This is a genomic window from Turicibacter sp. HGF1 (assembly GCF_000191865.1).
In the GTDB taxonomy this organism is placed as follows: Bacteria; Bacillota_I; Bacilli_A; order MOL361; family Turicibacteraceae; genus Turicibacter; species Turicibacter sanguinis.
In genome coordinates this window covers 1-42,341 of sequence record NZ_AEXQ01000087.1, presented here as the reverse complement: position 1 = coordinate 42,341, position 42,341 = coordinate 1, and the positions used below count along the sequence as shown (strand labels likewise).

The window sequence follows — 42,341 nt, the reverse complement described above, 5'->3', positions numbered from 1 at the left end:
TTTTTTTATTCTGATTAGAATTATGCTTCGATAATTGATTCTGTTGGACAAACTGCTTCGCAAGCCCCCACAGTCAATACATACGTCTGCATCAATTGAGTAGATATCTCCTTCAGAAATACATTCTACTGGACATTCAGCAGCACAAGATCCACAAGCGATACAAGTATCAAGAATTTTACGTGGCATACGTGATAACCTCCCTATTAAATAACTCCTTTTTATTATAACATATGCTAGCAAATCCTGTAATCCCTATGCATTAATTCTATAAAAAACAGGATTAAAATCAGCAAAAATAAGTCGAGATTTTTCATTCTAATCTCTTTTATTATAAAAAATCGTATTCCCTGATTAGAGGATAGAAGGTTACGTCGAGAATAAGGAGAAGAACGCTAGAATGAAAGAAAAGATAGTTGTTAGATTGTGAAATAAAAATTTTTTCTAAAATATTGTAAAAATTTCGACAAAAGGGTATTATATAGGTGGTATAGAGGAGGTAATAACGTGGAAAATAACATCTCATTACAATCAATTAATGCAATTCGAACATTAGGTATTGACGCTATCAATAAGGCGAAATCAGGACATCCTGGTGTTGTGTTAGGGGCAGCACCGATGGCTTACACATTATTTACACAGCATTTAAATGCAAATCCAAGTAATAGTAATTGGTTTAATCGTGACCGTTTTGTGTTAGCGGCAGGACATGGTTCAATGTTACTTTATTCATTACTACATTTATCAGGATATAGTGTGAGCATGGATGACATTAAACAATTCCGTCAGTGGGATTCAAAAACACCAGGACATCCTGAGTATGGTCATACAGATGGAATTGATGCTACAAGTGGACCGCTTGGACAAGGAATTCCAATGGCAATCGGAATGGCATTAGCAGAAAAGTATTTAGCAAGCCGTTATAATAAAGAAGGTTACTCGTTAATCGATCATTACAACTTTGTAATTTGTGGTGATGGAGATTTAATGGAAGGGGTAACAAGTGAAGCATCATCACTTGCTGGACATTTAGGGCTTGGAAAAGTGGTTGTGTTATATGATTCAAATGACATTTGTTTAGATGGAGATTTAACACAAAGCTTTACAGAAGATGTTTTAAAGCGTTATGAATCTTATGGTTGGCATATTCAACGTGTTGAAGATGGAAATGATGTTGAAGCCATCAATAAAGCAATCGAATGTGCGAAACAAACAACAGATAAACCGTCAATTATTGAAGTGAAAACAGTCATTGGATATGGTTCAAAACTTCAAGGAACAAATGCAGTTCATGGTGCACCTCTTGGTGATGAGGACGGGGCGTATGCTAAATCACAATATGGATGGAATCATGAGCCATTTACGGTACCAGCTGAAGTTTATCATCATTTTAATGAAACAATTAAAGAACGTGGACAAGTTGCTAATAAGATGTGGGATGAATTATTTGCAGGTTACTCAAAAGCTTATCCAGAATTAGCAGAAGAGTTAACAAAGGCAATGAATAATGAATTAGTAGTTGATTTAAAAGACGTGATGCCAACTTATGAAACAGGGCATTCTGCAGCTACACGTGATACAAACAATGAAGCAATTAATGCTATTGCTTCGGCGATTCCTTATTTCTTAGGGGGATCTGCTGACCTTTCTCATTCAAATAAAACAAATATTAAAAATGGTGGAGATTTCTCTAAAGTAACACCAGATGGACGCAATATTTATTTCGGAGTTCGTGAGTTTGCGATGGCTTCGATTTTAAATGGGATGGCATTACACGGTGGAGTTCGCGTATTCGGTGGAACATTCTTCGTATTCTGCGACTATTTAAAACCAGCAATGCGTATGGCTGCCTTAATGGGATTACCAGTTACTTACGTTTTAACGCATGACTCAATTGCAGTAGGTGAAGATGGTCCAACACATGAACCAATCGAGCAATTAGCTATGTTACGTACGATTCCTAACTTCTCAGTCATTCGTCCAGCAGATGCAACTGAAACAGCAGCAGCCTGGCGTTTAGCTGTTGAATCTAAAAATACACCAACGGCGTTAATTTTAACTCGTCAAAATTTAACAACAATGGCTCATACATCATATGAAGGTGTAAGTAAAGGGGCTTACGTCGTAAGTGAAGCAGCTAAAGAAATGGATGGAATCTTAATTGCAACAGGTTCTGAGGTTAATTTAGCGGTTGAAGCACAAGAAAAATTAGCAAGTGAAGGAATTTATGTACGTGTTGTAAGTATGCCATCAATGGATTTATTTGAAAAACAATCAAAAGAATACCGTGAAAGCATTCTTCCAAAACAGGTAACAAAACGTATGTCAATTGAAATGGGAGCAACTTATGGATGGCATAAATATGTAGGCTTTGATGGAGTTGTCATGGGAATTGATCGTTTTGGAGCTTCTGCACCAGCTAATAAAGTTATTGAAGCTTATGGATTTACAGCAGAAAATGTTGTGTCATTATTCAAAGAAATGGCGTAATTTTTAAATTTAAATAAAAAGGGAAAGTTTTGGTCAAAGCCAAGCTTTCTTTTTTTTGTTCAGAGTGAAATTTAGGTTAAAAACACATATAAAAGAATATGAAAATTTGTTATAATTAGGTAAAACTTTTGGGGAGGATGAGGGATGAGTCTTACACTAGAGGTGCAAATTTCCATTGTTTTGATGATGAGTCTTTTTTTTATACTGATTACACTCATGAATCAAATTAAAGAACGTGAATCACTTAAGCAGTTAATAATTGTTCAATCTAAAATAATACTAGGAATCGGCTTGTTTTTAATGAGTTTAGTCTTTTTAAATAGTTATTATTATTTGATTTCTTCAGTGATTTGCTATGTTTTGAAAATATCACCCGTTTATATGAGTTCCGCTTCATTTGAAACAGTTTTAATCGAGAAATGGTTTGTGATTATATGTACGGTTTTAATGGCCTTTGTCATCAATGTAGCATTAGCTTATTATACAAGGTTTAAACATTTATTTATTGCACCATTTGAAATGATTATATTCACGACTGTGATGATGACTCTTTTACAACAAAGTTCACTCTCAATTTCGAGCCAAATTATGATGATGGCAGTAGTATTAGGAATGGTCATGAGTATAGCACCTTCAATCACCTCAAAGCTTTGTAAAGGGGAATTAGAAGGTCGTACAACACTTGGGTTATTTCATTACCTAGATAACTGGCTCTGTATTGGGGCAGGAAATTTATTTGGTAAGTGTCATTTATCAACTGAGGACTTTGTTGAAAACTCAAATTTTAAACGAATACTTAAAAAAGGATTTAGTGGCGTGACGTTCTTTTTAATCATAACAACAGTTTTATTAACTTTTATCGCCTATTTTCAAGGCTATCATGAACAGACAAGATTAGTGATTTTGAATCAATTGATTGTTGAAGGTATTGGGTTGCAAGTGATTAATGTTTTAATTCTTTTAATGGGAATCGGGTGTTTTTATGGGTTTTATCGATTAATCATCAGTGTATATCCCGTTTATTTATCCTTTTTTGAAAAAATAATTCCGACTGCCTATTTTGCAACGGATTGGTTTTATCAACTTCAACATTGTCGGTATGTTGGGTTAATTGGGTTTATTAGTAGTTATGTGGCTGCGCTTGTCACCTTAATGTATCTGAGTTTTTATCAAGTAACTGAGATTGTGATGCCAGAGTTAGTGTCTATTGGATTGATTGGAGTTTTAGTTAGTAAAATGGCAAATCAGGTAAATGGAGTTAAAGGGACACTGATTGCTTCATTTATGAATGGAATTTTATTAACCGTTATCCCAACGCTTTCATTACATTTTTTAAAAGCGCTACAATTAGAAGGAAGTTTTAGGTCACTAGACACGTTCTTTATTTCACAATTACTTGACAGATTGTTCATATTCTAGTATAAATTGAATATAGTATTGGACTATTCAATTGTAAAAATGTTTGGAGGAAGTAATATGTTATATACTAACTGGGTATTTTGGGTTTGGATTATTGTAGCTATTTTAATTGGTGCAATTATTGGATTCTTTGTTGCTCAAAAACAATTAAAAAAATATTTACAAAAAAACCCACCTATTAATGAAGAGGTTGTTCGTACAATGATGATGCAAATGGGACGTACACCATCTCAAAAACAAATTAACCAAGTGATGAAATCAATTAATCAAAATATGAAATAAAACAAAAAGCGTATGAAAACATACGCTTTTTATGATGATAAATGTAAGAAAAGACGCCTTTCAGGGCGTCTTTTTAAAATTAAAATTGTTGTTTAGAACACATGTATTCATTTACAACTAAATCTAATTCTTGACTTTTTGCTACTGTCAATTCATGTACCATTCCAAATGTTTTTACGAGTTCGTGTAATTCAGCCTTAATGGTTGTAATACGATTATAAATGTCTTTAGAATTATTGAAATTCATCGGTTCTGAACATGAAATAGTTTTCAAGATGATTCCCCCTAGGTATTTTTGAATATAATGTAATAGTGTTTAAAATGAGACTTTATTTTCAGTTCCATTTAAAATACGTTTATAGTTCGGGATGTGCTTAATAATAATCATTGCAGCAAATAAGGTAAACATAATTTTGGCTGTTAAGTCATAATGTCCAAACCAAACAATTAATACTGCGGCAATTGAGATAATAGTTGAAGATAAAGAGACCATTTTCCATATCTTTAATGAAATGACAAAGATAATAAAGAGTGTGATAAATAAAAGAGGTGAATAGAATAAAATGATTCCTGCACTTGTTGCAACAGCTTTTCCACCTTTGAAGTTAGCAAAAATAGGGTAAATATGTCCGATTAAAGCAAACATCGAAATAATTAAGGGATGGATCGTAGCTCCTAAGTACATGGCTGCTAAAACAGCTAACCCACCTTTTAACACATCAAGAATAAAGACAATGGTCCCCCCTTTTTTTCCAAGAACTCGGAAGGCATTCGTTGACCCTAGGTTACCAGAACCATATTGACGAATATCTTTTTGATAAAATGTTTTTCCAATTACAAGCGCTGAAGGAAATGATCCTAGCAAGTAAGCGGCAATAATTAGTATGAAGTTAATCATTTAAATCCTCCTTTTTTGCAGAATTATTATAGCATAGACTCCGATAATATTAGTGAAATTTACAAAAAAAATATAAAAAACTTCTTTTTCGACATATTTCACGCTATAATTCATACTTTAATTAATGTATAATACAGTTATTTTGAATAGATTTGGAATTAAAATTTATAAATTAGTCTTATAATGTCTAATAACATCTTTTAATCTTCGAGAAAATCTTTTAAAATGAGATAATGGAAAGGGAAAGGAGTGTTATGATGTCGACGCACTTAAATTATAATGAAGACTCAATACAAGTACTCGAAGGACTAGAAGCAGTCCGTAAAAGACCAGGGATGTATATTGGTTCAACTGACAGTCGCGGGTTACATCATCTTGTCTATGAAATTGTAGATAATGCCATTGACGAAGTTTTAGCCGGATATGGTGATCATATAAAAGTAACAATTCATGAAAATAATAGCATCAGTGTACAAGATTCTGGGCGAGGAGTTCCAACTGGAATGCATAAATCAGGAAAGCCGACACCAGAAGTTATTTTTACTGTCTTACATGCAGGTGGAAAGTTTGGAACAGGTGGATATAAAACATCTGGAGGATTACACGGGGTAGGGGCAAGTGTTGTAAATGCCCTATCTGAGTGGGTTGAAGTGACAATCAAACGTGATGGGAATGTATATCGTCAACGTTTTGAGAATGGTGGGCATCCTGTTACAGGTCTTGATATCATTGGTAAAAGTAAAGAAACAGGAACATTAGTAAGCTTCAAACCAGATCCTGAAATTTTCTCAACAACAGTTTATTCATTTGATATTTTAAGTGAACGATTACGTGAATCAGCATTTCTTTTAAAAGGATTAAAAATTGAGTTAATCGATTTAAGAAACGATAAAGAAGAAACATTTTACTATGAAGATGGAATTAAATCATTTGTTAGTTATTTAAACGAAGGAAAAGATACCCTTCATGATGTAGTTTATTTCGAGGGAGAAAGCCAAGAGATTGAAGTTGATTTTGCTTTCCAATATTCTGGAAGTTATTCAGAAAATATTTTATCTTTCGTTAATAATGTTCGGACTAAAGATGGTGGAACTCATGAAACAGGAGCTAAAGCTGTCTTAACTCGTATTTTTAATGACTATGCGAGACGTAATGGATTACTTAAAGAAAAAGAGAAAAATTTAGAAGGTGCAGACATTCGTGAAGGGTTAGCGGCCATCGTTTCAGTTCGAATTCCTGAAAATTTATTACAATTTGAAGGACAAACAAAGGCGAAACTTGGAACGCCAGAGGCTCGTTCAGCGGTAGATAATGTGATTGCAGAAAAATTAACATTTTTCTTTGAAGAAAATGGAGCTGTTGCGACACAATTAATTAAAAAAGCGATTAAAGCAGCTCAAGTCCGTGAAGCAGCGCGTAAAGCGCGAGAAGATGCTCGTAGTGGAAAAACGAAAAAGAAAAAAGAAACGAATCTTTCAGGAAAGTTAACGCCAGCTCAAACGAAAAATCCTCAGAAAAATGAGTTATTCTTAGTCGAAGGGGATTCAGCGGGTGGATCAGCGAAACTAGGTCGTAACCGTGCCTTCCAAGCAATTTTACCTCTACGTGGTAAGGTCATCAATACTGAAAAAGCAAAGATGGAAGATATCTTTAAAAATGAGGAAATTAATACGATGATTTATACCATCGGTGCAGGTGTAGGAGCGAATTTTGAATTAAGTGATGTCAATTATGATAAAGTCATCATTATGACCGATGCTGATACCGATGGGGCGCATATTCAGGTATTATTACTAACATTCTTCTTCCGATACATGCGTGAATTAGTTGAAGCGGGTAAAGTTTACATTGCATTGCCACCGCTTTATAAAGTGTCTAAAGGACAAGGAAAAAAGCAAGTGGTTGAGTATGCATGGACAGACGAAGAGTTAGGAAGCGTTATTGCGAAAGTCGGAAAAGGCTACACGTTACAACGTTACAAAGGTCTTGGAGAAATGAACGCGGATCAATTATGGGATACAACTATGAATCCTGAAACACGTACGTTAATTCAAGTCAGTATTGAAGATGCGGCAGATGCCGATCATCGCGTAACCACGTTAATGGGAGATAAAGTTGAGCCACGTCGTGAATGGATCGAGCAAAATGTCGATTTTACGATGGAAGATGATTATGATATAGAGAGGGTGTAATTTATGGAAAACTCAACCCAACGCGTTCAAGTAATGCGACTTGAAGATATTATGGGGGATCGTTTCGGACGTTACTCTAAATATATCATTCAAGATCGTGCGTTACCTGATGCTCGTGATGGATTAAAACCGGTACAACGACGTATTCTATATGCGATGTATAAAGACGGAAATACATTTGAAAAAGCATTCCGTAAATCGGCTAAAACAGTTGGAAATGTTATTGGTAATTACCATCCTCATGGCGATTCATCTGTATATGAGGCAATGGTTCGTATGTCTCAGGATTGGAAATTAAGAGAACCCCTTGTGCAAATGCATGGGAACAATGGTAGTATTGATGGCGATCCTGCAGCTGCGATGCGTTATACTGAAGCAAGATTATCAGCTATTTCAGGATTATTATTAAAAGATATCGATAAAAATTTAGTTGACTTTATTCCAAACTTTGATGATTCAATGACAGAACCAACGGTATTACCGGCATTTTTCCCTAACTTATTAGTTAATGGAGCGACAGGGATTTCAGCAGGATATGCAACTGATATTCCACCTCACAATTTAGCTGAAATTATTGATGCGGTGATTCATCGTATGAATCATAAACAGTGTCAATTAGATGACTTATTAACCTTTATCAAAGGGCCAGATTTCCCAACGGGAGCGATTATCCAAGGGATTCAAGAAATCAAAAAGGCATATGCTACGGGAAAAGGACGTATTATTGTTCGTTCAAAAGCTGAGATTGAAACGATTCGAGGAGGACGCGATCAAATCGTTGTCACTGAAATTCCTTACGAAGTCAATAAAGCGAATTTAGTGAAAAAAATTGATGATTTACGTATTGATAAAAAAATCGACGGAATCATGGAGGTTCGTGATGAAACTGATCGTAATGGATTACGTATTGTCATTGAACTAAAAAAAGACGTGAAATCTGAAATGGTGTTGAACTATTTATTCAAAAATACGGATTTACAAGTGTCATATAACATCAATATGGTGGCGATTCATAATAAGCGTCCTGTCTTGATGGGATTAATGGACTTAATTGACGCTTATATCCAACATCAAAAAGAAGTTGTAACTAATCGTTCAAATTATGATTTAAAACGTGCACGTGAACGTCAACACATCGTTGAAGGTTTAATTAAAATGGTGTCAGTTTTAGATGAAGTGGTTCATATGATCCGCCAATCGAAAGATAAATCAGATGCGAAGAAAAATTTAATGGTAGCTTTTGAGTTTAGTGAACGTCAAGCTGAAGCTATCGTGATGTTACAGTTATATCGTTTAACGAATACAGATGTGACAGCGCTACAACAAGAAAACGAAGAGTTATCAAAAACAATCTTAGAATTAACTGAGATTTTAAGTAGCGAAACGAAGTTATTAAAAGTCATTCAAACAGAATTAAAACAAGTGCGAAAAGATTTTAAAACGGAGCGACGCAGTCAAATAGAGGAACAAATTCAAGAGATTAAAATTGATGAGACTGATATGATTACCAAAGAAGATGTTATTGTCGCTGTTACAAAAGATGGATATGTCAAACGGACGAGTATTCGTTCATACAATGCAACGAAATCTGAAATGCCAGTGATGAAAGATGGCGATGAACTGGTATCAAAATTACAAGTCGATACGCTACAAACGCTATTGATGTTTACGAATCGAGGAAGTTTTATCTACTTACCAGTCTATAAACTCCCAGAGTTTAAATGGAAAGATATTGGACAGCACGTTTCAAATCTAGTAACGATCGATTCAGAGGAGAAAGTGATAGCAGTCTTCGCGATTAGTGATTTTAAATCGGAAGAGTGTTTATTCTTTACAACAGCAAACGGTATGATTAAAAAGACTCGTTTAGGTGATTTTGAAGTGTCTCGTTATAATCGTGCCATGATGGCGATGGCGGTTAAAGAAGATGATGTTTTAATTTCAGTGGTTAAAGCACCAAGTCCAAATGATGTCATCATGGTCACAAAACAGGGTTACTTGTTGAAGTTTAGTGATGAGGAAATTGCTATTACGGGTCTTAAGGCTATGGGGGTTAAAGGGATTGCCATTGGAAAAGATGATCAGCTAATCAAAGTGGTGTTAGCTAATGCAAACGATGAGTTGTTATTATTAACACAACGTGGGAATATCAAAAAGTTAAAAGTAAAAGATATTGCCCTCTCTTCACGTAATAAAAAAGGATCACTTGGAATCAAGGCGATTAAATCAAACCCACATTATTTTGTTGATTGTATTAAAGTTGAATCGAATCAAGAGGTTTATATTAAAACAGAGACAACGCAAGTGAAGTTGAATCTTTCACTCTTTAAGGCGGTTGATTTAAACTCTGTTGGAACCAATATTGTAGATGATGCGGTCATGAAATTGATGATTGATGAAATAGAATAATTAGAAAAGTCGGCTTCTATTAAGAAGTCGATTTTTTATTTTGAACCGAACTAAATTCATTTGTTCATATTCTTAGGTCTTAGCACATACAATCTTATGAGTGTATCTAGAGTTAAGTCGGAAATGATGGTGAAAAGGAATGCAAATGCTTAGTAAAGTTGAATCAGCAATATTTAAACAAACCTTACATTATCCACTACTACAAGTTGTAGAAAATAAAACCGTCATCATTAACGATCGTTGTACGGTTGAACATTTTACGGATGATTTTTGCATGGTTAAGACGCCTGATTGTACTTATCAGTTAAGTGGAATCAATTTTAGAGTTAAAGAATATGGAGACTTTGTTATTAGAATTGAAAGTGATGGAGTAAAAAAAATAGAAATAGTCGGTGATGAAAATGAAAAATAAGTGGTTAAGTCTGTTTATTCCAAAAGTTCAAATCATAGTGCCTACAATGACTGAAGTTAATCGATTGAGGCAACGTAATGTGATGATTTATGGGGTGAAAAAACATCCGGATGGTTACTTGGTGACGGTTAGGAAGGATATTTTGGATAAATTGGAGGGATATCCGGTTGCTCGGACACTTTCCATTTATCCGCCTTTTCTTAAAGTAGGAGTTCCTATCATTGGATTAGTGTTGATTTTGATGCTTTTAATGCAAAAGTATACCATCGGGTATCGGATTGATGGAAATTTAACACCACAGGAACAAGATGAATTAGAAACTTTGCTTGAACCCCACTTTCAGGAATTAGGTCCATTTCATTTCCTAAAAAGTGATTTGGATGTGATTTATGAGGAGCTTAAAGCTTATTACAATGATTATGTATGGGTAAATATCTACCGAAAAGGAACAGACATCATTTTTGATGTTTATGATATTACGTTAGAAGAACAAGATGATGACAGTGAATATTCACAAACGTTATTTGCTAAGCGTTCTGGTTTGGTGAAGAACTATATTGTAGACAGTTGTCGTGTGTTGGTGGAGCAAAATCAAGTTGTTAAAAAAGGGGATCCACTTGTTGCTTGTTATGTCGAGCAACCATATACGAGTGAGATTATTCCGATAGATGATGTGGCACGGGGAGAAGTTTGGGCTGATACATGGTACACTGTTGATGTAAGGGCGTCTAAAAGCTATGTAGAAGAACGGTTTACAACGAATAAAGAGACTTATTATGTTCTTCATCTTGGCGGAAAAGAATTTACTTTTCCATTCGATGAGATAAATTTTGAAAAGTACGAAGAAGTCGATAAATCATATGATCCCTTCTTTTTCCTCAAAAATTCACCGCTTTATTTAGAAAAAAGACAATATTATGAAAAAAGTGATATAATAATAACAAACACTTATGACGAGATTAAGGCTAATTTATTAGTCCTTGTCCAAAATAAATTCAAAGAAGAAACCGATGGTGAGTTTATCATCAAGAATTTGGAGATAATATCAGAAGAGGAAACAGATGATGAGATTTATTTCAAATGTCATCTAACTGTATACGAAAATATCGCATATTAGAGGAGCTGAATTATGAGTAAAGATCCGATTAAGATACAAGAAGTATTTGAAACAATGGATGAGATTATTTCTGTTGTTGGACATCATGATAAGCATTTAAAAATCTTTGAAGATTACTATAATGTTGAAATTTCTTTACGTGGAGATCAACTCTACGTTTACGGAGATGAAGCAAAAGCTTCAGAAGTTCGTGAAGTGTTAGTAGCTTTAGTGGACTTACATCGTAAAGGAAAAGACGTAACAGAGCGAGATGTTTTATATGCAATTAAGATGAATGAACAAAATCGCCTAGGTGAACTTGAGTCATTGTTTGATGAACGATATAAAATTATTAAAACAACACAAGGGAAAACGATTTTTGCGAAAACTTTTAATCAAAAAGATTATTATCGAAAAATTCTAGATAATGATTTAGTCTTTGGAATTGGTCCTGCAGGGACAGGGAAAACTTATTTAGCAGTTGTTATTGGTGTTTCATTATTAAAGAAAAACATCGTTCGAAAAATTATTTTAACTCGTCCTGTTGTAGAAGCGGGAGAAAATTTAGGATTCTTACCTGGAGATTTAAAAGAGAAGGTGGATCCTTACTTAAGACCGTTATATGATGCTTTATATGATGTATTAGGTCTTGAACAAACTGAAAAAATGATTGAACGTGGGATTATCGAGATTGCCCCATTAGCTTATATGCGCGGTCGTACACTTGAAGATGCTTATATCATTTTAGATGAAGCGCAAAATACAACGAAACAACAGATGAAAATGTTCTTAACGCGTTTAGGATTTAATTCAAAAATGGTTGTCACAGGTGATGAAACGCAGATTGACCTTCCAAAACCGGTGAAGTCAGGATTAAAACATGCAAAAGAAATTTTACATGATGTTAAAGGAATTGAATTTGTTCAATTTGAAACAGTCGATGTTGTACGACATACGCTTGTTCAAAAAATTATTGAAAGCTATGAAAAGACCGGAGAATAAAGGAGCAACAAACGAAAATGGCAGTAGATATTCAATTTTACAATCAAACAGATGAAGCAGTTGAAAGATATGAGCAAATGATTGAACGTGTTGTAGTTGAAACGTTAAAGCAAGAAAACTTAGCGCATGAGTTTATTGAGTGTAGTTTTATCTTTGTGGATAATGAACAAATTCGTGAAATCAATGCAAATTATCGTCAAAAAGATGCCGTAACAGATGTTATAACATTTGCAATTGAGGATGAAACTCCTGGAGAAATAAAGATTCAAGGAGTTCCTATGCCAAGAATGTTAGGTGATGTCTTTATTTCATTACCACGCACACGAGAACAAGCAGAGCGATTTGGTCATTCATTTGATCGTGAACTTTCGTTTTTAGCCGTTCATGGATGTTTACATCTTCTAGGTTATGATCATCTTGTGAAAGAAGAAGAGGAAATCATGTTCGCTAAACAGGAGGATGTCCTAAATGCGCTCGGAATCAGACGTTAAAGAGACTCATTCTATTCAAGCAATTTTAAAATCGTTTAAATATGCAAGTCGGGGTATCTTGACATCATTCTTAATAGGGCGTAATATTAAAGTCCACTATACCGCAGCACTAATCGTGCTAGGGTGTGGGCTTTATTTTCGTATTAGCAAAGTAGAATTTATTTTGTTATTTCTAACAATTGCTCAAGTGATTACGTTAGAAATGATTAATACTGCGATAGAGAGAACCGTTGATTTAGTAACATCAGACTATCATATTTATGCGAAAATAGCGAAAGATGTCGCAGCAGGAGCCGTTTTGGTCAGCGCGATCATCGCAACTATTATCGGAGGAATTATCTTTCTTCCATATATATCTAGTCAGTAGGTGAAAAAATGAAAGAAATGTACACAGATTTAATTGCAGCAGCGAAGGAAGCTTATCAAAATGCATATGTTCCGTATTCGAAATTCCCAGTAGGTGCGGCTTTAAAATTAAAAGATGGAAGTATTATCAATGGAGCAAATGTTGAAAATGCCTCTTTTGGATTGACTAATTGTGCAGAGCGCTCAGCTTTATTTACAGCTTTTACAAAAGGTTATCGTCGTGACGATATTGAGGCCATTGCAGTTGTAGCAAATACAGATCGTCCAATTTCACCATGTGGAGCATGTCGTCAAGTCATGAGTGAATTAATGCCACAAGACGCACAAGTTATTTTATTAAGTAACAAGGACGAAATTAAAATTTATACAGTGTCAGAATTATTACCATATTCATTTACATCGGAGGATTTATAATGACAGAAAAACATTTTAAGTCTGGGTTCGTCTCAATTATTGGTCGCCCTAATGTTGGAAAATCAACATTTTTAAATCAAGTATTAGGGAAAAAAATTGCGATTATGAGCGATAAACCTCAAACAACACGAAATAAAATTCAAGGTGTTATCACAGATGCGGATTCACAAACAATTTTTATTGATACACCAGGAATTCATAAACCTAAACATGAGCTTGGAAAATTTATGACCGATTTAGCCATTGGAACATTAAATGAAGTGGATGCTGTTATGTTTATGGTCAATGCAACTGAGAAAGTAGGAAAAGGGGATCGCTTCATTATTGAACATTTACAAAATGTAAAACAACCTGTTTTCTTAGTCATTAATAAAATTGATTTAATTACAAAAGAAGAATTATTAACAGTTATTGCTTCATTCCGTGAAGAGTATAATTTTGCTGGAATTATTCCAATTTCTGCGATGACTGGGGAGAATGTAGAGACATTAATCTCAGTTATCAAAGAGGCGCTTCCTGAAGGGCCACAATTTTATCCATCAGATTATATTACTGATCATCCAGAACGTTTCATTATTTCTGAGTTAATTCGTGAAAAAGTTTTACATTTAACTCATGAAGAAGTTCCGCATTCAGTTGCTGTCGTTATTGATAAAATTGAAAAAGTAGAAGGTAAAAATGTGATTGATGTGATGGCGACTATTGTTGTTGAACGTCCTTCACAAAAAGGGATTTTAATTGGTAAGGGTGGAAAAATGTTAAAAGACATTGGAACACTAGCTCGTAAAGATATCGTGAAATTACTTGGAACAAAAATTTACTTAGAGTTATGGGTAAAGGTTCAAAAGGATTGGCGTAATAAAAAATTATACTTAAATGATTTCGGATATAGCGAAAAAGAATACTAATTCGACTTTTTAAGACAAAAGTGTCATAAATTCTTGGAGTTTGGATATCCTAATGACTAGAGGGTTTAAATAATAGCTTAGCTAGTAAGAAGGGATTTAAATGAATAGCTTAGAATGGGAAGTGTTCAAACGTACAGGAAAAATTGAGCACTATTTGTTATTAAAAGAAACTGAGAATAGTAAGATAGATTTAACTTCACCTACTGAGTTTTCAGAAGAATTAATAAGTTCGGAGGCAACGAAAGCCATAAGGGAGGATTAACAACATGGCGCTCGATGTGGATGGGATTATTTTAAAAAACTTTAATTATGGTGAACATCATAAAATTATAAAAGTTCTGACTCGGAATATGGGAGTTATTGGTGTGTTTGTCCAAAATGCCAATAAAGTTAATACAAAAAAGAGTGCACTTGTTCAACCATTAACAAGTGCACGTTTTAATTTAAAACCCTCAACCAATGCAAACAGTGAATTGTATTACTTATATTCTGGAGAAGTTGAAAATCATTATTTAAATATTAAGCTTGATTATGAAACGGTTGCTTATTTTTATTTCATGATTGAATTGATTTTAAAAGGTGTGTCATCAGATGAATATAGTGCTTATATTTATCGACTATTGAAAAATTTCTTAGACGCAGCAGACGCGGGGTATAATCCGTATCTGTTGAGTCTAATTTTTCAATTTAAAATGATGCCGGTTCTTGGGATAGAGCCAGTACTTGATTGTTGTGCAAATTGTCGTTCTACTGAACAGATTGTCACGATTGGTATCCGTCAAGGTGGATTAGTTTGTGCCAAGTGTTATGACAATACACAACCTATTTTAATTGATGCGCCCTTGATTCCAATTGTCCGTGCACTTTATCGAGTTGATATTGATCATCTACCAGAGGTTGAGCTAGAAGATGAATTACTACAACCTATTGAACAATTTTTAGATGCTTATTATGAGACTTATGCAGGACTTCATTTAAGAACGAAAAAGTTTTTAAAAGACTTAACATAAAATCAAAATCGCTTAAAAATCGCCACGATTTAAGTGATTTTTTTTGTTGAATAAATGATTTTCTTTTGTTATTTTTTCATACTTTTGTATATTGTGTTTTATGTATTGATATAATATAATGGTAATAGTATAATGCAATATTTATGTGATGACGAAGAATAGTACTTTTGAAGCATTGAACTTAAGCGAGTCTGGGAGGGTGTGAGCCAGATGTCAAATTCTTAAGGAACGGAACTTTCGAGCATATTTAACAAAGTGGTAAAAAGCTTGCTTTTTACAAATAGGGTGGAACCGCGGGAATAACTCTCGTCCCTATGCTTGTGGGCATAGGTATGAGAGTTTTTATTATTTCTATGTTCACAAGATCTTAATTTTGTTAAGCAAAGGAGCATCAGTATGAGTCAAGTTACTATGGAAAAAATCGTAAATATGTCAAAAACACAAGGTTTCGTTTACCAAGGTAGTGAAATTTATGGTGGATTAGCGAACACTTGGGATTATGGGCCATTAGGTGTCGAATTAAAAAATAATGTTAAAAAAGCTTGGTGGAAAAAATTCATTCAAGAATCTCCATACAATGTAGGATTAGATAGTGCCATCTTAATGAACCCTCAAACATGGGTTGCATCAGGACATGTTGGAGGATTTAGTGATCCTTTAATGGACTGTAAAGTATGTAAAAGCCGTCACCGTGCCGACAAATTAATTGAAGATCATGGAGATGATATCGTAGCTGATGGATGGACAGAAGAACAAATGATGAATTACATCCGTGAACATAACATCGCATGTCCAGATTGTGGGGCACATGATTTCACAGATATTCGTCAATTTGAATTAATGTTCAAAACACACATGGGTGTTGTATCAGATGAAAAATCAGCTGTTTACTTACGTCCTGAAACAGCACAAGGAATCTTCGTTAACTTTAAAAACGTTCAACGTACATCTCGTAAAAAAATTCCATTTGGAATTGGACAAATCGGGAAATCATTCCGTAACGAAATTACACCAGGAAACTTTACATTCCGTACACGTGAATTCGAACAAATGGAATTAGAATTCTTCTGTAAACCAGGTGAAGATGCTAAGTGGTATGAATTCTGGAAAGAATATTGCTGGAATTGGCTAGTAAGCTTAGGAATGAACCCAGAGCACATCCGTCAACGTGAACATTCACCAGAAGAATTAAGTCATTATAGTAACGGAACATCAGATATTGAATATCGTTTCCCATTCGGATGGGGAGAATTATGGGGAGTTGCAAATCGTACAGATTTCGACTTAAAAGCTCATATGAAAGAATCAGGAGCAAACTTTGAATACCAAGATCCAACAACGAATGAAAAATACGTGCCATATTGTATTGAACCATCGGTTGGAGCTGATCGTGTAACCTTAGCCTTTTTAGTTGATGCTTATGCAGAAGAGACATTAGAAAATGGTGAAACACGTGAAGTGTTAAAATTCCATCCAGCTTTAGCTCCTTATAAAGTGGCAGTATTACCATTAGTTAAAAAATTAAATGAGCAAGCTTTAGAAGTATTTGCAGATTTATCAAAACACATGATGGTAGATTATGATGAAGCAGGAACAATTGGTAAACGTTACCGTCGTCAAGATGCAATCGGGACACCATTCTGTGTGATATTCGATTATGATTCATTAGAAGATAAAAAAGTAACTGTTCGTCACCGTGATACAATGGAACAAGAACGTGTTGCAATTGATGAGTTAGTTGAGTACATCACATCAAAAATTCAATTCTAAAACATAGTTTTACTAATTAGACATTATAGGAGAGAGGGTGATTTACGGTGAATAAGGGTCGGATTCCACAAGAATTATTTGATCAAGTCATTGCACAAAGTGACATTGTTGATGTTGTTAGTGATTATGTTCAATTAACTAAAGCCGGTAAAAACTATAAAGGCTTATGTCCTTTTCACGGTGAAAACACCCCTTCTTTTGTGGTGTCACCGGATAAAGGAATTTATAAATGCTTTGGTTGTGGTGAAGGTGGAAATGTTATTTCTTTTATTTCACAACTTGAAGCAATTTCTTACCCACAGGCTATTTTAAAATTGGCACAACGAGCAGGAATTCAAACCGACTTAGTTGCTAGTCTTTCGCAGTCTACACAAAATTCAAAATATAAAAATGAGTATGACCTTTTAGAATTTTCTAAAGGGTTTTACCATTATTATCTGAATCATACAAAAGAGGGAAAAATCGCCCTTGAGTATTTAACAAAACGTGGAATGTCAGCGGAAATGATTGAGCAATTTGGTATTGGTTTATCTCCATCCTACTCGGATGCTCTTGTCAAAACATTAGCAAATAACCAATTTTCTTTACCTCAGGCAACACAACTTGGGTTATTAAACGAGCATAATGGTCAATATTATGACCGATTTAAATCTCGGATTATGTTCCCAATTTTTGATAAGGTAGGAAAAGTGGTTGGATTTAGTGGGCGTGTCTTTTTAGAGGGGGACACACATTTAGGAAAGTATGTAAATTCTCCGGAATCACCATTATTTCAAAAGGGGAAACTGATTTATAACTTGCATGAGGCAAAGTTAGCCATTCGACGTCATAACCGAGTACTGTTATTTGAAGGATTTTTAGATGTTATTTCTGCTGTGGAAGCAGGAATTTCAGAATCTGTTGCCACAATGGGGACAGCCTTTACCGAAGATCATGGTCGAGAATTAAGACGTTTAACCGATCATATCATTATTTGTTATGACGGAGATAAAGCTGGATTAGCTGCTGCTAATAAAGCCATTCCAATTTTAATGTCGCAAAACTTTATAGTAAGTGTTGTCGAGATTCCATCGAAGATGGACCCGGATGAATTCATAAAAACAAATGGTGCCGAAGCCTTTTCGAAATTAGTTGATCAGGCAATTCCCGCCATCGATTATCAATATCGTTATATCAAACGTCAGTTTAATTTAGAATTTGTCAGTCATCGCGATCAATTTAAACGTGCTATTTATCATTTAGCATATTCTTTACAAAGTCCGACTCTTCAGGAGTTAATATTGAAAAAATTAGCGCAAGATATCTCCATCGGAGAACAAAGTATTTTACAAGAGTTTGCAAGTGGAAAAAGTCAAGTGTATAAAAATACCAATATTAACAACAATAAAAATGAAATGAGTCAAATGAGACGCCATCATTTGAGAGACACTAAGTATGACCGGTCAGAAAAAATGTTAATTCATTATATGTTAAAAGACCGACGTGTCGCTTTGCAGGTAGAGAAAGAATTAAATGGTTACTTAAATGATCCGACGAGACGAAACATTGTCCTTTACATTTTAGATTATTACACCGTACATGAGACAATGAATTTACAATATTTTTTAAATTGGATTGATGAAGCGTTAGTGAAACCAATCACGGACATTATTTTTGAATGTGAGACCTTACCACCTTTAACGAACGATAATGTCATCCGTGATTTAATATTAGTTGTGAAAGAGTATGTTTATAAAGCCCAAATGGAGCAGTTAAAAAAGCAAATCAGTGAAGCAACATTAGATCATGAAAAATTGGAACTACTAGGTAAAGTTAATCAACTTAAACAGCAGTTTGGTAAGTAAAAAGGAGTGGTTTTATGTCAAATCCGGTACTTGACGAGAAAAAAATTCTGGAAATTAATAGTCAACTAATCAAGTTAGGAAAGAAGCGCGGTTATTTAACATACGATGAAATCAACAATAGTTTTGAACAAGTTCAATTAGATCCAGAAATGATTAGTTCATTTTTAGATTTATATGATTCAGAAGGAATCAGCATTGTTAAATCTGAGAAAATTGTTGAAACGCCTGAAGTTGGTGAGACAGAAGAGGAAGATACAGTCTTATTATTACCAGATTTTGATGCTGACGAAGATGAAGATAATATTCCAGCCAATTTCTCTACTGAAGATGAAGTTGATTTAGAAGAAAAATTTGATGAGTTTGAATTCACCTCACAATTTAAAATTAATGATCCAGTTCGTATGTATTTAAAAGAAATTGGACGCGTTGAATTATTATCTAGTCAAGAAGAAATTAACTTTGCGAAAAAGATTGAACGTGGAGATATCTCATCAGAAATTTTAGAAATACGCCGTAAAAATGAGCCGCTTCCGGAAGAGTTGTTAGAACGTATTGATTTATTAATCCAAGATGCTGGGGAAGCAAATGACGGAAATGAGTTTTTAATTGGGGTTACTGAATTAAGTGATGAAGAAGCACGACGTGTTATTCAAGAAGGTGAATATGCAAAAAAACGTCTTGTTGAAGCTAACTTACGTTTAGTTGTTAGTATCGCTAAACGTCATGTTGGACGTGGGATGTTATTCTTAGATTTAATTCAAGAAGGAAATATGGGATTAATTAAAGCGGTTGAAAAATTCGATTATCGTAAAGGATTTAAATTCTCGACTTATGCAACATGGTGGATTCGTCAAGCTATTACACGTGCGATTGCGGATCAAGCGCGTACCATTCGTATTCCGGTTCACATGGTTGAAACAATTAATAAATTAGTTCGTATTCAACGTCAATTAGTTCAAGAATTAGGGCGTGAACCTTTACCAGAAGAAATTTCTGAGAAAATGGGAATCGCTCCTGAAAAAGTACGCGAAATTTTAAAAATTTCACAAGAACCTGTTTCATTAGAATCACCAGTAGGTGAAGAAGATGATTCTCATTTAGGAGATTTCATCCCAGATGCGGATGCCTTATCACCATCTGAATTCGCCTCAAATGAAATGCTAAAAAAAGAATTAGACGATGTGTTAGAAACATTAACGGATCGCGAAGAACGTGTTCTCCGTTTACGTTTTGGACTTGAAGATGGACGTACTCGTACGCTTGAAGAAGTAGGAAAAGAATTTGGTGTGACACGTGAACGTATTCGTCAAATTGAAGCGAAGGCCTTACGTAAACTTCGCCACCCATCTCGTAGCCGTCGTTTAAAAGACTTCATGGAAGAATAGGAATATAAAATATGAGTTATGAACTTTCAACACGATTACAAACATGTTTAGATGCGTTAAAACCTTTGCAAAAAATTGCAGATATTGGAACGGATCATGCTTATTTACCTTGTGTTGGAATGCTTGACAATCAGTTGACTTATGCAATTGCTGCAGATATTGGAGTTGGCCCATTAGAGTCAGCTAAAGCAACTATCAAACGATATGGATTAGAAGCTAAAATAGAAACTCGTCTAGGTGGCGGGTTATCCATTTTAGCTCCTAGTGAAGTAGAAGGGGTTGTCGTTGCAGGAATGGGAGGAAAACTGATTGTTTCTATTTTAGACGCAGACATTCCACTCACAACATCATTTAAGCGATTAGTTTTACAACCTAACATCGATGCAAATTTAGTTCGAGCTTGGTTATCTAACCATTCGTTTACAATCATTGATGAAAAAATCGTCTTAGATGAAGGGAAGTTTTATGAAGTCATTGTAGCGGAACCTACTGATGAAGAGACTTCATATAACGAACTAGATCTTGAATTTGGACCTATTTTACGTCAGACACCAAATGATGAGGTGTTTAAAGCAAGATGGATGAAAGAATTTAATAAAAATCAAGAAATTATGGATCAGTTAGCCGTTAATCATCCACGCTTGGCTGATTTAGAAGCTCGCCAGGCATTATTATCGGAGGTTTTAAAATGTCAATCGTAATTTCAGATGTGATTAAACAATTAGAAACTTTATATCCAAAACATTTAGCGGCGTTTGATAAAGACCCAAATGGATTACATATTGGAAATGTTAATCGTCCGTTAACAAAAGTTTTAGTCACACTTGATGTGACGAAATCTGTCGTTGAAGAAGCGATTGAAAAAGGAGCGAACTTAATTGTTGCTCATCATCCATTCATTTTTCGTCCTTTAGCGAACATTAATACCAATACGCCAAAAGGAAAAATTGTTGAACTTTGTATTAAACATGATATTTGTGTTTATGCGATGCATACTAATTTTGATATTGCGAAAAATGGGATGAATGATTGTTTAGCTCAAACCATCGGTTTAGAAAATATTCAACCGTTAATTCCAACCAAACGTGAAGAATATTCTAAATTAGTCATCTATACACCAGCTACTCACAGTGATTCGATTCGTCAAGTGATGTCAGAAGCGGGTGTTGGGCAAATCGGAAATTATTCTCATTGTACCTTTGCGAGTACGGGAATTGGTTCATTTAAACCGCTTGATGGAAGTCAACCGTTTTTAGGAAATGTAAATGAAGTAGAATTGGTTGAAGAAGTAAAATTAGAAGGGGTTATTCCGACCGCTTTAGTTGGAAGCGCCATTGCAAAAATTAAATCGGTCCATCCATATGAGGAAATGGCGTATGATGTCTATGCCTTAAATGTGACGATGCCTGATGCTCAGTACGGACTTGGACGTATGGGACAAGTTCCGACCCCTTTAAAAGCTGTTGATTATATTAAACACGTCAAAAAGTCATTAAAGATTGAAAATGCACGTTTTGTCGGTTCACTAGATAAAACCATTAAAACAGTCGCTATCATTGGTGGTAGTGGGGCAAGTTATATCGGACCTGTCAAAGCGAAAAAAGTAGATTTATTTATTACAGGTGATGTTGGATTCCACGATGCTCAAGATGCACAGGATATGGGCTTAAATGTCTTAGATGTTGGTCACCATGCAGAGTATGTAATGAAAGAGCACGTTGCTGCTATTTTAAATGAGTTGTTTGGAGAGATTGCAACTGCATCCGTGATTAGTACGGAACCCTTCCAATTTGTTTAAAATGAATAAATCACATAAAATATTGTCTTTTTTAGGTTCAATGTATATAATAGAACTAAGAAAAAATAAAAAAACGTTGAATGAGGCATAGTAGTGAGGACTAGCTATTCAGGGAGAGAATATCGTAGACTGAAAGTATTCTTATAGAGATAGCTCATGAATTCACCTTATGAGTGGTGCTAATCACACCCGGGAACTCCCCGTTATCTGTTTTGAGTGGACAAGTCAATGATTTGTCAATGAAGGTGGTACCGCGTGTGAAACGTCCTTTTTTAAGGACGTTTTTTTATTTTTTAAAAATAAGTTTGGAGGAATCGTCATGCTAAATCGATTAAAAGAGTTACAAATCGAAGCAATTAATGAAGTATCAAATACGACAGATTTAAAAGAGTTAAATGATCTTCGTGTTAAATATCTTGGTAAAAAAGGTCCAATCCAAGAAGTAATGAAAAATATGAAAGATATGCAACCTGAAGAACGTAAAAGTGCAGGAGCTGTTTCAAATGAAGTAAAAAATGCAATCTCAGCAGCGATTGAAACAAAAAAAGAAGAGTTAGAGGCTTTAGCGATTCAACAAAAATTAGCAAATGAAACGATCGACGTGACATTACCAGGTCGTACAGTAAACATTGGAGTAACGCACCCATTACAGGCGGTGACAAATGAATTAGAATCATTATTTATTTCAATGGGATATACGGTAGAAGAAGGACCAGAAGTTGAATGGGATCATTATAACTTCGAACTTTTAAACTTACCTAAAGGTCATCCAGCTCGTGATATGCAAGATTCATTCTATATTACAGAAGAATCATTATTACGTACGCATACATCACCTGTTCAAGCACGCGTTTTAGAAGCAGCGAAAGGAAAAGGTCCAATTAAAATTATCTGTCCAGGTAAAGTATACCGTCGTGATGATGATGATGCGACTCACTCACATCAATTTACACAAATTGAAGGATTAGTAGTTGATACTGATGTAACAATGGCTGATTTAAAAGGAACATTACTTGAACTTGCACGTCAAATGTTTGGTCAAGATCGCGAAATCCGTTTACGCCCATCATTCTTCCCATTCACTGAACCATCAGTTGAAGTGGACGTAACATGCTCAAAATGTGGTGGATGTGGATGTAACATTTGTAAAGGTACAGGATGGATTGAAATTTTAGGAGCAGGTATGGTTCATCCAAACGTATTAGAAATGTCTGGATTTGACTCAAAAGTATATCAAGGATTTGCCTTTGGTATTGGAGCAGAACGTATTGCAATGCTTAAATACGGAATTGAAGATATCCGTAACTTCTATACAAATGATTTAAGATTTATCAATCAATTTAAATAAGACATTTTTAATAGGAATTGGAGGCTATAACATGTTAGTTTCAGTAAATTGGTTAAATCAATATGTCAATATTAGCGATATTGATCCAAAAGAATTAGCAGAGCGTATTACACGCACAGGAATCGAAGTAGAATCAGTAAATATCTTATCAGATGCAACAAATATTGTTATTGGTCATGTTTTAGAACGTGTTCAACATCCAAATGCCGATAAATTATCGGTTTGCCAAGTAGATGTTGGAGGAGAAGAAGGGGTTCTTCAAATCGTTTGTGGAGCGAAAAACGTAGCTGCGGGACAAAAAATTATTGTCGCTAAACCAGGAGCTGTTTTACCAGGAAACTTTAAAATTAAACGTTCTAAATTACGCGGTGAAGAATCAAACGGAATGTGCTGTTCATTAAAAGAATTAGGAATTGAGCAAAAATTAGTTCCAACAGCTTATGCTGAAGGAATCTTCGTTTGTGCGGATGATGCACCGGTTGGAATGGATGCATTAGAATATTTAAAATTCAATGATACGGTCATTGAATTAGGATTAACACCTAACCGTATGGATTGTTTATCTATGTATGGAGTGGCTTACGAAGTTGGAGCTATTTTATCACGTGAGGTTAAATTTGAAGAGGTTTCTGTTAACGAAGTAGCAGAAGCAGCTAAAGATTTAATCAAAGTAACATCTAACACAGAAAAATCACCAGCTTATTTAACACGCGTGGTGAAAAATGTTGAAATTAAGGAATCTCCACAATGGTTACAAGCGATGTTAATCGCAGCAGGGATGCGTCCGAAAAATAACGTAGTCGATGTCACAAACTTCGTCATGTTAGAAATGGGACAACCATTACATGCATTTGATTATGAGACGATTACGTCAAAAGAAATCGTTGTACGTGAAGCTGTTAATGGTGAAACAATTAAAACGTTAGACGGTCAAGATCGTGAATTGGTTGAAGGAGATATCATCATTACAGACGGAAAAACGCCAATTGCGATTGCCGGCGTAATGGGGGGAGAAAATACAGAGGTTACCGATGAAACAAAAACTGTTTTATTAGAATCTGCAATGTTTGATCGTCTTCAAGTTCGTAAAACAGCAACTCGCTTAGGATTACGTTCTGAAGCGTCAGCTCGTTTTGAAAAGGGAATTGATCCTCAACGTGTCGAGTTAGCGTTAAATCGTGCAGCTTCATTATTAGCTGAGCTTGCAAATGGTGAAGTTTGCCAAGGAATCGTGGCAGATGATCGATTTGAATTAACAGCGGTTGACATTGAGATTACAGCCGAAAAAATTAACTCAGTTTTAGGAACAAACATGTCAACGGATGAAGTGGCATCAATTTGGTCTCGTTTACAATTTACTTATGATTTAAATGGTGAAGTCTTCACAGTTCATGTGCCATCTCGACGCTTAGATATTACAATTGTTGAAGATTTAATTGAAGAAGCGGGGCGTATTTATGGATACGATAAAATCCCAACAACCCTCCCTTCAACAGATATTAAAGGTGGATATTCACCAATTCAATTAGTACGTAATCGTGCTCATGAAACGTTAAAAGCATGTGGGCTAACACAAGTGATTACGTATTCATTAACAAGTGAGGAAAAAGCGACTCAATTCTTATCATTACCAGCAGATGTAAAAGAAACCGTTAAGTTATCAATGCCAATGAGTGAAGAGCGTGCTTACTTACGTCAATCAACAATTCCAGGATTATTAGAAGTCGTTCGTTACAACAATGCTCGTACAATGGCTAATGTTGCAATTTATGAAATTGGTAAAGTATACGGACAAACTGAAGGGGATTACGTAGAAGAAACGAAAATTTCAGGTGCGGTAACGGGACAATTAATCCAAAATAAATGGCAAGGAAAAGTTGAAAATGTTGACTTCTTTGTAGCTAAAGGATATGTTGAGACATTATTAACTGAAATGGGTCATTTAAATGTTACTTATCGTCCAGTTGATGCAACGGAATATAAAGACTTCCATCCAGGACGTAGTGCGGTTGTGTTAGTAAATGATGTAACAGTTGGAGTAGTCGGTCAAGTTCACCCTGCCTTACAACAAGAATTAGATTTAAATGAAACATATGTTTTTGAATTATCATTAGATGCTTTATACGGATTAGAAACATCAAAACCTGGATATGAAATCATCGCTAAACATCCAGGGATGACTCGTGATATTGCCTTAGTGGTAAATCGTGAAGTGTTAGCTGACGACCTAGTTCAAACGATTAAAAAGGCTGCTAATAAATTATTACAAACAGTTGAAGTGTTCGATATTTATGAAGGTAAGGGAGTAGAAGAAGGTAAGAAATCTGTTGCGATTTCACTTTACTACTTAGATCGTGAAAAAACATTAACAGACGAAGATTTACAACCAACACATCAAAAAGTATTAGATGCTTTAACAGCAGAACATGATGCTGTGTTACGCGGATAATTATCAAAACCTAAAAAGGAACAAGTTTCGACTTGTTTCTTTTTATTTTGATGAGAATATTAGTGAAAAGTTTTCAAAAAACAGAAAAGTTGGTTATAATAGAAATAGTAATGACAGATGAGGTGAAAACATGACAAATCAAAATCTAAAACAGCTTAGAGATCGTATAGATGAAATTAATTTACAAATGCTTGAGTTATTAAACGAACGTACTGCTATTGTAGAATTAGTAGGACGCGAAAAAGATAAACAAGGATTAAAAAAATATGATCCCATTCGTGAACATCAAATTTTAGAAAGTTTAAAAGCTAAAAATAATGGACCGATGACGGATGAAATGATGGTTCATATTTTTAAAGAAATCTTTAAGTTGAGTGTGAAGTTACAAGAAGATAATAGTCAAAAAGGATTATTAGTATCTCGAAAAAATAAAGCTCATGATACGGTGATTGATGTTCAAGGTGACTTGGTCGGAGGTGATGTTCAAACTCTGATTTTTGGTCCATGTAGCGTTGAATCAAAAGAACAAATGGAGCTCGTGGCTAAGAATTTAGCAGACAAAGGTTTAAAATACATCCGTGGAGGTGCATTTAAGCCACGTACATCGCCATATGATTTCCAAGGTTTAGGAGTCGAAGGGTTGAAAATTATGTCGGAAACAGCAAAAAAATATGGGTTACGCGTGGTTAGTGAAATCATGGATGCAAAAGATTTAGAAGAAGCTTTACCCTATTTAGATGTGGTTCAAATTGGAGCACGTAATATGCAAAACTTCTCGTTATTAAAGGCAGTTGGGCAAATCGATAAACCTGTGCTATTAAAACGAGGCTTAAGTGCAACGATTGAAGAGTTCATTAATGCTGCTGAATATATTACAATGCATGGAAATCCAAATGTTATGTTATGTGAACGTGGAATTCGTACTTACGAAAAAGCAACTCGTAATACATTAGATATTTCTGCAGTTCCAATTTTAAAACAAGAAACACATTTACCAGTATTTGTTGATATTACTCATTCAACAGGGCGTAAGGATATTTTATTACCGATTGCCAAAGCGGCACTTGCGGTAGGAGCAGATGGAATCATGGCAGAGGTTCATCCGAATCCATGCGTTGCTTTATCGGATGCTGCGCAACAAATGAGTTTGGAAGAATTTGATGATTTTTATAAAAATCTTTCAAAATAGAATATGAAAACCCATTCCTGCCTATAATAGAATAAGTTTTCAAAAAGCAAACGGTTTATTTATGAAAATTTTCATTATATTATTGCGAAATAGTTTTATTTTCGCTAAAATTGTCTATGTATCGAAATATAAAGGGCATGTTAACGCTTGCAAACGAAAAGTGTGTAAGGTAAAATGATAAATAGGTACAGGAAAAATTTACATTTAGGAGTGATGTTATGTCAAAAGTAACGATTTACGATGTGGCACGTGTTGCGGATGTTTCACTAGCAACAGTATCTCGCGTTTTAAATAACCCAGAAAAAGTAAAGCCAAAAACTCGTGAACGTGTTTTAGCTGCAATCAATGAATTAGGATACCGTCCAAATGCGATTGCACGTGGACTTGCAAGTCGTCGTTCAACAAACGTTGGATTAATTGTTCCAACATGTTCTCGTGCATCAGTATCAGAAATGATTGATGGAGTGGCTGATATCGCAGATAAATATCGTTATTCAGTGTTCTTAAATGTAACACATAATGAATTAGATATTGCAGCAAATGTTTGGCAGAACATGATTGCTTCTCAAGTAGACGGTGTTTTAATGATGGCCGATCGTTTAAGTGATGAGGAAATTACACGTTTAGCAAATGATACAGTGCCAACGGTTTTATTATCAGTTAAAGATTTAGATGAGCGTATCCCAGCCGTTTTAATTAATTATGAATTAGCGGCTTATGAAGCAACTAAAAAATTAATTGAGAATGGAAATAAAGATATTGCCTTTATTACGTCAAGTTCATATTATGCAATGAATGATTTAAAAGAACAAGGATATCGTCGTGCCTTAGCTGAAGCGGGACTTGAACCACGTATCTTAGGTTTATACAATAAATTTGAAAACTCATTAGAGTCATTCAAAGAATTCTTTGCCAATAACCAAGCACCTGATGCAGCCTTAGCTGTTCGTGACTCTGTTGCTGTTATGTTTATGAATGCAGCCATTGAACATGGAATTAGTGTGCCAGATGAGTTAGAAATTATCGGATTCCAAAATACAAAATATGCAATTATGTCACGTCCTCAATTAAGTACAATCAATATCCCAACATACGATATTGGGGCAGTTGCGATGCGTTTATTAACGAAGTTAATGAAAGAGGAAGAAGTAACAGAAACACAAATCACGTTACCTCACTCATTTGTATGGCGTAATACAACAAAATAAGGTTGACAATGCTCGACTGCTTTTGTTATAATCCAGTCAAAAGATAAATAATAATGCAATGAAAAGATCACAGTAGAAATCATTGAAATGCAGTATCAGAGACTTAGTGGACGGTGAGAACTAAGGCAATAATGAAATCGAATTACAATCTTGGAGCATGTTCAAATGAACCGGAAACAATCCGTTATCAAATCAAGTGGTTAAATCAAAACCTTTTTGATCTAACAAGTTGGGTGGTACCGCGACTATAATCGTCCCTTCATTCTACAATACGTAGAGTGGAGGGATTTTTAGTTGGACTAGTAATCTTCGATTACTTAGTCAAACTTATCCTGAGTGTTTGGAATATCTTGCGAAGATTAGATATTCCCACGAAGGGCTGTTAGTTGTCCTCAGCTAGTCGCGTTAGCGACTTAGCTGAACTATACACCGCCTCGGGCGTGTGTTATCCGTATATTCTAGGCGAGGTGTAGCTGAGCCCTACTACTAGGAATGAATCATTTTTAGGATAAGAGCTTAGTACAACTTGTCCTGAGGGTTTTCGATCCATTTATTTGATTGCTTGAAGCATTGTAAGGCTGCTGATTAAGTTATATCTTTCAAAATATTGTTGAAGAGGTGAATGAAATGAAAAATGAATTCTTAAAAGACCTACAATGGCGTGGGTTAATTAATGATTGTACGGATTTTGATGCTTTAGATGAGTTAGTTGAGAAAGGGAATATCACGTTATACTGTGGTTTTGACCCAACAGCAGATAGTTTACATATTGGACATTTATTAATGATTTTAATTTTAAAACGATTCCAATTAGCAGGGCATAAACCATTAGCTCTTGTAGGAGGAGCAACAGGATTAATCGGGGATCCATCAGGTCGTTCGGTTGAACGTCCAGATAGTAATTTAGAAACAGTTGAAAAATGGTCTAACAGTATTAAAGGACAATTATCTCAATTCTTAGATTTCAATGAGACTGAAGCAAATGGTGCTGAAATCGTAAATAATTATGATTGGACTTCAAATGTTAATATGCTTGATTTCTTACGTGATGTTGGGAAATACTTTAATGTTAACTATATTTTAGCGAAAGACCTTGTATGTTCACGTTTAGATAAAGGGATGACATTCACTGAATTCTCTTATACGATTTTACAAGGAATGGATTTCAAACATTTATATGAAACCAAAAAATGTGTGTTACAAATTGGTGGATCGGATCAATGGGGGAATATTACCTCTGGACTTGAGTTAATTCGTAAACAATTAGGACATGAAGAAAAAGCAGTTGGATTAACAATGCCATTAGTAACAAAAGCGGATGGAACAAAGTTTGGAAAAACAGCAGGTGGAGCTGTTTGGTTAGATCGTAAGAAAACATCTCCATATGAGTTATACCAATTCTTAATCAACACAGCTGACGAAGATGTTGTCAAATTCTTAAAATACTTCACATTCTTAACAAAAGAAGAAATTGAAGCAGTAGAAGCAGAATTTAAAGAAGCACCACATTTACGTCATGGACAAAAAGTATTAGCACGTGAAGTGGTAACTTTAGTTCATGGTGTTGAAGCTTACGAACAAGCCTTAAAAATTACAGAAGCCTTATTCAGTGGAAACCTTGCAGGATTAACTGCTGAAGAAATCGAAGTTGGATTCAAAGATGTTCCATCAGTTGAATTAGCTGAAGATCTTAACTTAGTGGATGCCTTAGTGTTTGCTAAAGCGGCTAGCTCAAAACGTGAATCACGTGAATTCATCAATAATAATTCAATCTTAATTAACGGAGAAAAAGTTAATAATTTAGAATTTATTGTATCAAAAGAAAATGCAATTGGTGGTAAGTTTACAGTCATCCGCCGTGGTAAGAAGAAATATTTCTTAATTAAACACGTTTAGTCAAAAAAAAGAAATCGTGAGAAAAGTTTAATTTTTTCACGATTTCTTTTTTTATGAATTAACTTACCTTTGATTGTTGAAAGGCTTTAGGAGAAATTCCGCATTGTTTTTTGAAGAGACGACTAAATTGACCCACATCTTGAATTCCAACAAGTAAGGCAACCTCGCCTACTTTATAGTTCATTCGTAAATAGAGCTTGGCGAGATTAATCTTACGAGTATTAATATATTCTTTTGGCGTTTTGTGGACATATTTATTGAAGAGATAATGTAAATTTCGATGGGACATATAAGAAGCATTAGCTAAATCTTGAATGGTAATGGGTTTATTTAAATTACTTTTGATAAACATGAGCAATTGATTAAATTCACTTGGATAGCGATTCGCATCGAGAGGATGGCTATTTTGACTGGAACATAATAAAGATAAACCCTCGAAGGCCATTGTTTTCATCATATTGTAAATGCCATAATTATTTAGCGTATTAGGCCCGATGTGGTTCATTAAAAAATCGATATAAGAAAACATGTTATCACAATGATGAACAACTATTTCATGCTGCTGAGTAAAAGAATGAAGAATTTTTTCTTCAATAGAGGGAAAATGAGTAGGTGAAATAGCATGAATGTAATCAAGGGTAATCACAAAAAAGATTAAATAAAGCTCAGATGAATAAGTTCCATTAATGGAAGCTTTGAGCCTAATCTCATGTTCAATAAGAGGGTTACAGATAAAAATATCGCCTTTATTTAAATTATAAAGTTTGTCACCATGAAGATATTCTCCTGTTCCTTCAATCACAAAACAAAGTTCGTAGTAATCGTGACGGTGTACCTTATTAGTTGGAGAGATCTGATCAAATTTACATAGACTATCTGGTTTAATGGTTATCACAAAGCGACCGAATTTTTCCTGAATTAAAATATCTGATACTAAATTAAAGATATAAAATTTATCAATTCCCATAATAGCTCCTTGCACAATAGGTCAAATTTTTATTCGTTCTGGATTATTTGATATTTACCATAGTTTATTATAATAAGATTATATTCGAGATAGCGCTTAATGAAAAGAGAGAGTGTTAGAGGGATTTATAATATTAAAAAAATGTATCTATCAAAGAGGCTAAGGAGCGAACTGATATGTCAAAAATAAAATTAACGAAAAAATGGGAAGTTTTATTAATTCATCATACACACACTGATATTGGATATACGCAAAGTCAAGAAGTGATTGAGTTTTATCATGTGAACTTTATTAAACAGGTCATTGAGATTTTAGAGGGATTAAGAGTTCAGGGAAAAGAGAAAGATTTTAAATGGGTATGTGAGGCCTTTTGGGGTGTTGAAACTTTTTTAAGAAGAGTTGATGAATCATGGAGAAAGCGTTTTGAAACATGTGTGAAAAATGGTGGAATTGAACTGACGGGAAGCTATTTAAATATGACAGAATTAATTGATGACCAGGTATTAAAGAATCAAATCAAAAAATCTGTTGATTATGGAAAGAGCATTGAAAAAGAGGTTAGATGTGCCATGACAGCCGATATTAACGGTTATTCTTGGGGATTTGTTGATGCACTAGCTGAGAATGGAATTGAAAATTTATTATCCTGTGTTCATACTCATCATGGAATGTATCCTTTATTTAGGAAGTTAATGCCTTTTTATTGGGAGTCCGAAAAGGGGAATAAAGTGTTAGTCTGGAATGGGGAGCATTATCACTTTGGGAATGAGTTTGGGATTGTAAAAACAGCAACAGGATCATATGTTCATAAGGATGAACTTCGAGATTCTTTTACGCAAGATAAATTAAAAGAATATGGGCATAAACGTATGTATCGATACCTTAAATCATTAGAGGATCAAGCTTATGAATATAACTTTGTTCCGATTACCGTTCATGGACTCCCAACGGATAATAGTTCAGCTAATCTTGAGGTATTGGAATTTGTACAGTGGTGGAATGAGAATTTTTCGCATGAAGTTATAATTAAGATGTCGACGCTTGAGGAATTATTTGATCGTGTCAGGGCGAGTGAGGTTGAAATCCAAACGTATAGAGGGGATTGGCCAGATTGGTGGGCGTTTGGTGTAGGAAGTACACCAAACGCGGTAAAAGTCTATAAAGAAGCACAACGTTTATTACAAATGACAAAGATGATAGATGAAAATCTGTGTGACAACAAGTTAGTTAATGAATGTGAAGAAATGTTAATGTTGTATGCGGAACATACATGGGGACATTCTGCTTCGATTACAAATCCTTGGAATTCACTGGTTAACCTAATGGATTACAAAAAATCATCGTATGCTGCACGTGCGCATGAATTAGCGATTAGAAATTATTTAAATGTTCTGGAGGCAAGAGGGATGACGAGTTTAAAACCAAATCGAGAGCCAAAGTTTAAAGTGATAAATCCTCATTCGCGAACAGTCACCGAGTGTGTAAAATTATTTTTAGATTACTGGGAAACTTCAAATTTGATTAATGTCGTCGTTGATGATTTAGGAAATGAATATGCCACTCAAATTGAACGTCAGCCAAGAGGAGAGGCAATCCATTTTATTGCCACATTAGAAGCGAATGAAGAACGAACCTTTTGGGTGGAAAGACGAGAGCATCCAGTGCATTATATCAAAATTAAGAATGAATCAGCCTGTGTCCAAGGGTATGATGATATATTTTTATACGAGGATAAAAGAGCTGTTATTAAGTATGATCAGACCTATGAGAATGGGCATGTAAGAATTTCGTGGAACAAACAACATGGAATTATAAGTTGGTATGATAAAGTAAATCAGGTGGAATTGCTAGATCCCTCATCTGAAACAGGTGCATTTATGCCTATTTATGAATGTTCAAAAGCTTACTCTCAAACGACATCGGATCAATATAGCGTGCGTTCAAGACTCGGGCGGAATATGCGTGGAGCAAATCATGAGGTATATTATGCACACATTAAACAGATTACGATCAATGAAATAGGAGAGATTTATGGAAAGATTCAACTGGATTTAGAATTAGAGGGAACAACACTCGCAAAGGTCGAGCTTAAAATTTATCATGATATTTGTAAAGTTGAGGTTCAAGTTATTCTAAACAAGATGAGTGTTTGGGATCCTGAAAGTCTCTACGTTGCGCTACCTTTTGCTTATAATCAGCAAAAAATGGACTTATTTGCAGAGAAAACAGGATGTACTGTTCAATTGAAGAAAGATCAATTATTGGGAACAAATTGTGATTATTACTTGGTTCAAGAAGGGGTTGGATTAAAAAAAGGCAGTTATGGAATGAGCATCGCCATGCCGGACACCCCATTAATTTATACGTCCCCCTTAAGATATGAAAATGCAAAAAAATTATATCATCCTAAGTATACGAAGGCGACTGACTATGAACTTTACTCATGGCTGATGAATAATCTTTGGGAAACAAATTTCAAAGTATCATTAGCTGGATTTATTGAATTGAACTATGCGGTGAGCTGGTCAAATCAGATTGAAAGTAAGCAAGATTTAACAAGAAGAAATCATGAAATGAATATGGGATTCCTCAATTATCGAATCGACTAAAATATATAAGTAGCGTTAAGTTTTTCATAGCGTAAAAATCTTTAACGAATCACCCTAACAGTGGAGGATTTCTCTCTTTGAGAGGTTAGGTTCTCCCTATAAAGGGTCGTCATACCGACTCAAATCCATCTATCGTGAAAGATTCATTAGAAAGAATCCGTTTGATTAAACGGATTTTTTTATGTGATGATTTCGTTTAGTGTCAGAAGAAAAAAATAAATACAGCCACCATTGCCGTTAAGACTAGTATCAATTGAGAAAGAAAAGGACAATAAAAACTTTTTTATCTGTCAGTAGGTTCATAATAAGATAACAAAAAAAGACACCATGAGGTGCCTTAAAAAATTTTATAGTAAAATCCCGATTAAAACAACGGCGATCATAATTTGGGCAATTCCGATTAATAAACAGTAAATCCCGCTTTTGACGCCTGCTTTCATTAAATCTTTGAATTTAACACTCATTCCGATTCCGGCCAATGCAAAGATTTCTAAATAGTTACTAATTTGTTTAAATCCATGTGATATATTTTCATTAATGATTCCAACACTGAATAAGAAACACATGATAAAGAATCCAATGACATACCATGGAATTTTAATTTTTGCTTTTGGTTGTTGATGATGTAATTCTGCTTCATGGTTTTCTTCATCTTTTTTCAGTTTAGCAAATGATAAAATAACAAATACTAAGAAAATAATTCGGACAATTTTAAAGATGGTCGCGTATTGTAACACATCATGGTTAACCATTGAACCACTTCCAACAACTTGGCCAACTGATTGCAAGGTTCCTCCGATTAAAGCTGATGATTTAATGGTTTCATTTCCATAAAGAATAGAGGTTAAAAAGGGTAAAATCATCATTAAGATGGTTCCAGTTAAGTTAACTAATGTAATCGTAATAGATTTATCCACGTCGTTTGCCTTTATAACAGGTGCGGTCGCTCCAATAGCTGAAGATCCGCAGACAGCGTTACCTGCTGCCATTAATAAGCGGAAATCTTCTGAGAATCCAAGTTTTTTTCCAACAAGGATACAAAAAATAATGGTTAAAATCATTTGTAGTACGATGAAACTAACACCTGAAACACCTAATTGTAAAATAACCTTATAGCTTAAAGTTCCGCCTAATAAAACAATAGAGTAAGAAAGTAAGTTAGATTCTGAAAAACGAACCCCTTTATAGAAGCTTTTATGTGTTAAAACTGTATTCCCAAGTAATAGGCCGAGTAAAATCGCAATCGTCGCACCTCCGAGTGCTGGAACAAAGGTTCCAACGTATTTGGAAATTAACCCGATTATAATGCAGACAATAAGACCAGGTAATAGCTCTTTAACGTTTACAAACTTTTGTTGCATAAAGTTTCGAGTTTTCATTTAAAACGCTCCTTCATCTAAGTTCTACGTTATTAGTATATAACAGGTCTTATTATAAGTAAAATTAATTGTTATAATGCTAACAATAAGTAAAAATAATAATAGAGGTGTCAAATATGATTGATGAATTAAGATCATTTATTCAGGTAGTCGAAAATCAGAACTTTACAAAGGCGGCAAAGAAGTTAAAACTATCACAACCGGCAGTTAGTTTGCATATTTTAGGACTTGAAAAACAACTTGATACCAAACTTATTTTGCGATCTAATAAAGAAAAAAACTTTTTATTAACATCAGATGGGGAAATTTTATTTAAACGTGCAAAAGAAATTGTTCATCAGTATGATGATATGATTAATGAAATTAAATCACACGCAATGGAAGTTAAAGGAACCCTAAAAATTGGAGCTAGTTTGACGATTGGAGAGTATCTGCTACCTTCTATTCTTGGAGAGTTATCTAGGTTATATCCTGCCCTCAGTTTTGAAGTTACCATTGAAAATAGTCAGTCTATTTTAAATAAAGTGAATCAATTAGAGCTTGAGATTGGGTTAGTTGAAACTGAGATAGAAAGTGATCAATTGAATCGAGTCCCATTTTATCGGGATGTGCTACAAGTAGCCTACACGAGTAGTTTAGTTCCTCCAAACAATCCAGAACACTATCATCAGTTTTTTAATGAGCAAGTATGGTTATTACGAGAGTCAGGATCAGGGACGAGAGAGAGAACTGATTTCTTTTTAGAGAATTATGGAATTACACCGTATCGTCGAATTATTCTGGGGAGTAACTATATTATTAAAGAAACGCTCAGACAGCAACCCTCAGTTACCTTTACTTCAACGTTAATGAAGAAACAAAAGTTTGAGGGAATTGAGTATTTAGAAGATGAGGGATATCAATTATCACGATTATTTTATTACGTGACAAAAGATGGCGTTGTTTTGAGTAAACGCGTTCAAATTTTTATGGCTTTATTACAGGAATTATATGAGCCAGTAAAATAAAAAAAAGACTTCGGAAAATCCGAAGTCTTTTTTAATGAGCCATTAAAGATTAACGGCTGTAGAACTCTACGATTAAGTTTTCGTGGATGTCAGCGAATACTTCTGAACGTTCTGGTAAACGTACATAAGTTCCTGTCATTGTAGCTTCATCGAAAGTTACGAAGTCTGGACGGTGGATAGTAGCCTCTAAAGACGCTTTAACTACAGCTAAGTTAGCTGATTTTTCACGTAAAGAGATTGTTTGTCCTGGTTTTACTGAGTAAGAAGGAATATCAACGCGTTTTCCATCTACAGTAATGTGTCCGTGGTTTACTAATTGACGAGCTTGACGACGAGTCGCAGCTAATCCTAAACGATAAACTAAGTTATCTAAACGAGATTCTAACATGTATAAGAAGTTCTCACCATGTTTACCTGCTAATTTACCAGCTTTATCGTATGTACGACGGAATTGACGCTCAGTCATTCCATAAGCATGACGTAATTTTTGTTTCTCTTGTAATTGTAATCCGTATTCAGAGATTTTTTTACGAGATTGTCCGTGTTGCCCAGGTGCATAAGGGCGTTTTTGTAATTCTTTTCCGTTTTCTAAGATAGAGTATCCTAAACGACGAGAAATTTTCCAGCTTGGTCCAGTATAACGAGCCATGCTAATACCTCCTTTAATTTGTAAGAAATTTGATTTTGCATATCAAAAAAGGAGAAAATTTATCTTTACCTATAAGATAGATTAAAATCTCATATCCTCGCCTTTGCAGCCAAAAGGTTATACGATATGCCATCAGCCAAGCCAAGCTTTACTGAGGTTTAATCTAAACGTTATAGTCTGATAAACAGCTGCCTTTAATATACGCACTCAAGTATAATATCAACTTTCATTTGTATTGTCAACAAAAAATCCCTATCTCATACATTTACCATTTAATCTCTACAAAAAAAGGTTTAAATAAGTGATTCAACCAAAATTTGAACGAATTTTTCTAAGTAATGTTGATCGGTTTTTGAAAATCGATTCAAAAGCGGACTATCAATATCAAGGACCCCCATTAATTCGTTATCTTTAATAATCGGAACGACAATTTCAGAGTTGGTTGCACTATCACAAGCAATATGGCCAACAAATTCATGAACATTTTGAACTAATGCAGTTTGCTTTGTTGTTGCAACATAACCACAAACTCCCTTATCAAATGGAATACGAATGCAGGCTGGTAGTCCTTGAAAGGGTCCTAGTACGAGTTGGTTGTTTTTTACGAGATAGAATCCGACCCAGTTAATTTCCTCTAAAAATACATTTAGTAAGGCAGATGCATTAGAGAGGTTTGCAATTAAATCCGATTCTCCTGCAATTAAAGCTTTTAATTGTGCTAAAACGAGTTCGTAATTTTCTTCTAAAGTTCCAGTGTAAGCTTCTTTTTGAAACATCTTAAATTCCCCCTGAGATTTAATCTATAAGTTGGAGAAAATTATAACAAAAAATATAAGAAAAACATAGAAAGAATAGGATTTTTTGATTAAATTATGATATTATTGTAAGATAAAAAATAATTATTAATAATCGTGATGGAGGATACTATGGGAGATTTTAAGTTAATACTCTTGATTGTAATGGTCATTGTTCTCGTGACTGTATTATTATATTCAATCATTATTGTCTCAAAGAAGAAACAGTATTATACGAAAATCGATGAGCTTGATTATTTCAAACATGAGATATCTAATAAGACGGTACCGTTTGAGTTAGCAAAGTTACGCAGTACAAAAAAGAGTGAACGCATTGTAAAAATGGTGCAACAATGGGAACAACGTTGGGGGAAATTAGAAGCACAATTTATTACTGTCACGGAACAAATTATTTATGCGGAAGAGTTGGTGTCACAACGTAGCTTTTCAGAGGTTGATGAATTATTAGAGGAGACACATCAACAATTAGAGGAGCTCAATCAAGAGGTTGAGGGTTTATTAAATGAAATTAAGGAGTTAAAAAAATCAGAAGAACGTAGTCGTTCAAACGTCTTAGGGTTAAAAGAACACTTTGAACAGTTAAAGATTCAATATGAGGGGGAAATTGATCAATTTAGTGAATTTAAAGAAGAAATTAAACAGTTATTTAAAGACATTGAAAGTTTATTTTTTAAATTTAATGAATGTATGGAAGATTGTAATTATGATGTAGCAGATGAAACCATTGCGACGATTAAAATAGAGATGGAAAAAGTAACGATTATTTTTGATCGTGTACCGATTTATTTAACGAGTATTAAAACTGAGATTCGACCTTTATTAAAAGATGTTTTAAAAAGCTATGAAAACTTAACACAGTCAGGTGTCTATTTAAAACATTTAGAAATTGAAGAAACAATATCGATTTATAAAGAACAGTTATCACAAATGACGGATTTAATTAAACAGTTTGAATTTGAGCAAATCGAAACACGCTTGATGGAAATGAGTCAAGATGCGAAACAAATGATTACATTCATGAAAAAGGAATTAGAGATTCAAGATTCTTTAACGGGTGGATTAAAAGAAGTTAAAGAGTCCATTTCAAAAATGAATAAACAGGCCGATCATTTAAGTCAACGTTATGATAATATCAAATCAAATTATACATTACCTGAAGAAGATGAAGATAACTTTAATTTCATTTTAAATGAGGTTAAAATTATCACGAATAAATATGAATTTTTAGAAAAAAATGCGCAACAAAAACAAACGGCCAATTCAATTCTTTGTCGTGAGTTAGATGAGATTTTAAATCAAATGGATGAGATTGAACAACAGTTAAACATATTTGAACATGAAATTGAAAACTTATATGCGGGGGAAAAAGAGGCTCGTCAACGTGCGCTTAAGTTATTAAAAGCCTTTAATGATTTAAAAGGATACTATCAACAAGTGAAGTTACCAGTTAAGAATGACGAGATAAAACAAATGATGGGCTCAGCGAATCAAATGATGATGTCATTATTTGAGACGATTGGGCAAATGCCAATTAATATTACGGCGATTGAGGAGCAATTAAAAACCGCTGAGGATATGATTCAAATGCTCAGTTTTAAAGTTGAAAAAGAGGTTCAGCAATTAAAATTAGCAGAGCGTTTAATGGTTTATGGACATCGTTATATTGGCCGTGAAGGCATGTACGTGGTCGATTTAACGATTGCAGAAGATCAATTCAGACAAGGAAATTATGAAACAGTGATTCATAACATGAAAGATTTAATTAAAACATTAGAAGGTTCAGCGTTTGATTTTACATTTGATCAGTTTAAACAAGAATTAGATTGTTATTTATTATAGAAAGTAAATGGGGAGACTATCTATACAAGGAGGATAACTTTGATAGATAGTCTTTTTTATTTGAAACGATTGAAGTAGTGAAATGGAAATAATTCAGTCTAAGTGGGAGATAATAACGATAAAGAGAGATTTTTTCCGTAAGACAACATATGTTAGTAGTGGAGGAAATTAATTTTTTTCTCGCAAAGCTCCTTATTTCCTCATATTTTATAATGTAAACAAATCATAGAATGACCATTTTATTTATCATAGACGTTTACGAAAATCGTCATTTGTGATTCTATCATAAATGTGGTATAATGTCGAAACGTGAAATACACTAATTTATAGTGAGATTAGTAGTAAGAATGGACGTTTAAAATGGGCGTGAGATGTTTATGTCGGAAGGAGAATGACCATGATTTATTTAGATAATAGCGCGACCACTTCAGTTGATCCAGAAGTGTTGACAGCTTTTACAAAAGTTAATCAGAACTTCTGGGGAAACCCAAGCTCACTTCATGCCTTTGGAGCTCGTGCTGAACAACTATTAATTCAAGCAGAAAAACAAACCTTATCTTTATTGAATGCTAAGCAACATAAAGTGATTTTTACATCTGGTGCAACAGAAAGTAATAATTTAGCCATTCGTGGTGTCTGTCATGCCTATAAAAATCGTGGTTGTCATATCATTACAACCCCAGTGGAGCATGCCTCAGTTTATGAAACAGCCGAAGACCTGGAACAAGAAGGTTTTCGCGTAACTTTCATTGATGTAAAAAAATCTAAAACAGAAATTTTAAAACAAATTGAAGAAGCAATTTGTGAAGATACGATTTTAATTTCTTGTATGCATGTTAACAATGAAATGGGAATGATTTTCCCAATTTATGAAATTGGACAATTAATTAAAAAATATCCAAAAATAAAATTTCATGTTGATGCTGTTCAAAGTGTAGGGAAAATTCCTGTTGATATGGATAAAATGAATATTGATTTATTATCATTATCTGCTCATAAGTTTCATGGCTTAAAAGGGTGTGGAGCTCTCGTAATGAATCAATATTTAAAACTTGTTCCTGAAATTACAGGTGGTCATCAAATGTATGGCCTTCGTTCAGGAACGATTAATGTAGCAGGGGCAGTAGCTTTAGCCAAAGCTTTGCGATTAGCGATTGAGCCTTTAAATGCAAATTATAATCATGTTAAATCATTATATGACTATACAGTAAAAGAATTAAAAGCGATGGACGGAGTAACGGTAAATGACTGCTATCCTGAATTAACACCATACATTATTAATTTTGCTGTTGAGAATATTAAAGGGGAAACATTAGTTCATGCTTTAGAGGAACATGATGTTTATATCTCTGCTAAATCAGCTTGTTCGTCAAAGTCTGCTCAAGCATCAAGAATTTTACTAGCACTTGGAGTTAGTGAAGAGGTGGCTTTAGATAGCGTACGATTAAGCTTTGCTAATACGTCAACACTTGAAGAAGCGACACAATTCATAAATGCACTAAAACTTGTCGTTGTACAAATGAGGAAGGAAATGATGAAATGATTTATGACCGTATATTAGTTCGCTATGGTGAATTATCAATTAAAGGAAAGAATCGTAAGTATTTTAAAAATGCCTTACACCGTATTATCCGTCGTAAATGTCGTTCGTTAGAAAACATTACGTATGAAATCACACGTGATCGTTTCTATATTATTTTAAATGGAACGGCGCCAGAATTAGTGACAGAGCAATTAGATAAAGTATTTGGATTACAGTCATATAGCTTATGTGCTCGTTGTGAAAATGATATTGATGCTATGAAAGCATTAGCTTTAGAGATTATTAAAGAAATGCCACAAGTTCCTACAACATTTAAAGTCGAAACAAAGCGCGCTCAAAAACAATTTCCAATGACTTCAGGTGAAATTTCACGTGGAGTGGGAGCTCACTTATTAATTAATACTGAACATTTATCGGTAGATGTTCATCATCCAGATGTGACAGTATTTGTTGAGGTTCGTCGTGAAGGAACATTCATCATGGCAGAACATATTAAAGGATTAGGTGGATTCCCTGTTGGAATTAGTGGGAAAGGTCTTTTAATGATTTCTGGTGGAATTGATAGCCCAGTAGCGGGATATTTAATGCAAAAACGTGGAGTTGAAATTGAAGCGATTCACTTTGCATCACCACCGTATACATCAGTTCGATCAAAACAAAAAGTATTAGACTTAATGGAGAAAAATGCACATTATGCGCCAGTAGATGAAATTAACGTACACGTTGTTCCGTTTACTGAATTACAAACAGCTATTTATGAAAACATTCCAAATAGCTATACCATGACAGTTATGCGTCGTATGATGTATCGTATTGCTGAAGGAATCGCTAAAAAACGTGAAATTTTAGTTTTAGCAAATGGAGAAAGCTTAGGACAAGTTGCTTCACAAACTTTAGCAAGTATGTATGCCATCAATGCGGTTACGAATATGCCAATTATTCGTCCAGTTGCGACACTTGATAAAAATGAAATTATTGAGATTGCGAAACACATCGATACTTATGATATTTCAATTCGTCCATATGAGGACTGCTGTACGGTCTTTGTTCCGGAACATCCTGCAACAAACCCTTCATTAGAAAAATGTATTGAGTTTGAACAAAACTTTGATTTCGAATCATTAGTGCAAAAATGTATTGATGAAACAGAAATTATCACAGTACGTGCCGGAGAAATGATTGAGTTAGAAGATAATGCCGTTTGTGCATTAAATGATTTATTCTAAAAAAAAAGCTAAAAGAAGAAATTCTTTTAGC

General features: G+C 34.5%; 36 protein-coding genes and 3 other annotated features. Of the genes, 29 read left to right on the top strand and 7 right to left on the bottom strand.

What is annotated here, in order from left to right; translation table 11 throughout:
- Nucleotides 1-189, bottom strand: a 189-nt coding sequence (locus tag HMPREF9402_RS14205; protein WP_238526660.1) for a DUF362 domain-containing protein, incomplete at its 3' end; no start/stop codon positions are given.
- Between the two features lie 318 nt (nucleotides 190-507).
- Between HMPREF9402_RS14205 and tkt the strand changes: the two genes are divergently transcribed.
- From tkt to HMPREF9402_RS08750, 3 genes are all read left to right on the top strand, one after another.
- Nucleotides 508-2,490, top strand: coding sequence for a transketolase (tkt, locus tag HMPREF9402_RS08760; protein ID WP_009607151.1), 1,983 nt, complete (start codon nucleotides 508-510; stop codon nucleotides 2,488-2,490).
- A 144-nt stretch (nucleotides 2,491-2,634) separates the two neighbouring features.
- A complete protein-coding gene (locus HMPREF9402_RS08755) occupies nucleotides 2,635-3,909 on the top strand; it encodes a PTS transporter subunit IIC (RefSeq protein WP_009607144.1) in 1,275 nt (424 codons plus the stop codon).
- Between the two features lie 57 nt (nucleotides 3,910-3,966).
- A complete protein-coding gene (locus HMPREF9402_RS08750; protein ID WP_006785326.1) occupies nucleotides 3,967-4,191 on the top strand; it encodes a YneF family protein in 225 nt (74 codons plus the stop codon).
- Nucleotides 4,192-4,270: 79 nt separating this feature from the next.
- On the opposite strand, the gene HMPREF9402_RS08745 is transcribed toward HMPREF9402_RS08750, so the two are convergent.
- Entirely contained in the window at nucleotides 4,271-4,465 is a 195-nt protein-coding gene (locus tag HMPREF9402_RS08745; protein ID WP_006785327.1) for an aspartyl-phosphate phosphatase Spo0E family protein, read from the bottom strand.
- Between the two features lie 42 nt (nucleotides 4,466-4,507).
- Nucleotides 4,508-5,089, bottom strand: a complete 582-nt coding sequence (gene plsY, locus HMPREF9402_RS08740) for a glycerol-3-phosphate 1-O-acyltransferase PlsY (RefSeq protein WP_006785328.1) — start codon at nucleotides 5,087-5,089, stop codon at nucleotides 4,508-4,510.
- Between the two features lie 257 nt (nucleotides 5,090-5,346).
- Between plsY and parE the strand changes: the two genes are divergently transcribed.
- The 21 genes from parE (at nucleotide 5,347) to tyrS (ending at nucleotide 30,276) form a co-directional block, all read left to right on the top strand.
- Entirely contained in the window at nucleotides 5,347-7,281 is a 1,935-nt protein-coding gene (gene parE, locus HMPREF9402_RS08735; RefSeq protein ID WP_009607136.1) for a DNA topoisomerase IV subunit B, read from the top strand.
- A 3-nt stretch (nucleotides 7,282-7,284) separates the two neighbouring features.
- Nucleotides 7,285-9,690, top strand: coding sequence for a DNA topoisomerase IV subunit A (gene parC / locus HMPREF9402_RS08730; RefSeq protein WP_006785330.1), 2,406 nt, complete (start codon nucleotides 7,285-7,287; stop codon nucleotides 9,688-9,690).
- Nucleotides 9,691-9,829: 139 nt separating this feature from the next.
- The gene (locus tag HMPREF9402_RS08725; protein ID WP_009607139.1) at nucleotides 9,830-10,102 is read left to right on the top strand and encodes a hypothetical protein; all 273 of its coding nucleotides are present in this window, start codon (nucleotides 9,830-9,832) and stop codon (nucleotides 10,100-10,102) included.
- Nucleotides 10,092-11,219, top strand: coding sequence for a sporulation protein YqfD (locus tag HMPREF9402_RS08720; RefSeq protein ID WP_006785331.1), 1,128 nt, complete (start codon nucleotides 10,092-10,094; stop codon nucleotides 11,217-11,219). Before HMPREF9402_RS08725 ends, HMPREF9402_RS08720 begins: the two co-directional genes overlap by 11 nt.
- Before the next feature lie 12 nt (nucleotides 11,220-11,231).
- Nucleotides 11,232-12,200, top strand: a complete 969-nt coding sequence (locus HMPREF9402_RS08715) for a PhoH family protein (protein ID WP_006785332.1) — start codon at nucleotides 11,232-11,234, stop codon at nucleotides 12,198-12,200.
- A 17-nt stretch (nucleotides 12,201-12,217) separates the two neighbouring features.
- Nucleotides 12,218-12,691: an rRNA maturation RNase YbeY gene (ybeY, locus tag HMPREF9402_RS08710; RefSeq protein ID WP_006785333.1), complete on the top strand. Its 474-nt coding sequence runs from the start codon at nucleotides 12,218-12,220 to the stop codon at nucleotides 12,689-12,691.
- Nucleotides 12,669-13,058: a diacylglycerol kinase family protein gene (locus tag HMPREF9402_RS08705; protein ID WP_006785334.1), complete on the top strand. Its 390-nt coding sequence runs from the start codon at nucleotides 12,669-12,671 to the stop codon at nucleotides 13,056-13,058. Before ybeY ends, HMPREF9402_RS08705 begins: the two co-directional genes overlap by 23 nt.
- Before the next feature lie 8 nt (nucleotides 13,059-13,066).
- Nucleotides 13,067-13,471, top strand: a complete 405-nt coding sequence (gene cdd, locus HMPREF9402_RS08700; protein ID WP_009607145.1) for a cytidine deaminase — start codon at nucleotides 13,067-13,069, stop codon at nucleotides 13,469-13,471.
- A complete protein-coding gene (gene era / locus HMPREF9402_RS08695; protein ID WP_006785336.1) occupies nucleotides 13,471-14,379 on the top strand; it encodes a GTPase Era in 909 nt (302 codons plus the stop codon). The genes cdd and era overlap by 1 nt, the downstream gene beginning before the upstream one ends.
- A gap of 100 nt (nucleotides 14,380-14,479) precedes the next feature.
- Nucleotides 14,480-14,641, top strand: a complete 162-nt coding sequence (locus HMPREF9402_RS14200; protein ID WP_006785337.1) for a YqzL family protein — start codon at nucleotides 14,480-14,482, stop codon at nucleotides 14,639-14,641.
- 4 nt (nucleotides 14,642-14,645) lie between these two features.
- Entirely contained in the window at nucleotides 14,646-15,389 is a 744-nt protein-coding gene (recO, locus tag HMPREF9402_RS08690; protein ID WP_006785338.1) for a DNA repair protein RecO, read from the top strand.
- Between the two features lie 139 nt (nucleotides 15,390-15,528).
- Nucleotides 15,529-15,706 (top strand) — a binding site (T-box leader).
- 79 nt (nucleotides 15,707-15,785) lie between these two features.
- A complete protein-coding gene (locus HMPREF9402_RS08685; protein ID WP_009607148.1) occupies nucleotides 15,786-17,159 on the top strand; it encodes a glycine--tRNA ligase in 1,374 nt (457 codons plus the stop codon).
- Nucleotides 17,160-17,206: 47 nt separating this feature from the next.
- Nucleotides 17,207-19,003 (top strand): DNA primase, encoded by a 1,797-nt coding sequence (gene dnaG / locus HMPREF9402_RS08680; protein ID WP_009607147.1) that lies wholly within the window; start codon nucleotides 17,207-17,209, stop codon nucleotides 19,001-19,003.
- A 14-nt stretch (nucleotides 19,004-19,017) separates the two neighbouring features.
- Nucleotides 19,018-20,388, top strand: a complete 1,371-nt coding sequence (rpoD, locus tag HMPREF9402_RS08675; RefSeq protein WP_006785341.1) for an RNA polymerase sigma factor RpoD — start codon at nucleotides 19,018-19,020, stop codon at nucleotides 20,386-20,388.
- A gap of 11 nt (nucleotides 20,389-20,399) precedes the next feature.
- A complete protein-coding gene (locus tag HMPREF9402_RS08670) occupies nucleotides 20,400-21,089 on the top strand; it encodes a tRNA (adenine(22)-N(1))-methyltransferase (RefSeq protein ID WP_006785342.1) in 690 nt (229 codons plus the stop codon).
- A complete protein-coding gene (locus tag HMPREF9402_RS08665; RefSeq protein WP_006785343.1) occupies nucleotides 21,077-22,186 on the top strand; it encodes a Nif3-like dinuclear metal center hexameric protein in 1,110 nt (369 codons plus the stop codon). The genes HMPREF9402_RS08670 and HMPREF9402_RS08665 overlap by 13 nt, the downstream gene beginning before the upstream one ends.
- A 67-nt stretch (nucleotides 22,187-22,253) precedes the next feature.
- Nucleotides 22,254-22,459: a binding site (T-box leader), on the top strand.
- 46 nt (nucleotides 22,460-22,505) lie between these two features.
- Nucleotides 22,506-23,534 (top strand): phenylalanine--tRNA ligase subunit alpha, encoded by a 1,029-nt coding sequence (pheS, locus tag HMPREF9402_RS08660; protein WP_006785344.1) that lies wholly within the window; start codon nucleotides 22,506-22,508, stop codon nucleotides 23,532-23,534.
- Between the two features lie 31 nt (nucleotides 23,535-23,565).
- Nucleotides 23,566-25,983, top strand: a complete 2,418-nt coding sequence (pheT, locus tag HMPREF9402_RS08655; RefSeq protein ID WP_006785345.1) for a phenylalanine--tRNA ligase subunit beta — start codon at nucleotides 23,566-23,568, stop codon at nucleotides 25,981-25,983.
- A gap of 130 nt (nucleotides 25,984-26,113) precedes the next feature.
- A complete protein-coding gene (locus tag HMPREF9402_RS08650) occupies nucleotides 26,114-27,172 on the top strand; it encodes a bifunctional 3-deoxy-7-phosphoheptulonate synthase/chorismate mutase (protein WP_009607146.1) in 1,059 nt (352 codons plus the stop codon).
- 218 nt (nucleotides 27,173-27,390) lie between these two features.
- Entirely contained in the window at nucleotides 27,391-28,380 is a 990-nt protein-coding gene (locus HMPREF9402_RS08645; RefSeq protein ID WP_006785347.1) for a substrate-binding domain-containing protein, read from the top strand.
- 49 nt (nucleotides 28,381-28,429) lie between these two features.
- Nucleotides 28,430-28,642 (top strand) — a binding site (T-box leader).
- A 365-nt stretch (nucleotides 28,643-29,007) separates the two neighbouring features.
- Nucleotides 29,008-30,276, top strand: a complete 1,269-nt coding sequence (tyrS, locus tag HMPREF9402_RS08640) for a tyrosine--tRNA ligase (RefSeq protein ID WP_006785348.1) — start codon at nucleotides 29,008-29,010, stop codon at nucleotides 30,274-30,276.
- A gap of 58 nt (nucleotides 30,277-30,334) precedes the next feature.
- On the opposite strand, the gene HMPREF9402_RS08635 is transcribed toward tyrS, so the two are convergent.
- Nucleotides 30,335-31,243 (bottom strand): AraC family transcriptional regulator, encoded by a 909-nt coding sequence (locus tag HMPREF9402_RS08635; protein WP_009607135.1) that lies wholly within the window; start codon nucleotides 31,241-31,243, stop codon nucleotides 30,335-30,337.
- Nucleotides 31,244-31,419: 176 nt separating this feature from the next.
- Between HMPREF9402_RS08635 and HMPREF9402_RS08630 the strand changes: the two genes are divergently transcribed.
- Nucleotides 31,420-33,852 (top strand): glycoside hydrolase family 38 C-terminal domain-containing protein, encoded by a 2,433-nt coding sequence (locus HMPREF9402_RS08630; RefSeq protein WP_009607143.1) that lies wholly within the window; start codon nucleotides 31,420-31,422, stop codon nucleotides 33,850-33,852.
- Between the two features lie 347 nt (nucleotides 33,853-34,199).
- On the opposite strand, the gene HMPREF9402_RS08625 is transcribed toward HMPREF9402_RS08630, so the two are convergent.
- Complete coding sequence (locus tag HMPREF9402_RS08625; protein ID WP_006785351.1) at nucleotides 34,200-35,231, bottom strand: YeiH family protein; 1,032 nt, start codon at nucleotides 35,229-35,231, stop codon at nucleotides 34,200-34,202.
- A 116-nt stretch (nucleotides 35,232-35,347) separates the two neighbouring features.
- Here HMPREF9402_RS08625 and HMPREF9402_RS08620 point away from each other — a divergent pair, with 116 nt between their 5' ends.
- Nucleotides 35,348-36,238 (top strand): LysR family transcriptional regulator, encoded by an 891-nt coding sequence (locus tag HMPREF9402_RS08620; protein ID WP_009607142.1) that lies wholly within the window; start codon nucleotides 35,348-35,350, stop codon nucleotides 36,236-36,238.
- Between the two features lie 49 nt (nucleotides 36,239-36,287).
- On the opposite strand, the gene rpsD is transcribed toward HMPREF9402_RS08620, so the two are convergent.
- The gene (rpsD, locus tag HMPREF9402_RS08615) at nucleotides 36,288-36,887 is read right to left on the bottom strand and encodes a 30S ribosomal protein S4 (protein ID WP_009607141.1); all 600 of its coding nucleotides are present in this window, start codon (nucleotides 36,885-36,887) and stop codon (nucleotides 36,288-36,290) included.
- A 293-nt stretch (nucleotides 36,888-37,180) separates the two neighbouring features.
- The gene (locus HMPREF9402_RS08610) at nucleotides 37,181-37,663 is read right to left on the bottom strand and encodes a GAF domain-containing protein (RefSeq protein ID WP_009607152.1); all 483 of its coding nucleotides are present in this window, start codon (nucleotides 37,661-37,663) and stop codon (nucleotides 37,181-37,183) included.
- Nucleotides 37,664-37,813: 150 nt separating this feature from the next.
- Here HMPREF9402_RS08610 and HMPREF9402_RS08605 point away from each other — a divergent pair, with 150 nt between their 5' ends.
- The 3 genes from HMPREF9402_RS08605 to thiI all read left to right on the top strand — a co-directional run bounded on the left by HMPREF9402_RS08605 (nucleotide 37,814) and on the right by thiI (nucleotide 42,310).
- Nucleotides 37,814-39,541, top strand: a complete 1,728-nt coding sequence (locus tag HMPREF9402_RS08605) for a septation ring formation regulator EzrA (protein ID WP_009607149.1) — start codon at nucleotides 37,814-37,816, stop codon at nucleotides 39,539-39,541.
- A 397-nt stretch (nucleotides 39,542-39,938) separates the two neighbouring features.
- A complete protein-coding gene (locus HMPREF9402_RS08600; RefSeq protein ID WP_009607150.1) occupies nucleotides 39,939-41,084 on the top strand; it encodes a cysteine desulfurase family protein in 1,146 nt (381 codons plus the stop codon).
- A complete protein-coding gene (gene thiI / locus HMPREF9402_RS08595) occupies nucleotides 41,081-42,310 on the top strand; it encodes a tRNA uracil 4-sulfurtransferase ThiI (protein WP_006785358.1) in 1,230 nt (409 codons plus the stop codon). The genes HMPREF9402_RS08600 and thiI overlap by 4 nt, the downstream gene beginning before the upstream one ends.
- Nucleotides 42,311-42,341 lie beyond the last annotated feature (31 nt).

Excerpts from the sequence above, each read along its gene's own strand:
- HMPREF9402_RS08755 (WP_009607144.1), top strand. The coding sequence starts at position 2,635 with ATGAGTCTTACACTAGAGGTGCAAATTTCCATTGTTTTGATGATGAGT.
- HMPREF9402_RS08750 (WP_006785326.1), top strand. The coding sequence starts at position 3,967 with ATGTTATATACTAACTGGGTATTTTGGGTTTGGATTATTGTAGCTATT.
- plsY (WP_006785328.1), bottom strand. The coding sequence starts at position 5,089 with ATGATTAACTTCATACTAATTATTGCCGCTTACTTGCTAGGATCATTT.
- parE (WP_009607136.1), top strand. The coding sequence starts at position 5,347 with ATGTCGACGCACTTAAATTATAATGAAGACTCAATACAAGTACTCGAA.
- parC (WP_006785330.1), top strand. The coding sequence starts at position 7,285 with ATGGAAAACTCAACCCAACGCGTTCAAGTAATGCGACTTGAAGATATT.
- HMPREF9402_RS08725 (WP_009607139.1), top strand. The coding sequence starts at position 9,830 with ATGCAAATGCTTAGTAAAGTTGAATCAGCAATATTTAAACAAACCTTA.
- HMPREF9402_RS08720 (WP_006785331.1), top strand. The coding sequence starts at position 10,092 with ATGAAAAATAAGTGGTTAAGTCTGTTTATTCCAAAAGTTCAAATCATA.
- HMPREF9402_RS08715 (WP_006785332.1), top strand. The coding sequence starts at position 11,232 with ATGAGTAAAGATCCGATTAAGATACAAGAAGTATTTGAAACAATGGAT.
- ybeY (WP_006785333.1), top strand. The coding sequence starts at position 12,218 with ATGGCAGTAGATATTCAATTTTACAATCAAACAGATGAAGCAGTTGAA.
- HMPREF9402_RS08705 (WP_006785334.1), top strand. The coding sequence starts at position 12,669 with ATGCGCTCGGAATCAGACGTTAAAGAGACTCATTCTATTCAAGCAATT.
- cdd (WP_009607145.1), top strand. The coding sequence starts at position 13,067 with ATGAAAGAAATGTACACAGATTTAATTGCAGCAGCGAAGGAAGCTTAT.
- era (WP_006785336.1), top strand. The coding sequence starts at position 13,471 with ATGACAGAAAAACATTTTAAGTCTGGGTTCGTCTCAATTATTGGTCGC.
- HMPREF9402_RS14200 (WP_006785337.1), top strand. The coding sequence starts at position 14,480 with ATGAATAGCTTAGAATGGGAAGTGTTCAAACGTACAGGAAAAATTGAG.
- recO (WP_006785338.1), top strand. The coding sequence starts at position 14,646 with ATGGCGCTCGATGTGGATGGGATTATTTTAAAAAACTTTAATTATGGT.
- HMPREF9402_RS08685 (WP_009607148.1), top strand. The coding sequence starts at position 15,786 with ATGAGTCAAGTTACTATGGAAAAAATCGTAAATATGTCAAAAACACAA.
- rpoD (WP_006785341.1), top strand. The coding sequence starts at position 19,018 with ATGTCAAATCCGGTACTTGACGAGAAAAAAATTCTGGAAATTAATAGT.
- HMPREF9402_RS08670 (WP_006785342.1), top strand. The coding sequence starts at position 20,400 with ATGAGTTATGAACTTTCAACACGATTACAAACATGTTTAGATGCGTTA.
- HMPREF9402_RS08665 (WP_006785343.1), top strand. The coding sequence starts at position 21,077 with ATGTCAATCGTAATTTCAGATGTGATTAAACAATTAGAAACTTTATAT.
- pheS (WP_006785344.1), top strand. The coding sequence starts at position 22,506 with ATGCTAAATCGATTAAAAGAGTTACAAATCGAAGCAATTAATGAAGTA.
- pheT (WP_006785345.1), top strand. The coding sequence starts at position 23,566 with ATGTTAGTTTCAGTAAATTGGTTAAATCAATATGTCAATATTAGCGAT.
- HMPREF9402_RS08650 (WP_009607146.1), top strand. The coding sequence starts at position 26,114 with ATGACAAATCAAAATCTAAAACAGCTTAGAGATCGTATAGATGAAATT.
- HMPREF9402_RS08645 (WP_006785347.1), top strand. The coding sequence starts at position 27,391 with ATGTCAAAAGTAACGATTTACGATGTGGCACGTGTTGCGGATGTTTCA.
- tyrS (WP_006785348.1), top strand. The coding sequence starts at position 29,008 with ATGAAAAATGAATTCTTAAAAGACCTACAATGGCGTGGGTTAATTAAT.
- HMPREF9402_RS08635 (WP_009607135.1), bottom strand. The coding sequence starts at position 31,243 with ATGGGAATTGATAAATTTTATATCTTTAATTTAGTATCAGATATTTTA.
- HMPREF9402_RS08630 (WP_009607143.1), top strand. The coding sequence starts at position 31,420 with ATGTCAAAAATAAAATTAACGAAAAAATGGGAAGTTTTATTAATTCAT.
- HMPREF9402_RS08625 (WP_006785351.1), bottom strand. The coding sequence starts at position 35,231 with ATGAAAACTCGAAACTTTATGCAACAAAAGTTTGTAAACGTTAAAGAG.
- HMPREF9402_RS08620 (WP_009607142.1), top strand. The coding sequence starts at position 35,348 with ATGATTGATGAATTAAGATCATTTATTCAGGTAGTCGAAAATCAGAAC.
- rpsD (WP_009607141.1), bottom strand. The coding sequence starts at position 36,887 with ATGGCTCGTTATACTGGACCAAGCTGGAAAATTTCTCGTCGTTTAGGA.
- HMPREF9402_RS08610 (WP_009607152.1), bottom strand. The coding sequence starts at position 37,663 with ATGTTTCAAAAAGAAGCTTACACTGGAACTTTAGAAGAAAATTACGAA.
- HMPREF9402_RS08605 (WP_009607149.1), top strand. The coding sequence starts at position 37,814 with ATGGGAGATTTTAAGTTAATACTCTTGATTGTAATGGTCATTGTTCTC.
- HMPREF9402_RS08600 (WP_009607150.1), top strand. The coding sequence starts at position 39,939 with ATGATTTATTTAGATAATAGCGCGACCACTTCAGTTGATCCAGAAGTG.
- thiI (WP_006785358.1), top strand. The coding sequence starts at position 41,081 with ATGATTTATGACCGTATATTAGTTCGCTATGGTGAATTATCAATTAAA.